39 protein-coding genes (1 of these 39 cut by a window edge) are annotated in these 40,647 nt (G+C 64.9%); 21 read left to right on the top strand and 18 right to left on the bottom strand.

Annotated elements, in window-relative coordinates:
- Window positions 1-264: 264 nt before the first annotated feature.
- The 3 genes from ACTIFK_RS17075 to ACTIFK_RS17065 all read right to left on the bottom strand — a co-directional run bounded on the left by ACTIFK_RS17075 (window position 265) and on the right by ACTIFK_RS17065 (window position 2,395).
- Window positions 265-525, bottom strand: a complete 261-nt coding sequence (locus ACTIFK_RS17075; protein ID WP_439544212.1) for a hypothetical protein — start codon at window positions 523-525, stop codon at window positions 265-267.
- A 308-nt stretch (window positions 526-833) separates the two neighbouring features.
- Window positions 834-1,871, bottom strand: a complete 1,038-nt coding sequence (locus tag ACTIFK_RS17070) for a peptidoglycan-binding domain-containing protein (protein WP_439544211.1) — start codon at window positions 1,869-1,871, stop codon at window positions 834-836.
- Between the two features lie 164 nt (window positions 1,872-2,035).
- On the bottom strand, window positions 2,036-2,395 hold the full coding sequence (locus ACTIFK_RS17065; RefSeq protein ID WP_439544210.1) for a hypothetical protein: 360 nt from the start codon (window positions 2,393-2,395) through the stop codon (window positions 2,036-2,038).
- A gap of 192 nt (window positions 2,396-2,587) precedes the next feature.
- On the opposite strand from ACTIFK_RS17065, the gene ACTIFK_RS17060 reads away from it, so the two are divergent.
- The 3 genes from ACTIFK_RS17060 (at window position 2,588) to pqqA (ACTIFK_RS17050) (ending at window position 3,490) form a co-directional block, all read left to right on the top strand.
- The gene (locus tag ACTIFK_RS17060; protein ID WP_439544209.1) at window positions 2,588-2,797 is read left to right on the top strand and encodes a hypothetical protein; all 210 of its coding nucleotides are present in this window, start codon (window positions 2,588-2,590) and stop codon (window positions 2,795-2,797) included.
- A 93-nt stretch (window positions 2,798-2,890) separates the two neighbouring features.
- A complete protein-coding gene (locus ACTIFK_RS17055; protein WP_439544208.1) occupies window positions 2,891-3,199 on the top strand; it encodes a hypothetical protein in 309 nt (102 codons plus the stop codon).
- 201 nt (window positions 3,200-3,400) lie between these two features.
- Window positions 3,401-3,490 carry a pyrroloquinoline quinone precursor peptide PqqA gene (gene pqqA, locus ACTIFK_RS17050; protein ID WP_020087993.1) on the top strand — a complete coding sequence of 30 codons (90 nt, stop codon included), beginning with the start codon at window positions 3,401-3,403 and terminating at the stop codon, window positions 3,488-3,490.
- An 11-nt stretch (window positions 3,491-3,501) separates the two neighbouring features.
- On the opposite strand, the gene ACTIFK_RS17045 is transcribed toward pqqA (ACTIFK_RS17050), so the two are convergent.
- The gene (locus ACTIFK_RS17045) at window positions 3,502-3,750 is read right to left on the bottom strand and encodes a hypothetical protein (protein ID WP_439544207.1); all 249 of its coding nucleotides are present in this window, start codon (window positions 3,748-3,750) and stop codon (window positions 3,502-3,504) included.
- A gap of 230 nt (window positions 3,751-3,980) precedes the next feature.
- On the opposite strand from ACTIFK_RS17045, the gene pqqA (ACTIFK_RS17040) reads away from it, so the two are divergent.
- The 3 genes from pqqA (ACTIFK_RS17040) (at window position 3,981) to ACTIFK_RS17030 (ending at window position 5,830) form a co-directional block, all read left to right on the top strand.
- A complete protein-coding gene (pqqA, locus tag ACTIFK_RS17040) occupies window positions 3,981-4,070 on the top strand; it encodes a pyrroloquinoline quinone precursor peptide PqqA (RefSeq protein ID WP_291152505.1) in 90 nt (29 codons plus the stop codon).
- Between the two features lie 160 nt (window positions 4,071-4,230).
- Entirely contained in the window at window positions 4,231-4,668 is a 438-nt protein-coding gene (locus ACTIFK_RS17035; protein WP_439544206.1) for a GNAT family N-acetyltransferase, read from the top strand.
- Window positions 4,669-4,774: 106 nt separating this feature from the next.
- Complete coding sequence (locus tag ACTIFK_RS17030; RefSeq protein ID WP_439544205.1) at window positions 4,775-5,830, top strand: acyltransferase family protein; 1,056 nt, start codon at window positions 4,775-4,777, stop codon at window positions 5,828-5,830.
- A gap of 21 nt (window positions 5,831-5,851) precedes the next feature.
- Here the strand turns inward: ACTIFK_RS17030 and ACTIFK_RS17025 are convergent, their stop codons facing one another.
- Window positions 5,852-6,382, bottom strand: a complete 531-nt coding sequence (locus ACTIFK_RS17025) for a hypothetical protein (RefSeq protein ID WP_439544204.1) — start codon at window positions 6,380-6,382, stop codon at window positions 5,852-5,854.
- Between the two features lie 367 nt (window positions 6,383-6,749).
- Between ACTIFK_RS17025 and ACTIFK_RS17020 the strand changes: the two genes are divergently transcribed.
- From ACTIFK_RS17020 to ACTIFK_RS17010, 3 genes are all read left to right on the top strand, one after another.
- Window positions 6,750-9,446, top strand: coding sequence for a hypothetical protein (locus ACTIFK_RS17020; RefSeq protein ID WP_439544203.1), 2,697 nt, complete (start codon window positions 6,750-6,752; stop codon window positions 9,444-9,446).
- Window positions 9,447-9,628: 182 nt separating this feature from the next.
- On the top strand, window positions 9,629-10,558 hold the full coding sequence (locus ACTIFK_RS17015) for a sulfite exporter TauE/SafE family protein (RefSeq protein WP_439544202.1): 930 nt from the start codon (window positions 9,629-9,631) through the stop codon (window positions 10,556-10,558).
- On the top strand, window positions 10,555-11,481 hold the full coding sequence (locus tag ACTIFK_RS17010) for a TIGR02186 family protein (RefSeq protein WP_439544201.1): 927 nt from the start codon (window positions 10,555-10,557) through the stop codon (window positions 11,479-11,481). Before ACTIFK_RS17015 ends, ACTIFK_RS17010 begins: the two co-directional genes overlap by 4 nt.
- A 43-nt stretch (window positions 11,482-11,524) precedes the next feature.
- Here ACTIFK_RS17010 and ACTIFK_RS17005 read toward each other — a convergent pair whose 3' ends face one another.
- The 3 genes from ACTIFK_RS17005 to ACTIFK_RS16995 all read right to left on the bottom strand — a co-directional run bounded on the left by ACTIFK_RS17005 (window position 11,525) and on the right by ACTIFK_RS16995 (window position 16,304).
- Window positions 11,525-12,724 carry a calcium:proton antiporter gene (locus tag ACTIFK_RS17005; protein WP_439544200.1) on the bottom strand — a complete coding sequence of 400 codons (1,200 nt, stop codon included), beginning with the start codon at window positions 12,722-12,724 and terminating at the stop codon, window positions 11,525-11,527.
- A 263-nt stretch (window positions 12,725-12,987) separates the two neighbouring features.
- Window positions 12,988-13,728, bottom strand: a complete 741-nt coding sequence (pdeM, locus tag ACTIFK_RS17000; RefSeq protein WP_439544199.1) for a ligase-associated DNA damage response endonuclease PdeM — start codon at window positions 13,726-13,728, stop codon at window positions 12,988-12,990.
- Window positions 13,725-16,304 (bottom strand): ligase-associated DNA damage response DEXH box helicase, encoded by a 2,580-nt coding sequence (locus ACTIFK_RS16995; RefSeq protein WP_439544214.1) that lies wholly within the window; start codon window positions 16,302-16,304, stop codon window positions 13,725-13,727. Before ACTIFK_RS16995 ends, pdeM begins: the two co-directional genes overlap by 4 nt.
- Window positions 16,305-16,502: 198 nt before the next feature.
- Between ACTIFK_RS16995 and ACTIFK_RS16990 the strand changes: the two genes are divergently transcribed.
- Entirely contained in the window at window positions 16,503-16,775 is a 273-nt protein-coding gene (locus tag ACTIFK_RS16990; protein WP_439544198.1) for a DUF6460 domain-containing protein, read from the top strand.
- Between the two features lie 6 nt (window positions 16,776-16,781).
- Here the strand turns inward: ACTIFK_RS16990 and ACTIFK_RS16985 are convergent, their stop codons facing one another.
- Together ACTIFK_RS16985 and ACTIFK_RS16980 are read right to left on the bottom strand one after the other, a co-directional pair.
- Complete coding sequence (locus tag ACTIFK_RS16985) at window positions 16,782-17,870, bottom strand: quinone-dependent dihydroorotate dehydrogenase (RefSeq protein ID WP_439544197.1); 1,089 nt, start codon at window positions 17,868-17,870, stop codon at window positions 16,782-16,784.
- Window positions 17,864-18,220, bottom strand: a complete 357-nt coding sequence (locus ACTIFK_RS16980; RefSeq protein WP_439544196.1) for a DUF952 domain-containing protein — start codon at window positions 18,218-18,220, stop codon at window positions 17,864-17,866. The genes ACTIFK_RS16985 and ACTIFK_RS16980 overlap by 7 nt, the downstream gene beginning before the upstream one ends.
- A 319-nt stretch (window positions 18,221-18,539) precedes the next feature.
- Between ACTIFK_RS16980 and ACTIFK_RS16975 the strand changes: the two genes are divergently transcribed.
- On the top strand, window positions 18,540-20,165 hold the full coding sequence (locus ACTIFK_RS16975) for a DUF262 domain-containing protein (protein WP_439544195.1): 1,626 nt from the start codon (window positions 18,540-18,542) through the stop codon (window positions 20,163-20,165).
- 15 nt (window positions 20,166-20,180) lie between these two features.
- Here the strand turns inward: ACTIFK_RS16975 and ACTIFK_RS16970 are convergent, their stop codons facing one another.
- A complete protein-coding gene (locus ACTIFK_RS16970; RefSeq protein WP_439544194.1) occupies window positions 20,181-21,845 on the bottom strand; it encodes a lysine--tRNA ligase in 1,665 nt (554 codons plus the stop codon).
- Between the two features lie 94 nt (window positions 21,846-21,939).
- Window positions 21,940-23,745 carry a hypothetical protein gene (locus ACTIFK_RS16965; RefSeq protein WP_439544193.1) on the bottom strand — a complete coding sequence of 602 codons (1,806 nt, stop codon included), beginning with the start codon at window positions 23,743-23,745 and terminating at the stop codon, window positions 21,940-21,942.
- A gap of 268 nt (window positions 23,746-24,013) precedes the next feature.
- On the opposite strand from ACTIFK_RS16965, the gene ACTIFK_RS16960 reads away from it, so the two are divergent.
- Both ACTIFK_RS16960 and ACTIFK_RS16955 read left to right on the top strand, forming a co-directional pair.
- Complete coding sequence (locus ACTIFK_RS16960) at window positions 24,014-24,214, top strand: hypothetical protein (RefSeq protein WP_439544192.1); 201 nt, start codon at window positions 24,014-24,016, stop codon at window positions 24,212-24,214.
- Window positions 24,215-24,663: 449 nt separating this feature from the next.
- On the top strand, window positions 24,664-25,542 hold the full coding sequence (locus ACTIFK_RS16955; protein ID WP_439544191.1) for an alpha/beta hydrolase: 879 nt from the start codon (window positions 24,664-24,666) through the stop codon (window positions 25,540-25,542).
- A gap of 101 nt (window positions 25,543-25,643) precedes the next feature.
- Here ACTIFK_RS16955 and ACTIFK_RS16950 read toward each other — a convergent pair whose 3' ends face one another.
- Window positions 25,644-26,159 (bottom strand): DUF2147 domain-containing protein, encoded by a 516-nt coding sequence (locus ACTIFK_RS16950; RefSeq protein ID WP_439544190.1) that lies wholly within the window; start codon window positions 26,157-26,159, stop codon window positions 25,644-25,646.
- Window positions 26,160-26,589: 430 nt separating this feature from the next.
- Between ACTIFK_RS16950 and ACTIFK_RS16945 the strand changes: the two genes are divergently transcribed.
- Genes ACTIFK_RS16945 through ACTIFK_RS16935 form a run of 3 tightly spaced genes read left to right on the top strand, consistent with a single transcriptional unit; the run spans window position 26,590 to window position 29,559 of the window.
- Window positions 26,590-27,720 carry an ABC transporter permease gene (locus ACTIFK_RS16945; protein ID WP_439544189.1) on the top strand — a complete coding sequence of 377 codons (1,131 nt, stop codon included), beginning with the start codon at window positions 26,590-26,592 and terminating at the stop codon, window positions 27,718-27,720.
- Window positions 27,717-28,466, top strand: a complete 750-nt coding sequence (locus ACTIFK_RS16940) for an ABC transporter ATP-binding protein (RefSeq protein ID WP_439544188.1) — start codon at window positions 27,717-27,719, stop codon at window positions 28,464-28,466. The genes ACTIFK_RS16945 and ACTIFK_RS16940 overlap by 4 nt, the downstream gene beginning before the upstream one ends.
- On the top strand, window positions 28,459-29,559 hold the full coding sequence (locus ACTIFK_RS16935; protein ID WP_439544187.1) for an HlyD family secretion protein: 1,101 nt from the start codon (window positions 28,459-28,461) through the stop codon (window positions 29,557-29,559). The genes ACTIFK_RS16940 and ACTIFK_RS16935 overlap by 8 nt, the downstream gene beginning before the upstream one ends.
- Window positions 29,560-29,611: 52 nt before the next feature.
- Here ACTIFK_RS16935 and ACTIFK_RS16930 read toward each other — a convergent pair whose 3' ends face one another.
- From ACTIFK_RS16930 to bcsS, 4 genes are all read right to left on the bottom strand, one after another.
- Entirely contained in the window at window positions 29,612-32,716 is a 3,105-nt protein-coding gene (locus ACTIFK_RS16930; protein WP_439544186.1) for an efflux RND transporter permease subunit, read from the bottom strand.
- A complete protein-coding gene (locus ACTIFK_RS16925; protein ID WP_439544185.1) occupies window positions 32,713-33,981 on the bottom strand; it encodes an efflux RND transporter periplasmic adaptor subunit in 1,269 nt (422 codons plus the stop codon). Before ACTIFK_RS16925 ends, ACTIFK_RS16930 begins: the two co-directional genes overlap by 4 nt.
- Window positions 33,982-33,986: 5 nt before the next feature.
- Window positions 33,987-34,655, bottom strand: coding sequence for a TetR/AcrR family transcriptional regulator (locus tag ACTIFK_RS16920; RefSeq protein ID WP_439544184.1), 669 nt, complete (start codon window positions 34,653-34,655; stop codon window positions 33,987-33,989).
- 223 nt (window positions 34,656-34,878) lie between these two features.
- Window positions 34,879-35,766 carry a cellulose biosynthesis protein BcsS gene (gene bcsS / locus ACTIFK_RS16915; protein WP_439544213.1) on the bottom strand — a complete coding sequence of 296 codons (888 nt, stop codon included), beginning with the start codon at window positions 35,764-35,766 and terminating at the stop codon, window positions 34,879-34,881.
- Window positions 35,767-35,979: 213 nt separating this feature from the next.
- Here bcsS and ACTIFK_RS16910 point away from each other — a divergent pair, with 213 nt between their 5' ends.
- Both ACTIFK_RS16910 and murA read left to right on the top strand, forming a co-directional pair.
- A complete protein-coding gene (locus ACTIFK_RS16910) occupies window positions 35,980-36,174 on the top strand; it encodes a hypothetical protein (RefSeq protein ID WP_439544183.1) in 195 nt (64 codons plus the stop codon).
- 139 nt (window positions 36,175-36,313) lie between these two features.
- A complete protein-coding gene (gene murA, locus ACTIFK_RS16905; RefSeq protein WP_439544182.1) occupies window positions 36,314-37,606 on the top strand; it encodes a UDP-N-acetylglucosamine 1-carboxyvinyltransferase in 1,293 nt (430 codons plus the stop codon).
- 22 nt (window positions 37,607-37,628) lie between these two features.
- On the opposite strand, the gene ACTIFK_RS16900 is transcribed toward murA, so the two are convergent.
- Window positions 37,629-38,000, bottom strand: a complete 372-nt coding sequence (locus ACTIFK_RS16900) for a Crp/Fnr family transcriptional regulator (protein ID WP_439544181.1) — start codon at window positions 37,998-38,000, stop codon at window positions 37,629-37,631.
- A 302-nt stretch (window positions 38,001-38,302) separates the two neighbouring features.
- On the opposite strand from ACTIFK_RS16900, the gene ACTIFK_RS16895 reads away from it, so the two are divergent.
- From ACTIFK_RS16895 to hisD, 3 genes are all read left to right on the top strand, one after another.
- Window positions 38,303-38,782 carry a DUF992 domain-containing protein gene (locus ACTIFK_RS16895; RefSeq protein WP_439544180.1) on the top strand — a complete coding sequence of 160 codons (480 nt, stop codon included), beginning with the start codon at window positions 38,303-38,305 and terminating at the stop codon, window positions 38,780-38,782.
- Window positions 38,783-38,881: 99 nt separating this feature from the next.
- The gene (locus ACTIFK_RS16890) at window positions 38,882-39,358 is read left to right on the top strand and encodes a DUF2948 family protein (RefSeq protein ID WP_439544179.1); all 477 of its coding nucleotides are present in this window, start codon (window positions 38,882-38,884) and stop codon (window positions 39,356-39,358) included.
- A gap of 241 nt (window positions 39,359-39,599) precedes the next feature.
- Window positions 39,600-40,647, top strand: partial view of a histidinol dehydrogenase gene (gene hisD, locus ACTIFK_RS16885; protein ID WP_439544178.1) — the 5' portion only. 257 nt of this gene lie beyond the right edge of the window; 1,048 of the gene's 1,305 nt are visible here — the first part of the coding sequence; its start codon is at window positions 39,600-39,602; the stop codon falls past the right edge of the window.

Below are 40,647 nucleotides of genomic sequence, written 5' to 3'. Positions count from 1 at the left end.
TGACAGCTGGACGTAGGGCTTTCCCATCGCAACACCTCGCCGACAAGGTGTTGCACTTCGTTTGTGAACTCAGGGGATCCACGACACGTGGCAATGTCCTCATCGCGTGTTGACGCGCAGACGGTGACGCGGCCATCGCCGTGCTTCCGTTTAACCGCGCGTTTGTAGAAACTTGCGGAGGTCCCGACCTTCGTCGGGATGACGGAGTGGGGAGGCAGCCGCTTTGTCACAATTGACGTGTCGTTTGGAGTGGCAGCGCGCGGCTCACCCATCCTTCGGTTTGACCACGGCGATGATGTTGGTTTGGACGATGCCGTTGACGCTCGTGAACTTCTCAAGCACCGCGCGCGTGGCATCGGGGCCGGTCTTGCAGTCAACGTGCGCGACGAGCTTGTCGTCGGCGAGCTGCACCGCGTTTTTCACCGTGCAGTTCGGAAGCTCCAGCTTCTTCACTTCGGCAATGACCGCGCTAGGATCGGCCGCTTTCAAAAGCTCGATGAAGAGATAGACGTTGAGCATCGACATCGGACCCGCCGTTCTTGACGTTGGCTTCGGTCCGGGAACGCGATCCGCAAACGGAATGTTCCGGCGTTGGCGGCTCGCCCGCTGTCATCCTAGGCCTTGTGCCTAGGATCCACTGCGCAGCGGCGGTGAAGAGTTGAGGTCGTGGACCCTTGCTGCCACGCATAAAGACTGCTTTCCCTTGTTAAACCATGGATCCTCGGGACAAGCCCGAGGATGACAACAATGGGACTGCTCGGCCGCTTTAGAGACGCTCCGATCAATAATAGGAGAATTAGGGCCGGATCGCGCGCGATCGCCCAACCCTGCCGTCAGAAGAGCTTGTTCAAGCTGCGCTGCAGGCTCTTCATGCCCTTATTAAATTCACGGTTGAAAGATGACTTCTGCTTGTACTTGCGTGCGCTGTTTTTGCGTACGACGCGGCGCTCGGTGGGCTCGGCTTTCCGGCTGATTGCAGCGGCGGCCGGGAGGGCGGCGGTTTCAACGTCCGTCTCCGAGACCGTCGGCTCAGGTTGCGCGGTCGCAATCTCACGAGCCTCCGGAGGAGCGGGCACCCTGCGGGCTTCGGAAGGGACGGGCACTGCACCTCTTTCCGATGGAGTGGGCGCCGTGCGCTTTTCAGGCGGGGCGGGCGCGGCGGCTGGCGCCTTAGCTGCCGTGGCGTCGGCGTCGTCTTCGTCGGCGCTCCCGGCCGGGCCGCTTGCGCGATCCTCGTCGAGGCTTGCGACCTGCGGTTTCGCATTCGGTGCGTTCACGGGCGGCGCGGCAGCTGGGCTTCCGCAGGCGCTGCCGCCGTCCTTGACGCAGTCCGGCGTGCAGGACGCGCCGGGGTTGGATTCGATGAGGACCAGCAGAACCGGGTCGGCGCGATTGACGGGCAGGCTCGCGTTCACGACGCTGGTGAACTCGGCCATCGCCTTGCGCGTCGCAGGCGACCATACGCCATTGACGCGGCCGCTGTAGCAGCCGGCGCGCTTCAATTGCTGCTGGACAGCGCGCACGACCGACACCTGGTCGGCGAAGCGGGCGGGGTCTGGCGTATTCGTTGTGTCGGTGTCGCCCGGTGCGGCGGAGCCACCTGGGCGGATGGCCGGTACGGGCGTGGGCGGCGTCAACGCGACCGTCCTGAAGACCGGGCTGCTGACGACCACCTGATCGCTCGGCGTGGTCTCGCCCGCGGGCCAGACGACGTAAACGATGGTCGCCATCGCGAGCGCCGCGCCGCCGCTCGCGGCGACCGCCTTGAGGCTCGGCATTTTGAAGCTGGGTATCTTAGGAGCGGACAGCACGCCGCGTTCCGGAAGGCGGTCCGAAATAAATTGCCATAGAGCCGTAGGATCGAAACGCATCGACGCCACCTACCGATACTCAATTCGACGCAAAGCGGCCAACTGGACCCTCAGCGTTCGCCACGCACTCCCCAACTCGACCCGCACAGGTCTTTCACTTAACACGGGCCTTTACCTAACACGCGCGCGACTTTTCTAAAACGCGCAGGGCGCCTCCGCACGGGTCACCCGTCGGGCTTCAGGAAGCGCGCGGCGACCCAACCCTGGCGGCCATGATATTCGACGCGGCACCACGGAAGCTTGGCGTTGGCGCGTTCATCCGCCGTCATGCTAGCCCAACGGTCGAAATTCGGTTCCGGCGTGATGCAGCCGAAGCCTTTGAGGCCTTTGGCCGTCGGCGGGATGTCGGCGAGAATCTTGCTGTCGCCGTGGGGCACGTCGCGCATGTGCAGAACATCGTCGGACGTGACGCCCGTGACGGCCCACACCTGCACGGGCTCTTGCGCGATAGCGGCCGCCGTGGCGGCGAGCGACGCCACCAAGCCGACCGCGGCGCGGCGGATGATCTCTGTTTCCATCGTCATCGTCTCCCCCTCAGGTGACGAGACGCTGCCCCCCAGCGGTCCCGTGCCATTTGCATCGCAACGGATGGAAACCCACATCAACAATATGCCCTCGCTGTGACGGCGCGCGCTTTCAGAGGGCGGCCGTCATGGATCCCGAACGCGGGCTTGTGCGTTGTCCTTGCGGATAAAATTGGCTCTAGGGAGACGATCATGGCCTTTGATGACGTTGCAGCAGAAGCCGGCATACTGCTCACGCGTATGCAGAACGAGCCGGAAGACCGGCACGAAATCTATCAGCAGTTGCGCGAGAAGCTGAACGAGCTGCGTGCCTTCGGCATGCCTGTGCCGCAGGATCTCCTGGACTTCGAAGCTGCGCTCGAGGCGGAGTTTACAAGCGAGCAGGACCCACCGCCGCAATAGCTGGCATGATCGTCCGCCTTGAGCGCCGTGGTCCGAACGGCTAAGCGATGAACCTGCCGGTACGTGTCGGCAGCAGCTCAGCGCGACCAGCCCATGACCGATGATGCCGACAATTACACCGATGACGCCAACAGTGAGGGGGCGCGGCGAGGCCCTGCCGTTCTGCGGCTCTTGACGCTGGTGGCCGGCGGCCTCGAAGTTACGGCGTTTACGCTGGCGGCCCATCTTCTGGTCCTGTCGGACGCCGCGAGCGAAGACCATGCTCTGCTTATCCTGGCGCCTCTCTTTGGGCTGACGATCCCGGGCCTGATGCTCGCCCTTGCCGATCGCGCGCACGCAATCGCCCTCGCGATGGTCGTCCTCGCCCTGCCGGCCGCCGGATTTGCGTTGAGCCAAATTTAAGACCATCCGTCTGATTTTACATGCTTTCCTGGGTCATCTCGCCAGACGGGTCGATAAGCTTATCTATAGGTTGCAATAACTTTACCTGATGCACGGATCACGACATTGCGATTTGCCGTTATCGGAGGTCCCGCCTATATACCTACCAGCGACAGACGGGCTGGCGGCCCGCTGAGCAACAAAGCCTAGGAGGAATATATCATGAAGACCTGGATGAAGCCCTCGGTTCGCGAGCAGGAAGTCGGCCTCGAGGTTACCTCGTATCTGCCGGCTGAGATCGACATCATCTAACGTCGATCGGCTTACAGTCGAATTTTAGCGGCGGTCGCGGAAGCGGCCGCCGCTTTCTTTTTGAAATTCTTTCGTGGCTCGATCGGCGCGGCGTTTCCACCGTTTCTGATGCGGCTTCTCAAAAATAGTTCCATTTTTTCTTTAAACTTTAATCTTCGATCATTTTCGCTCACGACGACTCGCCGTTTGTGCATGTCGCCTTCCTTCCTTATCGATCCCTCGCATTCGACTTGTGCCCGGTTTTGCAGGGTTTGCTGCATGCGAGGCGCTCGCGCAGACAACTCGCCTTCGACGAGCCTTGTCACGCTTGCACGACCTTTCTATTTCTCGCCGTTGCCGCGCGCGCGGCCCGCAACGCTACATAGTAGCATCAGGCAACCTGATTGATTTCAATTGAAAATACGATTGGCAAGTCGGGGTGCGACTCCCTATTTATTGATGGTGCCCGGCGTGCTTTCGCCGGGCATGTCAATCTAAGGAGGAACTACCCATGAAGACTTGGATGAAGCCTGCCGTTCGCGAACAGGAAGTCGGCCTCGAGGTTACCTCGTACCTGCCGGCTGAGATCGATATCATCTAACATCGATCAATTTTCGGTCTTTAGCGCGGCGGCCGCCACTTGCGGCCGTCGCGCTTTTTGTTTGTGCGGCGAGGTGTCCTGCGATCGGCGCGACAAGCCACTGGCCATGCATTGCAAAAGCGCAAATGATGCCCCGCGTGCGACAGCGGGGCCGTCCAACATGTTCATCCGAGATGCCGTTCCGAGCGACGAACCCGCGTGGCGCGGCCTTTGGGCGGCTTACGTCGCCTTCTATCAAGCCGAGGTGGCTGAGGCCGTGACGGCCAAGACGTGGGAGCGGCTGATCCACAAGCAGGACGGGCTGATGTGCCGGGTCGCCGAATCGGACGGCGCCGTCTGCGGCTTCAGCCTTTCTGTCCTGCACGCCGGCACCTGGACGCTCGCACCGGTCTGCTACCTGGAAGACCTGTTCGTCGCCCCCGAGCGGCGCGGCAAGGGAATCGGCGAGGCTTTGATCCGCGATCTTATATCCACCGCCCAGAGCCAAGGCTGGTCGCGCCTCTACTGGCATACGCGCACGTCCAACGCCGCAGCGCGCAGCGTTTACGATCGCTTTACCGTGGCCGACGATTTCGTCCGCTATCGGCTGTTTTTCTAACGGTTCCCGCCGCATTGATCCGGATTAGGAACGGCTCTTGCTCATTGTGCGGCAGGAGAGCCCGAACGTCTCGCTGTGAGACGCCGGCCAGGCGATGAGGCGCAAAATGGCACGTAGCGAAGCCGGACTGGAACCGCGGTTGGCGTGGGTCGACGTGGCGAAGGGGCTCTGCATCCTGCTGGTCGTGCTGATGCACGCGACCCTCGGCGTCGAAAAGGCCGTCGGGTCCGAGACCGGCCTGCACGCGTTCATCGAATGGGCGCGGCCGTTCCGGATGCCGGACTTCTTCCTCATCTCGGGCCTGTTCCTCGCCGCACGGATCGACCGCCCGTGGCGCAGCTATCTCGACACCAAGGTCGTGCACTTCGCCTATTTCTACGTGCTCTGGCTCACGATCCAGTTCGCCATGAAGGCGCCCGGGATGGTGCAGGAGAACGGCGCGGCCGCGACGCTCGCCGATTATCTCACCAGCTTCGTCGTGCCGTTCGGCACCCTCTGGTTCATCTATCTGCTGGCCGTCTATTTCGTGGTCGCAAAGCTGCTTCGGCCGCTGCCCAAGTGGCTCGTGATCGCGGGCGCTGCCGCGCTGCACGTCTTCACGCCGCATACCGGCATCTTCATCGTCGACGAGTTCGCAAGCCGTTTCGTGTTCTTCTACGCCGGCTATGCGCTGGCGCCTCAGGTGTTTGCTTTTGCCGACCGCGTGCGCGCGGTGCACGCGCTCGCCATCGCCGCGGGGCTTGCGGCTTGGGCGGTGTTCAACGCGATCGCCGTCAATTCGGGCGTCGCGCACATCGCAGGCCCTGATCTCGCGTTTTCGTTCATCGGTATCGCCGCCGTCATCGCGTTCAGCGTGGCCATCACGCATCGCTATGCCGGGCAGGTGCTCGCCTACTGCGGACGCAATTCGATCGCGGTCTACCTCGCCTTCCCGCTCTTCATGGGACCGGTCCGCATCGTGCTCTTGAAACTCGCCGGCACGGACGCGGCGACGGCCATCGCCGTCGCGTCAGCGCTCGCGGGCGTGGTCGGCGCGCTGGCCATGCAGTGGGCATTCAAGGGTACGCGGGCAAGCTTCCTGTTCACCCGCCCGGCGATGTTCCGCCTGCAGCCGCGCCGCGATGCCGGCCCGGCCGCCGGGGCCAGCCCCGCAACGGCCTAGACGTCACGGGCGCGGGCTGCCTCAGAGCGGGACGTCGGGCTGCTTCTTGGCCTCACGCTCGAGGCGGTCGATGCGTTCCTTGAATTTCTTCACCATGCCTTCGACGTAGTCGAACAGCTTGTCGACATCGCGCTCGTTCGGAACGGGCAGATCGCCGGGAGGGGCCGGCGGCAGCGTATCCCCGGCCGGCGGACTGCCGGGTTGGTTGCCGGATTCTGGCGCCTTCGCCACCGGTCCACCTAAGGGACCTTCGCGCAGGCGCTTCTCCGCCTCGAGCGCGCGCCGCTCGCCTTCGAGCTGCTCGACGCGCTTCTTCAGTTCGCTCTCCTGCTCCGGCATGTCCTTGCAGGTCCAGGCGCCGTCCTTGCCGGCGCAGAACGACATCGCCCCCGTCTCACGATCGAGGCGGATGACGCCGCCTTCCGTGGGCGACATCGAAAACCGGCCTGTGTCCTCGCCTGCGGCCGAGGCTGGGGGTGCGAAAACGGCGACGAGGGTTGCGACCAGCCAAAGACGCGCCGTGCTGCCCTGGCGACCATTCGTGTGTTCCACCGCTGCTCTCCATCAAAAACCCACGCGCCCGGGGTCATTCCCGGCCGCGCAATGACCCCCAAATTCCTTCAGATTTAGCAACCGATTGTGACCGCGTCCGGCCTGAGACCGGGGGTTTGCGCGAATCACCCGGTGCTACCCCAGCCGAAAAGCCGTCTGGACCACCTAATTTGGGCCCGTGGAGCACGACTTAACGCATCGTTTACTGGCGACTGTCAGCTTTGGTCCGATCGGGTTTTTGGTTTGTGCCTCGTCTGACCCTTCGAACACGTCTCGACCCGGCACACCGGGAGCGGCTTTGACCGCTCCACCCCTCCACAGGGGAACGGCCGGCGACGAGCGCCGCACTGCCACCGTGGGGACCGCGATGTTGCATAGTGACCAAGAGGGTTGGCCAGCGCCGCGTGGCGCCTACGGCTGGCCGCAAGCCACGGGACCGGAAGGCGACGCCATCCAAGTGCTGGCGCGCGATATCGAAGACATGCAGCGCCGCCAGGGCGACAGCATTGCCCAGATCATCGGACGCCTGCGGGAGCTTGAAGCGGGCGCCAACGTCCGGCGCGAGGGTGCGCCCGAAGGCGGCCACGCTCCGGCAGCCGGCGACGAGCCCTGGGACGCGGCCAACGCCGAAGCCCTGATGCGGAGCTACGAGGCGCACGGGGCCCAGCCGCCGGCAGCGCCCTACAAGGCCGGGTACGGACCCAGCCAAAGCGCCGCTTCGGGCCACCCTGCGAGCCACGGCGCGGGATCTGCGTACGGCGCGGGCGCGCAGGATTGGATCGGCCATCGCTTCAGCGACGTCACGGACCGCATTCGCCGCACGCTGACCGATCTCAAGCCCGGCAGCACCATGGCGCTGCTCGAAGAGCGGCTGGACCAGTTCCAGCGCCACATCGCATCCGCCCTCGAAGACGTCGTGCGGCGCTCGGACATCGAAGGCATCCGCCTCATCGAAGCGCACGTTGCCGATCTCGGCGACAAGCTGGTCGATCTCGAGCGGCAGGTTTCGCGGCTCGACGGCATCGAGGCCGACGTCCGCAGCGTCATCGAGCAGGTTTCCGACGAACGCATCGCCAAGCTGCTGGACGGAAACACCCGCTTTACTGCCGATCTCGAAGCCGTCGCGCGCCGCGCCGCCGAGGAAGTTCACGCCCGCTTCGGTAGCAGCCACGAGCCCGACGTGCGCGCGCACGAAGAGTTGCGCGCCATCATCGAAGCGTCGATCCAGGATCGCCGCGCGGCCGAAGCGGAAGCCGCTTCGCTCGTGAACGGCCTCTCCGGCCGCATGACCGCGCAGGCTGACCGCTACGACGAGCTCAAGGCCCTGATCGTGCAGGCGACGCAGGAGCAGCGCCAGGGCGAGCAGACCGCCATCGGCATGCTCGACACGCTGCAGCATGCGCTTGTGCAGGTGCTCGACCGTATCGACGTGCTCGAGCAGCGCCCTCCCGTGGCGGCTCCGATGGCGCAAGAGCCGGCCAACGCGGCCTACGGTTTCGGCGGCAGCGAAACCTTCCATCCGTCGCCGCGCAGCGCCGTGATGGCCGCGCGTGAGCGGGACGGCATGGACCGCGTTGACGCGCCCATCGCGCCCGCGCCCTATGCCCCTTCGCGCGAAATATCCGCCGAGGTGGCAGAGACGCTTGCAGACGGCGAGCCGCACTTCGACAAGATGCGCCGCGATTTCGTCGCCGATGCGCGCCGGGCCAAGATGAAGGCCGCCGCCAACCGGGCCGAGGCCGTATCCAGCTCGCCCGAACCGGCGAGGAGCCGTGGGGCTGACAAGACGCGTGCCGCAATCGCGCGCATGTCGCTCCCGAACGTGAGTGGCAAGTGGTTTGGCGCGTCGCCGAAGCTCCTGGCCGGCGCGCTCGCGCTCATCGTCGCCATCAACGGCGGCCTCCTGCTGCTCAATCGCAAAAACGCGACCCCAGCCGCTCCTCCAGTCATCGTGCAACCGTCCCTTGCGCCGGCCGATGGCGCCGCGCCGCCGCAAGAGGCCCCGGCTGCCGATCCCGGTCCGCGCTCCGACACCGAGAGTGACGGCACAGGCTTTGCCGAAGCGGATCCGCCCGCAGAGACCGATGCGGTCGTGACGCCCTACGGGCTCCAGGACGATGTTCTCGATCCGCCGCCGGTGACGTCCCTCGACGGTTCCGCCGCCGCCGTGCCGAGCGGCATGACGATCGCACGCCCGGCCGGATCGTTGCCAGACGACGTCGTCGCCGATGTCTACCAGCAGCAGGTGCTCGCCAGCCTTTCGGGCAAGCTCGGCAACGCCGTTGCCGGGAAATCGACCGACGCGCTGCTTCCCGACGCCAACGGACGCATCGATAACATTGCCCTCTCGCCGGCCCCGTCTCAGGACGGCGCGGACGGGGATCGCACGAGTGCGCTCGACCTGCCGCCGGTCTCGGTGGGCCCGCTCTCGCTACGCCTCGCAGCAGCCAACGGCGACGCTTCGGCGGAATTCGAGGTCGCGGCGCGGCTTGCGGAAGGCAAGGGCACCGAGCAGAACTACGCCGAAGCGCTGCGCTGGTACCAGCGCTCCGCCGCCAAGGGCTTCGCGCAATCGCAGTATCGTCTCGGCACCTTCTATGAGCGCGGGCTGGGCGTTCCCCAGGACGCGGAGCGGGCGAAGGTCTGGTACGCGCGCGCCGCCGAGCAGGGCAACGTGAAGTCCATGCATAACCTCGCCGTGCTTGCCGCCGGCGGCGACAGCGGCAACCCGGACTACGCGGGCGCCATGAAGTGGTTCGTGCGCGCGGCCGAGCACGGTCTCGCCGACAGCCAGTACAATCTCGGCGTCCTCTTAGAAAACGGTCTCGGCACCAAGGTCGACAAGGCCAACGCCTACAAGTGGTATGCGCTGGCCGCCAAGGGCGGAGATACGGATGCGCTCGAGCGGCGGGACGCTCTCAAGGCGACCTTCTCGCCCGACGACATGAAGGCTGCCGAACGCCTGGTCGGGGACTTCAAGGCCCGCAAGGCCGCGCCGCTGGCCAACGACGCCCGGGCGGCCGGTGAAGACTGGAAAAAGCGCGCCAGCAAGAGCAACGGTTAGCGGCCGCTTCGGCTGCTAACCCTCGGTAAGCGCTCTAGCACTTGTCCCCAAGGTTCAATACGATGATGCCTGAAGGCGCCTCGGCCCTTCGGGCCGCGTCGCTGCCATGCACCGTCGCCGCCTTCATTTTGACGCCGTCTCTTTAGGCTCCCACTGCGACGATACGGGTCTCAGCGCACAGTATGCATATCTACCTGCCGATCGCCGAGATGCCCGCCAACGTGCTGCTTTTTCTCGGCATGGGATGCGCGGTGGGGTTCCTCTCGGGGCTGTTCGGCGTCGGCGGCGGGTTTCTCATGACGCCGCTTCTGATCTTTTCCGGCATTCCGTCGGCGGTTGCGGTCGGCACGGGTGCGGCACAGATCGTCGCCTCCTCGGTCTCGGGCGCGGTCGCCCAATACCGGCGCAACAACGTCGACATCAAAATGGGCGTGGTGCTGCTGGCGGGCGGCGTCGTGGGCTCGGTCATTGGCGTCAAGATGGTGCGCATCCTGCGCATGGCGGGTCAGTTCGACCTCTTCGTCGCGCTCGCCTACGTGACGTTTCTCGGCGTCATCGGCACGCTGATGCTGATCGAAAGCGCGAATGCCATTCAGGCCGCGCGCAGCGGCGCACCACGCGCGCGGCGGCAACCTGGACAGCACTCCTGGATCCACAAGCTGCCGTTCAAGATGCGCTTCCATCGCTCGAAGCTCTACATCAGCGCGCTGCCGCCGCTGATGATCGGCGCATTCGTCGGGTTTCTCGGCGCCATCATGGGGGCCGGCGGCGGCTTCGTCATGGTGCCGGCGATGATCTATCTCTTGCGCGTGCCGACCAACGTCGTCGTCGGGACGTCGCTGTTCCAGATCGTCTTCGTCTCGGCCGTGACGACGGTGATGCACGCATCGGAAAACTACAGCGTCGACGTGGTGCTGGCGCTGCTGCTGATCGTCAGCGGCGTCGTCGGCGCACAGTACGGCGCCGCGGCCGGAGCGCGCCTCAAAGGCGAGCAACTGCGGCTGCTGCTGGCGGCGCTGGTGCTGCTCGTCTGCGCGCGCATCGGATGGGACCTCGTCGTCACGCCGCCCGAGCTGTTCAGCATCACGACCTCGCTGGGGGCGCCGGAATGAAACATCGCCGGACCGCAGTCTCATTGGTGCTCGCCGCCTCATTGGTTATGGCGGGCTTGGCGCCTTTCGCGTCGCCTGCGACCGCCGCGCCGCCTCAACCGCGGGGCGCTGCGGCCGCGCAAGCCCAAGCGCCGCCCGCAGTGCAAAAACCCCAGCGCGTCCGGAAGCCCCCGCCCGGCAGGCCCGAGGCCGAGCAGAAAGAGCGCGTGGAGGCGGATGTCTCGTCGCGCACCATTGCCGTGACGTCGGGCTTCACCGGCACGGAAATCGTGGTTTTCGGTTCTGTCGTGAACAGCCGCCAGACCAGCGCGGAGGCGGGCTACTACGATGTCGTCGTCGTGCTGGAGGCCATGGCGACGCCGCTGCTGGCGCGCCGCAAATCCAACGTGGCGGGGCTGTGGGTCAACACGGCCTCGGTCGGCTTCGAGGGCGCACCGAGCTATTGCGCGATCGTATCGACGCGGCCGCTCGAAGAGATCGCCGACGACGACTTGCTCGAACGGCACGCCATCGGGCTCGACTTCGTGCGCCTTGCGCCTGCCGCCCGCTCGGCCATCGAGACGCAACCGGGCGAGCTCAAGGCGTTCAAGGAGGCGGTCATCCGCCTCAAGCAGAAGGAAGGGCTCTATATCAAGGCCGACTACGGCGTGATCTTCATCGGCCAAAGCCTGTTCCGCAGCTCCATCACGCTGCCCGCGAACGTGCCGGTTGGGCCGCTGACGGCGCGGGTCTACCTGTTTCGCGAGGGCGAACTGCTCAGCACCTTCTCGACCAAGGTGCGGTTCGAGCGCGAAGGCCTCGAATTGTGGCTCTACCGCTTCGCCATGCGCCAGCCGGTGCTCTACGGGCTCATGGCCGTGCTCGTGGCGGTGGCTGCCGGGCTGATCGCGTCCACGGTGTTCCGGCGTCGCGACACGGCGTAAGACCACCGGATTGGCTCTTCGCCGTAACTCGCAGCCGACGCCCCTAGGGGCTGAACAGCATGATCGCATACACAGCGAACAGCGTCAGATGCATCATGCCCTGGATCGGCGTGGTCCGATGCCCGACGAACGTCATCATGCTGACGGCAAGGGTGAGGACGAACAGGGTCGTATCCGACGCCGAGAGACCCAAGACTACGGATTTTCCAGTCATGACGCCAACGGCGAGGATGGCGGGCACGGTCAATCCGACTGTCGAGAGGAAGGCGCCGAGGCACAGATTGACGACGCGTTGCGTCTCGTCCGCAAGTGCCGCGCGGACGGCCGTGAGCGACTCCGGTGTAAACACGACGATGGCGATCAGGACGCCGCCGAGAGCGGCCGGTGCGTGCGTGATTTCGATACCATAGTCGATCAGAATGGCGAGGTCGTGCGCCAGCAGGACGATGGCGACCATCGCCGCAACGAGCACAACAGTGCGGACGACGACCTCCCTCACATCAAGCGGATGGTTCAGCTTTCCGTCGCTTGGCGCCTCCGTGCCGACGGTTTGCACGGGAATAGACAGCGCGCCGGCCGGCGGCTGGACAAACAATCGCCGGTAGGTCCGCATTTGCATCATCAGGAACGCCCCGTAGAGCAGCGCGGTCACGGCGGTAACGGCGATCGCCTGGGTGGTCGAGAACATCCCGCCCCCGGTGGCCGTAAAATTAGACAGCACCAGCGCGATACCCGTGAGCACGGCAATCATCGACAGGTAGGTCGCTGCGCCCTGCGCGTTGTACTCCTGTTCCCCATAGCGCTTGCCGCCAAGAAGAAGGCACAGTCCGGTGACCAGGTTGAGAATGATCATCATCACCGAGAAGATCGCGTCCCGGCCGATGGTCGGGTGGTCGCCGGGTCCGAGCATGATCGCAGCAATGAGAATGACCTCGATCAGGACGACCGACAGCGTCAGAATCAACGTGCCATAGGGTTCGCCAAGCTGGTGCGCCAGATGGTCGGCCTCGCGCACGACGCCGAACGCCGCCGTGATGATGGTGGTGAAAAGCACCGCAAAGCACACAACGCCGACAAGGGGGGCGATGGGCTGCGCTAGCCACGCAGCGCCACCAAATTGGAACGCGAAGACGACAACCCACGCCACTGCCAGCCGCAAAGCTGTAAGGGGCCGGAGAATCTCGCGGATGGGAACGGGCGCAGGCGGATGCGTCGACGCGGATTGCGTTTTTGGAGCGGTCATTGGCCCTCTTCGTGGGGCCGTCCCCTCAATCGTCGGCTATGCGCGGGTCGTCCCGCACGTGTCGGCGGCGTGGGAAGCCGCACGATGCATTAGCAATGGTGTGGCCTCAAAACGAGACGGAATCAAGAGAACTGCTCGCAACCTCAGGGCGAAAGACGTGCTGCGAAAGCCGTACTCAATCCTCTTTCAGAAGACTCATTGAACCTCGTCTTCTTTCAGAAGTCTCTCTGGCGTTTAGTCTTCTTTCAGAAGGCTCTCTTCGTTTAGTCTTCTTTCAGAAGACGGGCGGCGATCGGGTACAGGCCCTCCTGACCCAAAACGAGCACGGAGAGACCATCGTTTCCGAACAGCGGCGCGAAGGCGTCGTCGAGGACGTTAAGGCCGCCCGCGTAGGTGCCGAAGGCCGGCATGACGAGGCGATTGCCGTTGGCGACGAAGCACGGCCGGCGGATGACGTGGCCATGGTACGAGACGCGCGCGGCGGGATGGAGATGGGCCGCGATCTCGTGCGTCACCGGGCTCGCGGTCGGCTCATGGCGGAAGGTGATACCCGAGACCGTGATCTCCGACAGCACGCGGCCGCCGAAGCAAGCCGCGATCTTCGGATCATGGTTGCCGTTAAGCCAGATCCAGGTGCGGTCTTCCTGCAGGATCGCGAGCGTTTCGCGATCTCGGGCGGACATGCGCTCCTCGGCGCGGCCGTCGTGGAAGCTGTCGCCGAGGCAGATGACCGTGGACGCGGAATAGGCATCGAGCGTAGCGGCAAGACGTTCCAGAGTGGCGGCCGTGTCGTAGGGCGGGAGAAGGCTCCCACGCGACGCAAAGAACGAGCCTTTCTCCAGATGGAGATCGGCCACGATCAACGCGTCCTCGGCGGGCCAGTAGAGCGCGCCCGAGACATCGGCGACGAAGGAGCGGCTGGCAATCGAAATGGGCTGGCGGCTGAACTCGCCCACGTCGAGACGTTCTGGCTTGAGTTCGAGCCGCTGTGTCGCGCTTCTCACGTGCTCTCCCCGTTCCCCGTCCGCATCGCGTCTGCGATCAGTTCGGCAGCCGCTTCCCGGAGGATATCCTCTCGCGCCACGCGTCCGACCGGCTCAATTCCGATTTCGAGCAGGATCGGCACCGAAAGCGGCGACACCCTATCCAATGGTTGATGCCTGATTCGTCCACGGACGCGGGCCAGGAATTGTCCCAGACGGACGATATCCAACAGCCCTGTGGCTGCGTCCTCCCATGCCGCTTCGAGCAAAATATGGCCGGGATCATGGCGGCGGAGCACGTTGTAGATCAGGTCCGTTGAGACCGTGATCTGGCGGCCACTCTTCTCGAGCCCCGGATGACGGCGCTCGATCAGCCCGGCGATGACGGCCACCGTGCGGAACGTGCGGCGCATCAGGCTGCTTTCGGCAAGCCAGGATTCGAGGTCGTCGCCCAGCATGTCCTCGGAAAAAAGCTCCGCGAGGTCGAGCGATCTCTCCGCAATGTGCCGGCCCAGATCGGCGAGCCCCCAGACGGCGAGGCCGTAGTCGTTGGCGACAAAGCCGAGCGGGCGGGCGCCTGCGCGTTCCAGGCGGCGCGTGAGCAACATGCCGAGGGTCTGATGCGCTAAGCGGCCCTCGAACGGATAGATGATCATGAAATGCTTGCTGCGGCGCGGAAACGTTTCGATCAGGACGTCGTCGACGCCCGGCAGCTGGGACACATCCTGCTGCAGGCCCAGCCATTCGGCGACGGGCGCGGGCAGGCTCGCCCACTGCTTCGGGCTGGCCAGCATCGCGCGAACGCGTTGGGCGAGGTGCGTCGAGAGCGGGAACTTGCCGCCGGCGTAGCTCGGGATCATGGCGTCCGCGCCCGGCGCGCGGGTGACATAGGCTTCGGTTTCCTCCATGCCCTCGAAGCGGAGCACTTCGCCCGCGAACACGAAGGTCATGCCGGGCGAAAGCTGCTCGACGAAGTATTCCTCCACCTCGCCGAGGACGCGCCCGCCCATCAGTGGACGCGGCGTGCCGGTCTTACCTCCGCGGCGACCGCGGCGCTGCCCGACGAGGCGCACCTTGATCATCGGCGCCTCGACGATGGTGCCGGCGTTCATGCGATACAGGCGCGCCAGAGAGGGGTGGGCGAGGCGCAATTTCCCGTCGTCCGTCGGGCGCAGGCGCGCGAAGCGCTCGTAGGACTTCAGCGCGTAGCCGCCGGTAGCGACGAAATCGACGACGCGGTCGAAGCGGTCGCGCGTGAGACCGGCGTAGGGCGTCGCGGCGCGAACCTCGCGAAACAAGGCGTCCGGATCGAACGGGCCGTTGCAGGCCGTGCCCATGACGTGCTGGGCGAGCACATCAAGTGCTCCCGAGCGCGCAATCGTCGTGTCCTGCTCGCCGGCCATGGCGGCATCGAGGGCGGCGCGGCACTCCAGCACCTCGAAGCGATTGGCCGGGACCAGCAGCGCAGCAGAAGGATCGTCGAGCCGATGGTTGGCGCGGCCGATGCGCTGCGTCAGCCGCGAGGCTCCCTTGGGCGCGCCGACGTTGACGACGAGATCGACGTCGCCCCAGTCGATGCCGAGATCGAGCGTGGAAGTGGCGACGACCGCGCGCAGGCGGCCTTCCGTCATCGCCTGCTCCACCTTCTGGCGGCGCGTCTTGTCGAGCGAGCCGTGATGGAGCGCGATGGGGAGCGATTCTTCATTGAGGTCCCAAAGCTCCTGGAACACGAGTTCCGCCTGCATGCGCGTGTTGACGAACACCAGCGTCGTGCGGTGGGCGGCGATGGCGCGGTAGATCTCGTGCATGGCGTAGCGGGCGGAGTGCCCGCCCCAGGGTACGGGCTCCTCGATTTCCAGGATGTCGATGACGGGAGCAGCGCCGCCGCCGGCTACGACGAGATCGGCCATCATGCGCCGGTCGTCGGGCATGGTCTGCGGCAGCAGGTAGCTGAGCAGCTCGCTCGGGCGGGCGACGGTCGCGGACAGGCCGATCGTCATCAGGCCGGGAGAGAGAGTGTGGAGGCGGGCCAGTCCGAGCGACAGCAGGTCGCCCCGCTTCGACGGCGCCAGGGCATGCAGTTCGTCGAGGATGATCGTGTCGAGCGAGCCGAAGACATAGGACGCGTCCGGGCTCGCCAGCATCAGAGCGATCTGCTCCGGCGTCGTCAGCAGGATGTGCGGCGGACGGGTGCGCTGGCGGGCGCGGCGGGCGACGCTGGTGTCGCCGGAGCGCGTCTCGATCGAGACGCGCAGGCCCATTTCCGTGACCGGGACGACGAGATTGCGGGCGATGTCCTCGGCCAGCGCCTTGAGCGGCGAGATGTAGAGCGTGTGGAGGCCGCTCCCGGCGTCGTTGGAGCGGCGGCGCGGCTGTTTTTCCAGGGCAACCAAGGTGGGCAAGAAGCCGGCGAGCGTTTTACCCGCGCCGGTGGGGGCGACCAGCAGCGTCGAGCGGCGGTCCACGGCCTTGGCGAGCAGGGCGAGCTGATGGGCGCGCGGAACCCATCCCCGGCGCGCGAACCAGGCGTCGAACGGGGCCGGGAGCGTTGTTTCGACGGCGCGCGGCGGCGCGGCTTTGAGGGCGCGAGGCGGCATGGCTTTGACGGCGCGCGGCGCCGTGGCCCGCCGTTTGGGATCGGCCGAGGCCCGTTTCGCCTTCTCCTTTACGCCACGCACGCGCCTCAGACTTCCTTCGCGGCCGGGCGGCCCCTATGTTAAAGGGGCTTGGCCGTTCGATTTTCACTGCACCACGAGGCCGTTAAAGCCGGCCCGCAATGGATGGATCCCGACTGCATGGACCGTAACACGATTTTTGGCGGAAACCCGTTCGGGGTGCTGCTTCGCCTCGCGCTGATTTCGATCGTGGTCGGGATCGTGATGAAGGCGCTCGGCATCGACCTCAGCAATTTCTTCCAGCGCATCAACGAACTCTTACACAACATCTACGACCTCGGATTTGGCGCGGTCGAGTGGGTGCTCGAATATATGCTGCTCGGCGCGCTGGTCGTGGTGCCCATCTGGCTGATCGCGCGGGTGACAAGCGCGTCGCGGTCTAAATCCGAGTAGGCGTTCTCAGTCCAGCGGCTTGGCGGCCCACTCTTCGGAGCGGGCGCCCGTAAGCTGCGCGATGGACGTGACGCCCCGGCCGGCGCAGGCCTTGGCGAGATGCGCGTGGATGCGGGCGATCAGTCCGGGACCCTCGTAAATCAACCCCGTGTAGAGCTGGAGCAGCGTTGCCCCCGCCTCGATCTTGGCGAGTGCGGTCTCCCCGCTGTCGATGCCGCCAATGCCGATCAGCGGTACTTGGCCTCCGGTGGCCCGATACACGCGCGCCAGCATGACAGTTGCGCGACAAAATAACGGACGGCCGGACAGTCCGCCGGCTTCTGCGGCGGTCGGGCCAGCGGCTCCGGGGCGGGCAAGTGTCGTGTTCGAGACGGCGATGCCATCGACGCGGTGACGCAGCAGAGCGGCCGCGATCTCCGCGACGTCCTCTTGAGCGATGTCGGGCGCGAACTTGACGACGACGGGGCGGCTCGGACGGCCCTCTGCGATCTTCGCATCCCGCGCCGCCATGATGCGGGACAGCAGCGCGTCGAGCGCCTCTGGAGACTGGAGGTCGCGCAAGCCTGGCGTGTTGGGCGACGAGATGTTCACGGTGAAGTAGCTGGCGACGTCATAGAATGCGTCCAGGCCCGCGACGTAATCCGCGATCCGGTCGGCGCTGTCCTTGTTGGCGCCGATGTTGACGCCGACGATACCGCGCGGCGCGCGCGCGCGCAGCCGGGCCAGTGCGGCCGCATGGCCCGCGTTGTTGAAGCCAAGGCGGTTGATCACCGCTTTTTCGGACACCAGCCTGAACACGCGCGGCGCGGGATTGCCCGGCTGCGCCTTCGGCGTCGTGGTTCCGATCTCCGCGAACCCGCAGCCGAGACCCAAAACCGCATCCGGTACGCGGGCGTCCTTATCGAAGCCGGCCGCGATGCCGAGGGGATTGGGAAACGTCAGGCCCCACAGCGCAACTTCCAGTGAGCGGGCGGCAGGCGATGGCGGCCGGGGGTAGAGACCCAGCTCCAGGGTACGAAGCGTCAGCTCATGCGCCGCCTCCGGCTCGAGCGCGAGCAGCATCGGGCGAGCGAGAATTGAGAGCGCGTTCAGCACGCCAGCACATCCTGAGGAATGATCGGCTCGCCGTCGGGAGCAAGCGCCAGCGGCTTCTCCCACAGCGCGGCCGCCGTCGGCAAGGGTGCATAGAGATGCGGGAAGAGATCGCCTCCGCGCGCCGGTTCCCAGACCAGACCGGGAAGAGCCGCCTCGTCGAAGGCAACCAGCAGGAGGTTCTCCATTCCTCTGAAGTACTTCTTCGCCGTGCCGTGGACCTGCGCCGGCGCGGACAAGTGAATGTAGCCATCGCGCTCGTCGTCGGGCGAGCCTTTGAAATTCCCGTCGCGGCGTGCCGCGGCCCAGGCCTCGCGTGCGACAATCTTAAAAATTAGTTTCTCTGCGCTCATCCGAATTCACTCTCCGCCCGCCGACGCGGTTTGTTCGACACATTGCGACGCGCTTTCGTCGTATCGTGAATTAATATCCTCGTGCCGCCGTCCCCTTCGTATACACTCAGATCACTCGAGCGCAATTTTTTGCGCTTGCATCGACGGCTTTGAACGCGCGGGACTTATAACACTGACGCGGGCGTGATCTCGCCCCGCTCTTCATCTCAATCCTAACTCCGATTGCAGGCTTTCAATTGCGGACGGCGCTCAATGGCGACGGCCCGCTGAGCTATCACGAACTCGCAAGACACTATTTCCAAGACAAGGGCGTCCCCGCGTGCACGAACGGATTTCAGTCAGCGTCGTTCCGCTCAGAACTCTGTTTTCAGAGGCTTACCAGTTCAGGCTTCCCTACTTCCAGCGCGCCTATGCGTGGCAAACCGCCGAAATCGGCCGCCTACTGACCGACATCGTCGCAGCCATGCGCGAGGGCGGCGGAGAACGCGGCTACTTCCTCGGCAAGCTGATGGTGGCGCGGAAGACGGGCGAAGCGGAAACCGCACTGGTGGACGGACATCAGCGCGTCATGTCGCTGACCATCCTTTTTGCCGTGTTGCGCGACCTTGAAAGCGATCCCCTCCGGCAGGAGCTGTTGGGCAGCTTCATTCGCGGCACGACGCTGCGGCTTACGCCCCAGGATGCGATGGCGGTGACCTGCGACCGCTTCGTGCAAGCGCCGGGCGGGACATCGCTCGATCCCGACGAGGATCTGGACGCCCTCTCCGAAACGGAGCGCAACGTGATCGACAATCGAGACCACCTGCGGGCCGAGCTTTCATCCAGCGATTACACGCCGGAAATCCGGCAGGCACTCGTCGGGTACCTCGCCGATAAATGCTGCGTCATCGTCTCATCGGTCGAGGACGTCGAGGAGGCCTGGAACTTCCTCAAGACCGAGGAGGAGACGCGCGTCGACTTCACAAAGGCCGACCGGGCGAAGTTCCGTCTTTTCGCCATCGTGAGGGCCGAAGAGCGGGCCGAGTCGCAGTCGATCTGGAGCGCGTGCGAGGCTATGATCGGTCCCGACGACATGCACGCGCTGCTCGGGCATCTGCGAACGCTGAAAAAGCGCAAGCAGAGCGGCAAGCCCGTCGAAAGCGACATCGCGGAGAGCTATGGCTTCAACAAACCCGGCGCCTGCCTTTCCTTCCTGCGCAATGATCTTCACCCGGCGGCCGCGCGGCTTGCGGATCTGCGCAGGGGGACGGACCCGGTCGTCCGCGCCTATACCGAACGGCTGAGCTGGATCGACCCGCAGCTCTGGGTGCCCCCCGCCCTGCTGTGGCTGCAGCGTCCGCGCACCGACGTCCAGACGGCGTTGTTCTTCAAGCGCCTCGACCGGCTCGTCTGGATGATGAAGATCGCGGGCTACGATCCGACGAAACAGTACAATCGGATCATCAACCTGCTCGGCGAGATCGACCGGACGGAGGACGTCGCGAAAATGCGCGAGCTCGAGGTGACCGGCGCACTGCGCGAAGGCGCGCTTTCCAACCTGCGCAGCACGACGTTCGACGCGAAGCACTACTGCGGGCGCGTGCTGCGGCGCATCTGCCTGTCGCTCGGGCAGGATCCGGGGCCGATCGAGAAAAACACGCTCACGCTCGAGCACGTTCTGCCGCGCAGCTTCTCATCGAAGAGCGGATGGGCCGGTGCGTTTCCCAATGCGCGGGCCGTGCGGAACTACTCTCACCGGCTCGGCAATCTCGCGCTCGTGTCGCCGGCCGAGAACCAGAAGCTGGCGACGCTCGACTGGGAGACCAAGCGGAAAATTCTGGCACAATCGCACTTCGTATCGGCACGGCGGCTGGCCGACGCGCCAGCCTGGACACCCGCGCGCATCCTCGAACGCACCGAGGAGATGATCGGCATCCTATTCAACGACTGGGAGATCAAGCTCTAGTCGTCTTGCGCGCAATCAAGACGCCTTTGCTTCAGCCGAGACCAGATCGCCATTGAGAGCTGCCGCGATCAAGGCGCGCGTTTCGGCGATCCCGTAGAGCGCGATGAACGAGCCGAAGCGCGGACCTTTGCTCTCGCCGAGCAGGATTTCGTAGATGCTGTTGAACCATGCATTCGAGACGCCCGGCTTTTCGGGCGTTGCGGTCTTGGCCTCGAAATCCTGGTAGCGCGGCACGGCGCGGCCGATATCGTAGAGCAGCGCCTGAAGGTCTTCCGCGCTCGCGTCCGCCGGAGCCTTGGCCAGGGCCTCCGACAACGCAGCCAGGGCCGCGCGCTCCACCTCGTCGGCGGGGCGGTGGCGCTTCTTCGTCTTTACGAAGTCGGCATAGTAACTCACCGCGTAGCCGGCGAGCTGGTCAAGCAGGGGATAGGCTTCGGGCGTCGCATCCGGCAGATGGCGGCGGATGAAGCCCCAGAGCACGGACTTGTCCTCGGCGTTCGAGGCCGCGACGAGATTGAGCAGCAGCGCAAACGTGATCGGAATCTCGCCCGTGGGCGGCGAACCGCTGTGGACGTGCCAGACGGCGTTGTCGAGCCGCGCCTTTCCCTCCTGGCGCGGGTAGGCCGCGAGCAGCTGGAGGTACTCGTCGACGGCGCGCGGGATGACCTCGAAGTACAGCTTCTTCGCCGACTTCGGCTTCTGGAACATGTAAAGCGACAGGCTCTCGGGCGAGGCGTACGTGAGCCAATCGTCGATCGTGAGCCCGTTGCCCTTCGACTTCGAGATCTTCTCGCCGTTCTGGTCCAGGAACAGCTCGTAGTTGAAGCCCTCCGGCGGGGCGCCGCCGAGCGCGCGGCAGATCCTGGACGAGAGCGTCACGGAATCGATCAGGTCCTTGCCGGCCATTTCATAGTCGATGCCGAGCGCGACCCAACGCATCGCCCAATCCGCCTTCCACTGGCATTTGACGCGGCCGCCGGTGACGGGCGTCTCGACCTTCTCTCCGGTTTCCGGATCGAGATAGACGATGGTGCCAGCCTTCGGGTTGCGCTCGATCATCGGCACCTGAAGCACGCGTCCGGTGCGGGGGCAGACGGGCAGGAACGGCGAATACGTGGCGCGCCGCTCAGGCCCGAGCGTCGGGAGAATGATCTCCATCACCTTGTCGTAGACTTCCAGCATGCGCAGCAGCGTCGCGTCGAAGGCGCCGGAGGTGTAGCAGGCGGTCGCGGAGTAGAATTCGTACTCGAAGCCGAAGCGGTCGAGGAAGGCCCGCAGCATGGCGTTGTTGTGATGGGCAAAGCTTTCGAACTTGCCGAACGGATCTGGCACGCGCGTCAGGGGCTGGTCGAGGTGCGCCGTCAGCATCGCCTTGTTCGGCATGTTGTCCGGCACTTTGCGCAGGCCGTCCATGTCGTCCGAGAAGCAGATGAGACGTGTCGTGCGGCGGCCTTCCGTCAACACATTGAAGGCGTGGCGCACCATGCTCGTGCGGGCGACCTCACCGAAGGTGCCGATGTGCGGCAGGCCGGATGGCCCGTAGCCGGTCTCGAACATCACGACCTTGTCGGCGGCTTTCATCTTGTCGAGACGGACGATCAGACGGCGCGCTTCCTCGAACGGCCATGCCTTGGCCTCCGCGAGGGCGGCAAGGGCTGGATCGCTTATGGCGTCGGACATCGGGAGGGCCTTCGAGTTTGGCGGCAAATCAATCGAGCGCGCAAACTATGGGGCGGGGCTTAGCCCGTCAATTGCGGGCGAAGCGCTGCGCGCGTCAGGCAGGCGTTTGCGCCGGGCCGGCGGGACGGCGCGGGCGGAACAGGCGACGGACCAGCAACAGCAGCATGAGGACAGCCAAGCCGAGGGCCGCCACCACGAGCGGATGCTTTTCCCAGATCAGGATCGGCGCGATCTGCCCTTCCCACGCGGCCTTCGCGTCATCGAGGATGGCGGCCGCGCCGCCGCTGCCATCGCGCAACAGCATGTCGACGGCGCGTGCCTGATCCCGGCTCGCGAGCACGGCGTCGCGAACGCGCGGGCCGGCCAGGTCCTGCATCTTGCCCGGCGTGGCCGCCACTTCGGCCAGGATGCGGCTGCGGGTCTGCGGGCTGAGCCCATCCAGATAGCGGGACAGGGTCTCCAATTCCGCCTTGGAAACGCTCGTCGCGAGCCGCTTGAGGTCAGCCGAGGGAAGGCCCAGCAGGCGATCGCGCGAGTCCGGCGCCAGCGACGCCAGCCGCGTAATCGCGACATGATCGCCGAGAGCGAGCAACGTGCCCAATGTCTGGCGCGTGAAGCCTTGCGGCGCCGCGTGCCGGTAGATCTCGTGCTCGATTACCTTGGGAAGCTGCTCACCGGCCAAGGCCTGCCAGCCGAGCGCCGCATCGATCGATCGCGTATCGCGGGCGATCGTCATCGACGTTTCCGGCATGAAGCGGACGGCTTCGTTGAGCGTGCCGTCCTCAAGTCGCGTCAGCACGGCCGCCTCGCCGCCCGATGCGAGGCTGAGGGCCACGACCTCATCGAGGCGCGCGAGCTGCTCGGGCTTCACCGTGTCCAGGAATTTGCGGAAGGCCTCATTTCTCGCCGCGAGATCGAGCGCCGCCTGATGCGCCTTGCGGAACGTCTGCCAGATTTCCATGACGCGATCGGCCGACTTCGCCGCGATCTCGTTCAGGTGCGCGCCGATCTGCTCGCCAATCGACTTGGCCAGCTCGTCCTTGACCATGCTCTTGGTGGCATCGGACTTCATTTCGTCGGAGATGATGGGCAGGACGCCGTTGCGCAGCTCCCAGATATCCTTGGCGACAAGCACGAGGCCCACGCCGCCGGCCGCGACCGAGACCAATCGCGCGACGATGCTGCCGGCCAAGCGCTGGCCGAGGCGGGCCGCGATGTTGGCAAGCTGGCGGCGCACCAGTAGCAGAGCGGCGCCGGCGATGCCTTCGCTGGATTGCGAAACGACGGCGCCCGAAGAGATGGTGGCGCGTCCCGCCGACGGCTTGATGCCGAAGTCGTGCTCGACATCGGCGGATACGATGCCGGTCACGGTCGAGCCGTACCGGTTGCCGAGAAACGCGCGCAGGCATTCGAGCGACGGGGCGACGGCGTCGGTGCTGGCAAGCTCGAGCGTGCGGCCGACATCGTTGCCCACGCCTGTGACGAGGCTTTCGATGGCGGTTTTCATCGCGTCCGAGCGATAGACGCGCTCGGCGACGGCGGTCGATATCGCCTGCGCTTTTTCGGAGTTGATGAGCGTTTGGGCGAGGCCCGCCCAGCTTGTTTCGCTGCGCACTTCTTCAATCGCCGCGTCGACGCGCTTGGCGAGGAGGTCATCCATGCCCTGGCGCCGCCACTGTCCGTCGACGAGCGCGCGGTAATCGACGGTCTTGAGCCCTTCCTGCAGGGTCTTCAGCGACAGCGTTTCAATGGCACGGCGGAAGCCGGCTTCATCGGAGGCTTGGCAGGCTTCGTAATCGGCCCGCGTCATGGGCGTGGCCGCGAACGCCGGGACGATGTCGCGCGCTCCGAAGGCCAGGACGAGGATCGCCGTACAGGTGGGGCGCAGGAACCCGGTCAACGACAACTCCACGGTCTCATCGCTGCGGTTCCTTTGACGGCCTGTCAGGGCCGCCGTTGTACGAGCCTCGGCACTCTCATTCCGTTCACTATAATCGCTCGGACTTTTTGGGCACAGTGACATTTCGGAAAGCCTTTGCTGTGTCAGCGCTGCCCCCTCCGCGCTGCACGATGGTCACGGGGGATGTCTCAGCGGTCACGAGAGACGATGCCGACGAGCAACGCACCGCCACTGTGGCTCAGACATCAGGCGGGTGCGTCAATCTGACATGGCGCTGAAAAAAGCGCCGATGTTTCTTTCTCCCGCCAAGAAAAACAAAGCAACCCAGACCTATTCGCGCCCTCATTTCCATGAGCTGCCAACCGATCATCAGCTTGCGCCATCGCGCGTCAGTCACATTTTTGCCATCCCCGGGGACGAGTACGCATTCGGGCCTTGCAGCGTAGGCGTGCGCTGCTTTGCACATTGAGAAGTTACATGAATGTGACAGTGCAAGCGCAGACGCAGATTGTCGACTTTATGTTGCGACCGATAGCCCCATAGCCAACGGCGCCATGGGAGTTGCAGGTAAAGGCCTGCGGTGATGCCGGAGCCATCAGGCTGACCGACCGAACCGCTGGAGCGGTCGCGAAGCAGCGGCGGGAAATCAAACCGTCGAATTGAATTCTCGTCGCCGGCGACATGCCGAAGGTTGGACCGAAAATCTGACGGGTGCCGTGAGGAACTTCACGGCCTGCCTAACGGAGATACACTTCGATCAATCTTTTGGCACGCCGACAATAACGACGACGTAGAGGGGAAACATAGGCTGCATTTCGCGTGCGTGATTAATGAGATGTCAACTCTCTACTTGGCATTTCCCAATTAATCGGCTTTATTTCCTTTTGGCGGGTAACTCAGCGGGTAAATCCTAACTGCATGAATAAGAAAGAAAAATTCAATGCCTTTCGGGGCAGCTTGGTTATTCCGGGCGGCCGCGTCGGCGTGCTTTTGGTGCATAGCCTCGGCGGAAATCCCGTCGAATTAAGGTTCGTCGCGCAGGGGATCGCTCGCCAGGGTCATACTGTCTATTGCCCGCTTGTTCCGGGACTTGGCGGCGGCACGGATACGTCCGGATTGTCGTCCTGGCAGGATTGGTATTCGGCTCTCGAAGAGGCCCACGACGAACTCAAAGCGCATTGCGACGTCGTGATCGTCGGCGGCATTTCCGCAGGCTCGATGCTTGCGCTGCGGCTCGCCCGCGAGCGCGCCAAGGACGTCGACGGCCTGCTGCTGTTTGCGCCCACGATCTGGCCGAACGGCTGGGCCATTCCGAAGCACTTCATTTTCTTCAAGCTCGTCTACCACAAGTGGGTCGCGTCGCTCATGCGCCTGCAGCAGCGCGCGCCTTTCGGCATCAAGGACGAGCGCATCCGCAAATTCGTGATCGACAGCTTCAAGAGCGACGGACGTCCGCTCGAGGATCTGTTCGGACGCGGCGGCGGGCTGGTTTGGGAATTCAAGGCGCTGGCGCGCGACGTGCGCCGCAGGCTCGGCGAGATCCCGCAGCACGCGTGCGTCTTCCATCCGCGCCACGACGACCAGAGCGACCTCTCGAACGCGTTCAAGCTGCAGCGCAAGCTCGGCGGGACCGTCGAGGTGACGGTGCTCGATGACAGCTATCACATGGTAACGCTCGACCGGCAGCGTTCGCTCGTCGTCGACCGTACGGTCGAGTTCGTGCAGCGACTGACCCGCGGTATCGAGGAAAAGGCCGCGGTTTCGCGCCTTATTAAAGGATCCGGTGTCGCAGAATAAAGCGGCCGCATCTTTCGAATTTCACCTTCACGCATAAAAAAACCGGCCGGTACATCGCGTACCGGCCGGTTTTCTTTTTTCGATCCGTTAGGCGGGGCGCTTCAAGCCTTAGGCGGGGCGCCTTCGCAGCGAGGCAGATCGCTCGGCGCGCGGCGCCACGTGAACGACTTGCCGAGCATCTTGACGCCGAGGTAGCCCGTCACGGTCAACTGATCGTTCCCGGACAACACGAGCGCCGAGCTGTAGGACTTGCCGACCTTCGGATCGTAGATCCAGCCGCCGTCGAAGCCGCCGTCACTCATCAGGCCCAGGTTGCCGAGGATCTGCAGGCCGCAGATCGGGCGGTTCTGATTTTCCGGCTTCGGATTGTAGCGGTCGTGCTTGGCAACGCCCTCGGCATTCAAGGGATCCTTGAGCCAGACGATGCGGCCGCAGAGGCGGTTCGCGTTGTCGGCACAGATATGGATTTCAACGGCGCCCTGGCCGCTGTCGTCATACCAAACGCCGAGTTCGGGGCGTGCGGCCTGACTGGATGTCGAGAGGGCGACTAGTCCAACGATAAGCGCCGGAACGGCCCGCGCGGCGGGTCGAGCGAAGGCAATCAATCTCTGTCTCATGGGGGACCTGAATGTGGGACCTAATGGCTGATCTGGCGGCTTTACTGAAAGCGCCTGCGCCGAACGGTGTCTCTTCGTCGCAGGAGGCCTACACTGCAATCAAAAGCGGCAAAAACACGAGTATTCCCTTATCGGGCAAGAGCTGTAGGACATCAAGGGCTCCGAGCGCTTACCATTTTTCTATCCCAGGACTTTGATTTGAAAGCTTTTCCGCTCCGGGGGTAGTGCGCAACACTTTCTAAGCCTATATTCCGGCACAACAGGCGGTCATATAAGTCCGGGATGTGCCGTCGGATCGAGCCGGTAATCGTACTGCAAGCTTTTCGGCGCGGCCCGGTTCGGTTTTCTGCTTATCCATCAGGCGCGCAACGTCCTCGTCAGCCCTGTCTCGCACGCCCTGTCCCGGGCAACCCGATCGGTTCTAGAGATCATGATTCTCACTCTCGCGTTCCGTAACCTCTTCCACGATCGGATCCGGCTGGCCGTGACGCTGGTCGGCATTCTGTTCTCGATCGTGCTGGTTGCGATCCAGCTCGGCATGTATCTCGGCTCGAGCCGGATGATCACGGCCATGATCGAGCGCTCGAACAGCGACCTCTGGATCACGGCGTTCGGCGCCAAGAGCTTCGAGGAAGGCGGCATGCTGCTGTCGAACCGCGAGCGCCATTCGGCCCTCGCGACGCCTGGCGTGAAAGCCGTCGTACCACTGGTCGTCGCGTTCGCGGAATGGCGCAAGCCGGAGGGCGGGTCGACCCGCGTGGTGCTCGTCGGCACGGACGCGGAGGACGGCGCACTTGAACCCTGGGCCCTCGTTTCCGGCACTTGGCAGGACATCAAAGCCCCCGACGCGATCTCGGCGGACGATACCTATTTCAAAGAACTCGGCATCGATGGCCTCGGCGACACGGCGCAGATCGCCATGGGCCGCGTCAAGGTGCGCGCGCTGACGCATCGCATTCGCTCGTTCACGCAGTCGCCCTATGTCTTCACGACGCTGTCTCGGGCCAGAAGCCTGCTCGGGACAGACAGCGACAAGGCGACGTTCTATCTCGTGCAGCTCGAGCCCGGAGCCAATGTCGAAGCCGTCCGCCAGGACCTTCGCAACCGGCTCGAAGGTGCCGAGGTTCTCACCAAGAGCGAGTTCGAAGACCGCAGCTTGCGCCAATGGCTGTTCCGCACCGGTGCGGGCCTGGCGCTGATCGGCGGCGCGCTGCTCGGAATTCTCGTCGGCACGGTGATCGTGGCGCAGACGCTCTATTCCAGCACCAAGGATCATCTCAACGAGTTCGCGACCCTGCGCGCGCTCGGCTCGTCCTCGGGCTACATCTACAAGGTGATCCTGGCGCAGGCCGGCCTCAGCGCCGTGATCGGTTACGTGCTCGGCATCCTGATCTCGCTCGGCATTCTCTACATCAGCCGCAACACGCCGCTGCCGCTGGTGATGACCCCCGGGCTCGCGGCTGCTCTCTTCGGTCTCACGCTCTTCATGTCGGCAGTGTCCGCGATCTCGGCGATCATCAAGGTCACGAAGATCGATCCAGCCACGGTGTTCAGCAGATGACGATCCCAGTCCTCGAAGCAGAAAACGTCGTCAAGGAGCTCGGCAAGGGCGCTGGCAAAGTGGTGGCGCTCAAGGGCGTGAACCTCTCCCTCGTCAAGGGCGAGCTGACGCTGCTGATGGGGCCGTCCGGCAGCGGCAAGACGACGTTGCTGTCGATCCTCGGCTGCATTCTCACGCCCACGTCCGGCATCGTGCGCGTCGCGGGTGAAGAGGTGGCGGGCAAGGGTCCGGAGCAACTGGCCGCACTGCGGCGCAAGCACATCGGCTTCATCTTCCAGTCCTACAATCTGTTTCCGACCCTTTCGGCGCTCGAGAACGTCCGCATCGCGCTCGACGTCATCGGCCACAAGGGCTACCAGGCTTCGTCGCGCGCCGAAGAGGTGCTTCGCGAGGTCGGCCTCGGCAACAGGCTCAGGAATTATCCGTCCAACCTTTCGGGCGGAGAGCAGCAGCGCGTCGCGGTTGCGCGCGCCATCGCGGCCTCGCCGTCGGTGGTGCTCGCGGACGAGCCGACGGCCGCACTCGACAGTGAAAACGGTCACGCCGTGATGGCGCTGCTGGCGCGCATCGCCAAGGAACAGAACCGCAGCGTTCTGGCCGTGACCCACGATCCCCGAACCCTCGGATACGCCGACCGTGTCGTGCGCATCGAGGACGGCCTAATCGTCGGTGAGGAGCGCAGGCCGGAAGGTCTCGACGCACCGGAAATTACCGACCTGACAAAGAGGCGCAAAGCGAATGCTTAAGCTCGATCCTACATTCTCGGCCGTTACCGCAGCCGCGGTCGCCGCGATCGCAACGAGTGTGATGCTGAACCAGCTCAGCCCGCGGCTGACCGCGGACGCGCAGGTCATGGCCGGCGGAAACGCCTACGCGGCCGGCGAAAGCAAAATGCCTCCGGTGTGGGCCGCATCCGCAACCGGGCGCGTGGAGCCGAAGGATGGCGAGGTGCGCATCGCGGCCGAGGTGCCAGGTCGCATCGTCGAGGTCAGCGCGACGACCAACGACAAAGTCCAAGCCGGCGACGTGCTGGTGACGCTCGACGGCGGAGACCTCGCTCAGAAACTCATTGCGGCCCAGTCCGAAGCCCTGGTGCGCGTGCTCGAACGCGACGACGAAAAGGCCACCGGCCCCGCACTCGAGCGGCGGCAAGCCGAGGATGCGCTCAATGAGTCCGAGCGGGCGCTCTTTCAGGCCCAGCAGGCCTTCGATTCCGCGTACGTGGCCAGCAAGCGTCCTGGCGGCGACGACAATTCCGTAAAGCCCGCACGCGACAAGCTCACTGAAGCGACCAAGAAGGCGCGCGCCGACGAGGCTGCCCTGGCGGCGGTGCTCGCGAAACCCGGCCAACCGCTGCCGACGCGCGTCGAATCCTCGTTGCTGGTCGCCCGCACCGATCTCGCGCAGGTGGAAAACGCCATCGATCGCACGCGCGTGCGCGCGCCGCTGGACGGAACCATTCTCAACGTCTGGGCAAAGACCGGCGAAATGGGCGCCCCCTCGAATGACGCGGCGCTCGTGCTGTTCGGCGATGTCTCGTCGATGCGCGTGCGCGCCGAGGTCGAAGAGCGCGACGTGACGAAGATCCGGGTCGGCCAGCGCGTCGTCGTGCGCGCCGACGGCTATCCGGACAAGGATTTCGAGGGCGTCGTGACACAGGTCGCGCCCGCACTCGGCTCGCCGCGCATCACCACGCGTGGGCCGCGCCGCCCGAATGACGTCGAGGTCCTCGAAGTTCTGATCGGGCTCGACGGCACGCCGCCGCTGCTCACCGGCATGCGGGTCGACGCCTTCTTCCGCCATGAAGCCTCGGCTTCGGCGCAGCCGGCCGCGAAATAAGCCACGGGGCTCTTCATGACGTTGTCCGCGCGATCTTCGTCGCGGCGCGGAGTTACTCCGCCGGGTGCGGCGACTTCGGGCGCGGGAGCAGGCGTTCCGTTTCCTCGGGTTCGTCGGCGCTGCCGATCTGGCCGCTAAAGAAGTGCCAGATCCACTTCGCGAGGTCGTCCATCAGGGCGAACACGGCCGGCACGAACAGCAAGCTCAACACCGTCGACGAGATCAGGCCGCCGATGACGGCAACGGCCATCGGCGCGCGGAACTCGCCGCCTGATTCAAGTGCGAGAGCGGAGGGCAGCATGCCTCCGACCATGGCAATGGTGGTCATGATGATGGGCCGGGCGCGCTTGCGCCCTGCGTCGATGATGGCCTCGTTGCGCTCGACTCCGCGGCGGATTTCCTCGACCGCGAAGTCCACCAGCATGATCGCGTTCTTGGTGACGATGCCCATCAGCATCAGCACGCCGATGACGACGGGCAGGCTGATGGAGTCGCCCGTGATGGCGAGCGCGGTAATCGCGCCGCCGATCGAGAGCGGCAGCGAGAACAGGATCGTGATCGGCTGCAGGAAGCTCGCAAACAGCAGCACGAGCACGGCGTAGACCATCATCAGGCCGGCGCCCATGGCCTGCTCGAAGCTCTCGAACACCTCGCCCATCACTTCGGCGGCGCCGAACTGCTTGATCTCGACGCCGGCGGGCAGGTTCTGCGCGGCCGGGAGCGCCATCACGGCATCGACGGCGTCGCCCAGCGGGGTTCCCGTCACCAGTCCGGCGCCGAGCACGATGCGGCGCGTGCGGTCGTAGCGGTCGATGGCGGTCGGGCCTTGGCCGTAGGCGAACGTCGCGACGGTGGAGAGCGGCACGGCGGCCCCCGACGTCGTGGCGATCTTCAGTTCCTCAAGAAGCTGGCGGCTCTCGCGCGCCCGCTCCTTCAGTTGCACGCGGATCGGGACTTGGCGGTCGCCGATGTCGAATTTGGCGAGGTTGGCGCCGATGTCGCCAATGGTGGCGATGCGTACGGTCTCGGAAATCGCCTCAGTGTTGATGCCCAGCTCAGCCGCCACGTCCGAGCGCGGATAGACGCGCAGCTCCGGGCGATCCAGCTCGGCGGTCGAGACGACATTGACCAGGGCCGGGATGCGCTTGGCCTGGCTCGTGAGGTCGGCGGCTACCTTCGTGACGGCCTCGCCGTCGCGCCCGGTGACGACGAGCTGGAACTGGCGCTGACCGTCATCCTCAATGAAGAAGGTGCGGATATCGGCGATGTCAGAGAGATTGCGTCCGATTTCTTCCTGGATCTGGCTTTGCTTGAGCTTGCGCTGGTCGCGCGGCTTCAGCGTGACGATCAGGGTCGCCTTGCGGACTTCCTCGCCGCCGCCGAGCAGCGTGCCGCCGATGATGAAGACGCTTTCGATGTCGGCGCGCGTATTGATCCTTCGGGCCACTTCGGTCGTTGCGCTGTCGGTGTCGCCGATCTTGGAGCCCGGCGGCAACTCGACGCCGAGCAGCATGCGGCCCGAGTCTTCCTGCGGGATGAAGCCCTTCGGTATGAGATAGAAGCTGCCGATCGAGGCAATGAAGATCAGGATGCCGAGCGCGACCGACTTGATGCGATGGCGCACCGACCAGCCGACGATGCGCGTGTACTGGCGCATCAGCCGGCTCTCCTCAGGCGCTGCGCCGTGGGAGCGCATGAAATAGGCCGCAAGCAGAGGCGTGATGAGGCGCGCGACGAGTAGCGAAAAGAAGACGGCGGCGGCGACGACGAGGCCGAACTGCTTAAAGTATTGCCCCGCGATGCCACCCATGAAGGAGACCGGCGTGAACACCGCGATGATCGTCGTCGTGATGGCGATGACCGCCAGGCCGATTTCGTCGGCAGCCTCGAGCGAGGCGCGGTAAGGCGATTTTCCCATCTGAATGTGGCGGACGATGTTCTCGATTTCCACGATCGCGTCGTCGACCAGGATGCCCGTCACGATGGTGATGGCGAGCAGGCTGACGAGGTTCAACGAGAACCCCATCGCCTCCATGGCCCAAAACGCCGGGATGATCGACAGCGGCAGGGCTATCGCGGCGATGATGGTGGCGCGGAGATCGCGCAGAAAGATGAACACCACGACGATGGCCAGCACCGCGCCTTCGAGCAGCGTCTTCATCGTCGATTGGTAGACACCGAAGGTGTAGTCGACCGTGTTGTCGATGCGCTTCAGCGTGACGTCCGGGTAAAGCTTCTTGATCTCCTCGATCTTGGTGGCGGCGGCGGCGGCAACCTCCGTATCGCTCTCGCCCTTGGCGCGCGAAATCGAAAACGCGACGATGCTTTCGCCGTCGAGCTTGGCGTAGGTGCGCGGCTCCTCGATGGCATCGGTCACCGTGCCCAACTGGTCGAGGCGCACCTTGCGGCCGCCCGGTAGCGCGATGGCGGTCTGGGCCAGCTCGAGCATCGTCTGCTTGCTTGCAAGCGTGCGAATGGCCTGCTCGCGGCCGGCAATCTCACCTCGTCCGCCCGCGAGGTTGATGTTCGAGGCGCGGACCTGCCGATTGACGTCGCCAGCCGTAATGCCATAGGCGAGCAGCCGGTCCGGGTCCAGGCTGACGCGGATTTCGCGCAGCACGCCGCCGATGCGCTTCACCTCCGACACGCCCTTCACGCCCTGCAGCAGGCGGACCAGCGTGTCGTCCACGAACCACGAGAGTTCCTCGGGCGTCATGGCGGGCGCGCTCGCCGCGTAGGTGACGATGGGCAGGCCTTCGATCTCGATGCGCGTGACAACCGGCTCTTCGATGGTGCGCGGCAGATCCGTGCGAATGCGCTGCACGGCGTCCTTGATGTCGTTCAGGGCGCGATCCGGGTCGATCTCGAGACGGAATTCCACCGTCGTCACGGAGGACCCTTCCGTCACCGCCGACGTGATGTGCTTGACGCCGTTGACGCCGGCGATGGCGTCCTCGACGCGCTTGGTAACTTGCGTTTCAAGTTCCGAAGGCGCGGCGCCGGACTGATAGATGCGCGCCTGGACGATCGGCACGTCGATGTTCGGAAACTTTGTGACGGGCAAAGACTGGAAGCTCGTGAGGCCGAGAACCATCAACACGAGGAACAGCACCAGCGATGGAACGGGGTGGCGGATGGACCACGCTGAAATGTTCATCGCGTGGCCTCGCGCACGCTATCGTTCCGACCTTGGCTGCTCAAGACCGCATCGGGCTCGACGGGGCGCACGGCATCGCCATCGCGCAGGAAGGTGCCGGCCTTGGCGACGACGAGGTCGCCGCTCGCAAGGCCGTCTGTCACGGCGATCATGCCGGCGGTCTCAAGTCCGGTTTTGACGGCGTGCGTCGCGACCTTACCGCCGGAGACGACCTGGACGCTCGGCCCGTCATCGGAATAGAGCACGGCGGAGAGCGGCACGGCGATGCCGCGGCCCCGGCCCGTCTCGATGGTGCCGCGCCCGAAGGCGCCGACCTTGAGTTCCGGGTTGTTGCCGAGGAAGATACGGACGTGACCGAGACGCGTCGCCTTGTCGACTTCCTGCGCGACGAGGCGAACCGTTCCCTCGACCTCCTTCCCGCTCGATGACGTGACGCGCGCCTTTTGGCCCGGCTTCACTTTCCAAAGATGCGTTTCCGCCACTTCGGCATTAAGCTCGATCTCACCGTTCTCGATGATGCGGAACATGGGGTCGCCGCCCGAAAACGAGTTGCCCAGCGCGAGACCGCCGATGCGTGCGCCACGGCGGCTGACGAGGCCGTCGGCCGGAGCGCGGACCTCGGCGCGGCCGAGACGCCATTGCAGTTCGCGACGCTGCGCTTCGATCTGGACTTTTTCGGCTTCGGCCTGGGCCAGCCCGCTCTTGGCGGATGCGAGCTGCGCTTCGGCGGACTTGGCAGCCAACTCGCGCTGATCGAGGACGCTCTCGGACATGTACTGCGATTTCGCCAGCGGGCGCGCGCGTTCGAGCTGCGCCTTGGCCTCGGCGACGCGGGCATCCATCTCGTTGATCAGGCTCTTGGCGCGTTCGATCGACGCCGAGGCGCTGCCCAGGGAAGCTTCGTTGGCGGCGAGTTGGGCTTCGAGCTGCTCCGTGACGAGAATGGCGAGGATGTCGCCCTTCTTGACGTGATCGCCTTCCTCCACCTTCAGCTCGAGGACGCGCAGGCCATCGACTTCGGGAGCGACGATGATTTCCTCGCGCGGCGCGAAGGAGCCCGTGATCATCACCGTTTCGACAAAGTCGGCTTCGACCGCTTTGACGACGGAAACGGCAGGCGCCGGCGGCCCGGCGTTCTTCTCGACAGCCGCGGTCTCCGGCTTCGCGTGCGGCTTGGCGAGATAAGCCTCCAGCATGCCCGACTGATGCGCCATCAGGGCGATGCCGAGCAGGGCCAAACCAAGAATGAGGACGCGCTTTTTCATGGTGCTCACTCGGCGGCCTCGGATTTGGCAGATGCATTGGGCGAGGGTGAGGCCGTGCCTGCCGAACTTTCGGCGCGTTGTTCGACCGGGTTGAGGAGCGAGCTCACGAGCCCGACGATCACGGGCAACATTTTTAGCGCGTCGAAGTTGGGATCCACGGCGCGGCGCCAGAACAGCCCGTCCCCCAGCAGCGAGAGCACCTCGGCCAACGTGCGTGCATCGTACTTGGGCGCGATCTTGCCGTCCTGCTTGGCGCGTTCGAAGATCTGCTCGAAGTTCTGGCGGCAGAATTCATCGACGGACCGGAACGTTTCGCCCACGGCCGGGTTGCGGGTCGCTTCGCAGCCGATCTCAATGCAGAGCACCCGCTTATGGGGCGGCTCCTCGATGGTGTAGTGCTCGCCGAGCTTCGAGAGCGCGGACAACAAATCCGGGGCGTCCGAAAGCTCCGCCAGTTTGGCGGCCAGTTTGGCGCGGTCGCGCTCGACGATGCCGGCGATCAATTCCTCCTTGGACGAGAAGTAGAGATAGAGCGCGCCGGGGCTGACGCCGGCTTCCCTGCAGATGTCTTGCATCGTGCAGCGATGGAAGCCGGAGCGCGCGAAGCACTGCTCCGCGGCATCCAGAATGCGCGCGCGGCGCGCGTGTTGCGTTTCGGGTTTGAGTTTGGGCATTTGAGCGCTTTCCGACCGGGATCCGATTGTCGACGAGCCTTGCAATAAGGGCTGTTCCCTACGAAACAAAACGAATGTTCGTTTTGTTTGTTTCCAATAAATATGGCTGCGTCAAGGCGCAAGGTGGCGAGAGTCGGCCAGAGACCGGGCAGGCGACGCGTCGATTATGCCTGCCGGATCATCTACTTGTGGTTGAGGCGCTCGAAAATGGGTCGAGGACTTTTCAGAACTGGGTCAGCCAGTTCACGGTCACGTACGGCGACAGTTCTGTGCCGTCATCGCCCAAGCTGTCGCCGAGCACACCCACCCCGAGGGATGCTTCACTCGCGCCCCACTCGTAGCGGGCGAAGACCCCGCCGCGGGCATAATCGAGTAATTCGGCGCGATCGACGTCCGTGTCGTCTGGCAATTTGCAGCCGGATGCGCCTGGGCCATGCATGCGGCATTCGCCCTGGGAGTCGAGGTTGATGCCGGCCTCGAGGCCAACCGACAGCTTAGGCCAGACGCGATAGCCGAGCCGTGTACGGGCCGTGCGCGTGTCGTGCGCCGAAGCCCAGGACACATCAAGCGAGCCCCATCCGCGCTCGCCGATGTTCAGCCATAACTCGACAACGCCCTTGATGCCCACCTCTCCGCCGATGGCCACCGTTTCCTCGTCAGTGGGCGAAATTTCGTGGCTGATGATTGCGGCACCGACGAAGGCCTTAGCCGTCAGCTCGCCGTAACGCGCGAGGTAGCCGACCAGCACGTCAGCAAAGTAGGTTTGCGCCGTGAGGTGGGTTGCGCGGGGATTGTTCGGATCGGGAATTTTTTCCGCTTCGCGGTCGTAGCTGTAGCCGCCATAACCGCCCGCTGCGCGAAAGCGGAAACCGGGCTCGTGGATGCCGCTCCACGGCGCTAGCGTCACGCCGGAATACAGCAACCAAACATTGGACGAAAGGTCTGCACCGGCCCAGATTTCGCGACCGCTACTAGGCTCGCGGGCGGGGGCAGGCTCGGAGTTGGCCACTGCGGGGCCAGGGACGTGGATCGCGACGGCCGCAACGATCAGAGGCCACGCGCCAGGGCGGCGGCATACAGTGCGATCGAGCTTTTGCCACCACCCCCACATGACGCGTGACACGGCCAGGTTGCAAAAACATCACAAAGACGGTTAACCTTAATCCTGTCAATGACGATCCGATAACTGATAGGTGATATCTATTGGTGGTTAGTGCTCAGTACGTATGTCAATTACAGGTTGCATCCGCTCTCCGTCCTTGGCTTTGCGCGTTCGCCGGGGATAGGGTCGCCGTTCCAATTCTTAGGTCCCATGCAGCTATCCATGACCTCCAAACAGCCGCGCCAGCCCCTCCCGCCCACCAAGGAAGACAGGCTCGCCAAGGCGCTGCGCGATAATCTCGCGCGCCGCAAAGCCTTGGTGCGCGCGAGAAAAGCCCAAGGCGGGGGGACAGACGCACCGTCCGACGACGACGCCATCGACCCGGCAAACCCGCGGAGCGACGACGAACCGTTGTGACTTGGCAAAGAACAGCGATTGCGTTGACCAGCCGGGACCGATTAGTCATCTCGATCACGACATCCAACGGCGGCACCGTGCGACACTCCCGACGCGCACATCGGCCCCACGATCCAACATCGAAAAGGGCCTGACACGCATGGACCGCATCAAGATCACCGGTGGCGCGCGGCTCGAGGGATCGATCCCGATCTCAGGCGCGAAGAACGCTGCGCTGCCGCTGATGATCGCGTCGCTGCTGACCGACGACCGGTTGACGCTGAAGAACGTGCCCAACCTGGCGGACGTCAACCTGCTGGCGCGCATCCTGCGCAACCATGGCGTGGATCTGGCCGTCGACGGCAAGCGAGCCGGCGGCACGCCGCATCTCGGCGAGACGTTCCACCTCACCGCGCGTGACATCTCCGACACCACCGCGCCCTACGAACTCGTGTCGCGCATGCGGGCCTCCTTCTGGGTGCTGGGTCCGCTGGTCGCGCGCATGGGACAGGCCAAGGTGTCACTGCCGGGCGGTTGCGCCATCGGCACGCGGCCGGTCGACCTCCATCTCCAAGGCCTCAAGACGCTCGGCGCCGAGATCGAGATCGATGCCGGCTATGTGATCGCCCGCGCGCCGAAAGGGCTGACCGGCGGCCACGTGATCTTCCCCACAGTCTCCGTCGGCGCGACGCACAACGTGCTGCTGGCCGCCGCCCTGGCCAAGGGCGAGACGCTGATCGAGAACGCCGCGCGCGAGCCCGAGATCGGCGATGTCGCCAACTGTCTGGTCAAGATGGGTGCCCAGATCGACGGCATCGGGACCTCGACGCTACGGGTGCAGGGCAAGACGCGCCTCGAGGGCGCAGTGCATGCCGTGCTGCCCGACCGCATCGAAACCGGCACGTTCGCGTTTGCAGTGGCGGCGACGGGCGGCGACGTCGTGCTGCAAGGCACGCGGCGCGACTTGCTGTCGACGGCCCTCGCGACGCTGGCGCTCACCGGCGCCACCGTGACGGATACCGAGGACGGCCTGCGCATCACGCGTAATGGTGCGGGCCTCGCGCCGGTCGACGTGGAAACGCAGCCATTCCCAGGGTTTCCGACCGACCTGCAGGCACAGCTCATGGCGCTCATGGCGCGCGCCGAGGGCACGAGCGTGATCCGCGAAACGATCTTCGAAAACCGTTTCATGCATGTGCAGGAGCTGGCGCGTCTCGGTGCGGACATCAAACTGCACGGCGACACGGCGACGATCAACGGCGTGAAACACCTGCGCGGCGCACCCGTCATGGCGACCGACCTGCGCGCGTCCGTCTCGCTGGTGATCGCGGGCCTGATGGCCGAGGGTGAGACGACGATCAATCGCGTCTATCACCTCGACCGCGGGTTCGAGCGGCTCGAAGAAAAGCTGTCGCGCTGCGGCGCCCAGATCGAGCGCCTGTCAGCGGGCTAAACTCTCGCAACGGCGATCCGCGTCAGAGGCTCTTGTTCATGCGCCGGATGCGCGTTGCAAGCTGGCGCATGACGTAGAGCGAAAACGCCGGGTTGTGCCGCACGAGTTCGAGAAACGTATCGCGATTGATCAGCGCGAGTTCGGTCGGCTCGGCCGCGAGCGCCGCGGCGGAGCGCGGGGCGTTGTCGATCAACGCCAGCTCACCGAAGATGCCGTGCATCCCGACGTTCTCCAACACGGTGCCGAAGGTCACGATACTGACCTTGCCCTCGATGACGAGGTACATGTAGTCGCCCGGGTCTTCCTCGAGGAAGATTTTCTCGCCGGAGGAATACCTCTTGAGCGGAATCTTGAAACGCTCGAGAAAATCGAAGTCGAAGGGTGCGCCCCACATGGTTGAACTCCGCGCCGCACGCTTGCCGATGGTCACCGGCGGACCCTAAACCTATAGCCCGGACGCCGCCTCGTGTCGCCGGGCGTCAAGCGGCGGCGGCCATTCTTAGAGAGACGCGAGACCGGGCGCGGCGTGAAAAGACGGTTACCGGTTCAGCTTGCCGGCTGTTCGCGCTTGCTTTGCCCGGCTGCCGCCATACTTTAAGATCATTGAGTAAGGTCAAAGGCCTACGCCGCAAACTCGTTCAACGCTCATTGCCGCATGTTGGGGGTAGGCGCCCAACGATCGATCGGGAGACTCACGTGAAACCAATTGCAACAACGCTCGCTGCCTCAACGCTGGCGGCCTTGGCGGCCGTGCTGCTGACGGGAACCGCGCACGCGCAAGCGAAGCTCCGTGCCGGCACGCTGACCTGCTCGGGCGGCTCCGGCATCGGTCTCGTGCTGGGGTCGAAGAAGCAATACTCGTGCATCTACGAATCCGCCTCCGGCCGGCATTCGGAAGACTATGCGGCGTCGATTACCAAGATCGGCCTCGACATCGGCGTGACCGACAACAGCGTCATCGTGTGGACCGTGCTGGCATCGACCGACGCCATCGAACCGCGCGGCCTCACCGGCAACTACGCAGGCGCAACCGCGGACGTCGCGATCGGTGTCGGAGGCGGGGCGAAGGTGCTCGTCGGCGGGTCCAACAATTCGATCGTCCTGCAGCCGCTCAGCGTCCAGGGACAGACCGGATTGAACCTCGCGATCGGCGTGGCGGAGCTTTCGATCCGCTAACTGGCGGGATAACGACGTGCTGGCTCGCCGCCACGACGTTGCGCACGGCCGTCGCTGCCGCTAACACTCCCTGGACTTGCCCGAGAGAGACCCAAGCCCATGGCCGACCTGAAACTGATCGCGTTCGATGATGAGGATCTTTCCATCATCGGTGCCCATCTTCAGGATGCGGTGATCCGGGTCGAGGACATGGCCTTCCTCAAGGCCGACCGGCGGTTCGCGGTTGTGCTCAATCGCTTCGATTGGACGCTCGCCGCAAAATCACTCGCTGCAAAATCCCTGGCCGCGAAACCCAAGCCGAAAAAACCCGGCCGCTTCGTCCGGCGGCGCGCCGGCGTGCGCGTGGAGCACGTCACTGGGGCGCAGGTCTCCGGCATCGATCTCCTGCAAAGGGATCAGGTGCTGTCGCTCTTAACCCTGACGTTCGAGCCTAGCGAAACGCCGCAGGGGGCCATTCTGCTGACGTTCGCGGGCGGCGGCCGCATCCGGCTCGAGGTCGACTGCATCGAGGCCGCGCTGACCGATCTTGGCGCGGCCTGGGAAACGCCGCGCAAGCCGGAGCACGCCGGGGACTAGCCCCCCGCGGACCCAGCGCGGCACCCAACGTTGCGGGCCAAAAAGGCTGCGGCCCACCTCCTCCTTCAACGTTGCGCAAGCCTGTGACTCAAGTGCGCTTTCGCCTTCGGCGGGTGTCGCCTATAACGGGGCGCATCTGTTGGCCCCGTGCGCGGTCCCCCACGTGCGCCGAAGGCGCGATTATCCTTTGCGCCGAAGGCGCGTCTGTCCCTTGCGCCCTTGGCGCGACTACGGAGCTTCAATGCCTCTGCGGCTGATATCGTCGGATCCCGGCTTCGCCACCTCCTTCGAGGCGTTTCTCGCCACCAAACGAGAAGCCTCCGAAGACGTCGATTTGGCTGTTCGCGCCATTCTTGCGGACGTGCGCGCGCGCGGCGACCAGGCGCTGATCGATCTCTCGCAGAAGTTCGATCATGTCGATCTCGGCAGTCGCGGCATTCGCGTGACAGCCAGTGAGGTTGAGGACGCGTTCCGCGCCTGCAGCCCCGAAACGCTCGAAGCCCTCGGCTTCGCAAGCGACCGCATCACGGAGCATCACCGCCGCCATCTGCCGTCGAGCGAGATCTACACGGACACCGCGGGCGTGACGCTCGGGCACCGGTGGACGGCCGTCGAATCCGCCGGCCTCTACGTTCCCGGCGGGCTCGCATCCTACCCCAGCTCCGTGCTGATGAACGCCATCCCGGCCAAGGTCGCCGGCGTCGAGCGACTGGTGATGGTCGTGCCGTCGCCGCGCGGCGACCTCAATCCACTCGTGCTGGCCGCAGCCAAGATGGCGGGCGTCGAAGAAATCTATCGCGTCGGCGGCGCGCAGAGCATCGCCGCGCTCGCCTACGGCACGCAGACGATCCGGCCCGTGGTCAAGATCGTCGGCCCGGGCAATGCGTACGTTGCAGCGGCCAAGCGGCAGGTGTTCGGGACGGTCGGGATCGATAGCATCGCAGGCCCGTCGGAAGTGCTGGTGATCGCCGACCGCTTCAACGATCCGGAATGGATCGCGGCGGATCTGTTGGCGCAGGCCGAGCACGACACGGCCGCCCAATCGATCCTGATGACCGACGATGCGGCCTTTGCCGACGCAGTCGAAGCCGCCGTGGCGCGGCAGCTCAAGGTGCTTCCGAAGCGGGACATCGCAGCGGCGAGCTGGCGCGACTTCGGCGCGATCATTCTCATTGCATCGCTCGATGAGGCCCCGGCGATCGCCGACCGCATCGCGGCCGAGCATCTCCAGATCGCGACGCGCGATCCGGACGCGCTCGGCGCGCGCATCCGCAACGCCGGCGCGCTGT

This window comes from Hyphomicrobium sp. (genome assembly GCF_051860585.1).
Taxonomy (GTDB): Bacteria; Pseudomonadota; Alphaproteobacteria; order Rhizobiales; family Hyphomicrobiaceae; genus Hyphomicrobium_C.
Note: the sequence above shows the minus strand (reverse complement) of the source record. Positions and strands in the feature narration are given on the sequence as shown.

Coding starts and splice junctions, on each gene's coding strand:
- ACTIFK_RS16935 (WP_439544187.1), top strand. CDS start 28,459: ATGCTTAAGCTCGATCCTACATTCTCGGCCGTTACCGCAGCCGCGGTC.
- ACTIFK_RS16950 (WP_439544190.1), bottom strand. CDS start 26,159: ATGAGACAGAGATTGATTGCCTTCGCTCGACCCGCCGCGCGGGCCGTT.
- ACTIFK_RS16980 (WP_439544196.1), bottom strand. CDS start 18,220: ATGAGCGCAGAGAAACTAATTTTTAAGATTGTCGCACGCGAGGCCTGG.
- ACTIFK_RS17020 (WP_439544203.1), top strand. CDS start 6,750: ATGTTGCATAGTGACCAAGAGGGTTGGCCAGCGCCGCGTGGCGCCTAC.
- ACTIFK_RS16990 (WP_439544198.1), top strand. CDS start 16,503: ATGGACCGTAACACGATTTTTGGCGGAAACCCGTTCGGGGTGCTGCTT.
- ACTIFK_RS17035 (WP_439544206.1), top strand. CDS start 4,231: ATGTTCATCCGAGATGCCGTTCCGAGCGACGAACCCGCGTGGCGCGGC.
- ACTIFK_RS16930 (WP_439544186.1), bottom strand. CDS start 32,716: ATGAACATTTCAGCGTGGTCCATCCGCCACCCCGTTCCATCGCTGGTG.
- ACTIFK_RS16890 (WP_439544179.1), top strand. CDS start 38,882: ATGGCCGACCTGAAACTGATCGCGTTCGATGATGAGGATCTTTCCATC.
- ACTIFK_RS17075 (WP_439544212.1), bottom strand. CDS start 525: ATGTCGATGCTCAACGTCTATCTCTTCATCGAGCTTTTGAAAGCGGCC.
- ACTIFK_RS17070 (WP_439544211.1), bottom strand. CDS start 1,871: ATGCGTTTCGATCCTACGGCTCTATGGCAATTTATTTCGGACCGCCTT.
- ACTIFK_RS17010 (WP_439544201.1), top strand. CDS start 10,555: ATGAAACATCGCCGGACCGCAGTCTCATTGGTGCTCGCCGCCTCATTG.
- ACTIFK_RS16940 (WP_439544188.1), top strand. CDS start 27,717: ATGACGATCCCAGTCCTCGAAGCAGAAAACGTCGTCAAGGAGCTCGGC.
- ACTIFK_RS16920 (WP_439544184.1), bottom strand. CDS start 34,655: ATGCCCAAACTCAAACCCGAAACGCAACACGCGCGCCGCGCGCGCATT.
- ACTIFK_RS17030 (WP_439544205.1), top strand. CDS start 4,775: ATGGCACGTAGCGAAGCCGGACTGGAACCGCGGTTGGCGTGGGTCGAC.
- ACTIFK_RS17060 (WP_439544209.1), top strand. CDS start 2,588: ATGGCCTTTGATGACGTTGCAGCAGAAGCCGGCATACTGCTCACGCGT.
- ACTIFK_RS16970 (WP_439544194.1), bottom strand. CDS start 21,845: ATGTCCGACGCCATAAGCGATCCAGCCCTTGCCGCCCTCGCGGAGGCC.
- ACTIFK_RS17005 (WP_439544200.1), bottom strand. CDS start 12,724: ATGACCGCTCCAAAAACGCAATCCGCGTCGACGCATCCGCCTGCGCCC.
- pqqA (WP_291152505.1), top strand. CDS start 3,981: ATGAAGACTTGGATGAAGCCTGCCGTTCGCGAACAGGAAGTCGGCCTC.
- ACTIFK_RS16955 (WP_439544191.1), top strand. CDS start 24,664: ATGAATAAGAAAGAAAAATTCAATGCCTTTCGGGGCAGCTTGGTTATT.
- ACTIFK_RS17015 (WP_439544202.1), top strand. CDS start 9,629: ATGCATATCTACCTGCCGATCGCCGAGATGCCCGCCAACGTGCTGCTT.
- ACTIFK_RS17045 (WP_439544207.1), bottom strand. CDS start 3,750: ATGCAGCAAACCCTGCAAAACCGGGCACAAGTCGAATGCGAGGGATCG.
- ACTIFK_RS17055 (WP_439544208.1), top strand. CDS start 2,891: ATGACCGATGATGCCGACAATTACACCGATGACGCCAACAGTGAGGGG.
- bcsS (WP_439544213.1), bottom strand. CDS start 35,766: ATGTGGGGGTGGTGGCAAAAGCTCGATCGCACTGTATGCCGCCGCCCT.
- ACTIFK_RS16910 (WP_439544183.1), top strand. CDS start 35,980: ATGACCTCCAAACAGCCGCGCCAGCCCCTCCCGCCCACCAAGGAAGAC.
- ACTIFK_RS17065 (WP_439544210.1), bottom strand. CDS start 2,395: ATGACGATGGAAACAGAGATCATCCGCCGCGCCGCGGTCGGCTTGGTG.
- ACTIFK_RS16995 (WP_439544214.1), bottom strand. CDS start 16,304: ATGCCGCCTCGCGCCCTCAAAGCCGCGCCGCCGCGCGCCGTCGAAACA.
- ACTIFK_RS16900 (WP_439544181.1), bottom strand. CDS start 38,000: ATGTGGGGCGCACCCTTCGACTTCGATTTTCTCGAGCGTTTCAAGATT.
- ACTIFK_RS16960 (WP_439544192.1), top strand. CDS start 24,014: ATGGCGCTGAAAAAAGCGCCGATGTTTCTTTCTCCCGCCAAGAAAAAC.
- ACTIFK_RS16945 (WP_439544189.1), top strand. CDS start 26,590: ATGATTCTCACTCTCGCGTTCCGTAACCTCTTCCACGATCGGATCCGG.
- ACTIFK_RS16925 (WP_439544185.1), bottom strand. CDS start 33,981: ATGAAAAAGCGCGTCCTCATTCTTGGTTTGGCCCTGCTCGGCATCGCC.
- murA (WP_439544182.1), top strand. CDS start 36,314: ATGGACCGCATCAAGATCACCGGTGGCGCGCGGCTCGAGGGATCGATC.
- pqqA (WP_020087993.1), top strand. CDS start 3,401: ATGAAGACCTGGATGAAGCCCTCGGTTCGCGAGCAGGAAGTCGGCCTC.